General features: G+C 48.1%; 50 protein-coding genes and 2 tRNA genes (1 of these 52 running past the window's edge). 27 read left to right on the forward strand and 25 right to left on the reverse strand.

Translation table 11 applies throughout. The annotated features are described in order from the left end of the window. Positions 1-87 precede the first annotated feature (87 nt). The 3 genes from JFC05_RS02475 to JFC05_RS02485 form a co-directional block, all read right to left on the reverse strand. Complete coding sequence (locus JFC05_RS02475; RefSeq protein WP_198335744.1) at positions 88-1344, reverse strand: CobW family GTP-binding protein; 1257 nt, start codon at positions 1342-1344, stop codon at positions 88-90. 67 nt (positions 1345-1411) lie between these two features. Further along, positions 1412-2170: an osmolarity response regulator transcription factor OmpR gene (gene ompR, locus JFC05_RS02480; protein ID WP_198335632.1), complete on the reverse strand. Its 759-nt coding sequence runs from the start codon at positions 2168-2170 to the stop codon at positions 1412-1414. Positions 2171-2416: 246 nt separating this feature from the next. Beyond that, positions 2417-2629, reverse strand: coding sequence for a hypothetical protein (locus JFC05_RS02485; protein ID WP_198335633.1), 213 nt, complete (start codon positions 2627-2629; stop codon positions 2417-2419). 96 nt (positions 2630-2725) lie between these two features. Between JFC05_RS02485 and JFC05_RS02490 the strand changes: the two genes are divergently transcribed. Next, complete coding sequence (locus JFC05_RS02490) at positions 2726-5248, forward strand: Tex family protein (protein ID WP_198335634.1); 2523 nt, start codon at positions 2726-2728, stop codon at positions 5246-5248. A 171-nt stretch (positions 5249-5419) separates the two neighbouring features. Here the strand turns inward: JFC05_RS02490 and JFC05_RS02495 are convergent, their stop codons facing one another. The 3 genes from JFC05_RS02495 to JFC05_RS02505 form a co-directional block, all read right to left on the reverse strand. Beyond that, entirely contained in the window at positions 5420-5932 is a 513-nt protein-coding gene (locus JFC05_RS02495; RefSeq protein WP_198335635.1) for a hypothetical protein, read from the reverse strand. A 308-nt stretch (positions 5933-6240) separates the two neighbouring features. Beyond that, positions 6241-6486 carry a hypothetical protein gene (locus JFC05_RS02500; protein WP_198335636.1) on the reverse strand — a complete coding sequence of 82 codons (246 nt, stop codon included), beginning with the start codon at positions 6484-6486 and terminating at the stop codon, positions 6241-6243. A gap of 275 nt (positions 6487-6761) precedes the next feature. Further along, a complete protein-coding gene (locus JFC05_RS02505; protein WP_198335637.1) occupies positions 6762-8048 on the reverse strand; it encodes a saccharopine dehydrogenase family protein in 1287 nt (428 codons plus the stop codon). Positions 8049-8717: 669 nt separating this feature from the next. Between JFC05_RS02505 and JFC05_RS02510 the strand changes: the two genes are divergently transcribed. After that, complete coding sequence (locus JFC05_RS02510; protein ID WP_011512513.1) at positions 8718-8873, forward strand: DUF1328 domain-containing protein; 156 nt, start codon at positions 8718-8720, stop codon at positions 8871-8873. 152 nt (positions 8874-9025) lie between these two features. Here the strand turns inward: JFC05_RS02510 and JFC05_RS02515 are convergent, their stop codons facing one another. Then, positions 9026-9319, reverse strand: coding sequence for a 4a-hydroxytetrahydrobiopterin dehydratase (locus JFC05_RS02515; protein ID WP_192995764.1), 294 nt, complete (start codon positions 9317-9319; stop codon positions 9026-9028). Between the two features lie 102 nt (positions 9320-9421). Then, a complete protein-coding gene (locus tag JFC05_RS02520) occupies positions 9422-9721 on the reverse strand; it encodes a GNAT family N-acetyltransferase (RefSeq protein ID WP_198335745.1) in 300 nt (99 codons plus the stop codon). Positions 9722-10203: 482 nt separating this feature from the next. On the opposite strand from JFC05_RS02520, the gene ettA reads away from it, so the two are divergent. Further along, complete coding sequence (gene ettA, locus JFC05_RS02525) at positions 10204-11865, forward strand: energy-dependent translational throttle protein EttA (protein ID WP_198335638.1); 1662 nt, start codon at positions 10204-10206, stop codon at positions 11863-11865. Positions 11866-11983: 118 nt separating this feature from the next. On the opposite strand, the gene plsB is transcribed toward ettA, so the two are convergent. Further along, the gene (gene plsB, locus JFC05_RS02530) at positions 11984-14683 is read right to left on the reverse strand and encodes a glycerol-3-phosphate 1-O-acyltransferase PlsB (protein ID WP_198335639.1); all 2700 of its coding nucleotides are present in this window, start codon (positions 14681-14683) and stop codon (positions 11984-11986) included. 347 nt (positions 14684-15030) lie between these two features. Here plsB and ybaK point away from each other — a divergent pair, with 347 nt between their 5' ends. Then, the gene (gene ybaK / locus JFC05_RS02535) at positions 15031-15519 is read left to right on the forward strand and encodes a Cys-tRNA(Pro) deacylase (protein ID WP_198335640.1); all 489 of its coding nucleotides are present in this window, start codon (positions 15031-15033) and stop codon (positions 15517-15519) included. Positions 15520-15727: 208 nt separating this feature from the next. Here ybaK and JFC05_RS02540 read toward each other — a convergent pair whose 3' ends face one another. Then, a complete protein-coding gene (locus JFC05_RS02540; protein ID WP_198335641.1) occupies positions 15728-17548 on the reverse strand; it encodes an acyl-CoA dehydrogenase C-terminal domain-containing protein in 1821 nt (606 codons plus the stop codon). Positions 17549-18120: 572 nt separating this feature from the next. Here JFC05_RS02540 and JFC05_RS02545 point away from each other — a divergent pair. Then, on the forward strand, positions 18121-19242 hold the full coding sequence (locus JFC05_RS02545) for an FUSC family protein (protein WP_198335642.1): 1122 nt from the start codon (positions 18121-18123) through the stop codon (positions 19240-19242). Positions 19243-19260: 18 nt separating this feature from the next. Here the strand turns inward: JFC05_RS02545 and aroE are convergent, their stop codons facing one another. Continuing rightward, a complete protein-coding gene (gene aroE, locus JFC05_RS02550) occupies positions 19261-20136 on the reverse strand; it encodes a shikimate dehydrogenase (RefSeq protein WP_198335643.1) in 876 nt (291 codons plus the stop codon). Between the two features lie 597 nt (positions 20137-20733). Between aroE and JFC05_RS02555 the strand changes: the two genes are divergently transcribed. Together JFC05_RS02555 and JFC05_RS02560 are read left to right on the forward strand one after the other, a co-directional pair. Next, complete coding sequence (locus JFC05_RS02555; protein WP_198335644.1) at positions 20734-21405, forward strand: hypothetical protein; 672 nt, start codon at positions 20734-20736, stop codon at positions 21403-21405. A gap of 8 nt (positions 21406-21413) precedes the next feature. Continuing rightward, on the forward strand, positions 21414-22454 hold the full coding sequence (locus JFC05_RS02560; protein WP_198335645.1) for an aminotransferase class IV: 1041 nt from the start codon (positions 21414-21416) through the stop codon (positions 22452-22454). A 4-nt stretch (positions 22455-22458) separates the two neighbouring features. On the opposite strand, the gene JFC05_RS02565 is transcribed toward JFC05_RS02560, so the two are convergent. Beyond that, positions 22459-22650 carry a DpnD/PcfM family protein gene (locus JFC05_RS02565; protein WP_192995776.1) on the reverse strand — a complete coding sequence of 64 codons (192 nt, stop codon included), beginning with the start codon at positions 22648-22650 and terminating at the stop codon, positions 22459-22461. Between the two features lie 90 nt (positions 22651-22740). Then, positions 22741-23505, reverse strand: a complete 765-nt coding sequence (locus JFC05_RS02570; protein WP_198335646.1) for a DpnI domain-containing protein — start codon at positions 23503-23505, stop codon at positions 22741-22743. A 126-nt stretch (positions 23506-23631) separates the two neighbouring features. On the opposite strand from JFC05_RS02570, the gene mltG reads away from it, so the two are divergent. Then, entirely contained in the window at positions 23632-24939 is a 1308-nt protein-coding gene (gene mltG / locus JFC05_RS02575; protein ID WP_198335647.1) for an endolytic transglycosylase MltG, read from the forward strand. Between the two features lie 175 nt (positions 24940-25114). Beyond that, a complete protein-coding gene (gene tmk / locus JFC05_RS02580; protein WP_244658168.1) occupies positions 25115-25747 on the forward strand; it encodes a dTMP kinase in 633 nt (210 codons plus the stop codon). Positions 25748-25832: 85 nt separating this feature from the next. On the opposite strand, the gene JFC05_RS02585 is transcribed toward tmk, so the two are convergent. Then, positions 25833-28109, reverse strand: a complete 2277-nt coding sequence (locus JFC05_RS02585) for a cation:proton antiporter (protein ID WP_198335649.1) — start codon at positions 28107-28109, stop codon at positions 25833-25835. Positions 28110-29201: 1092 nt separating this feature from the next. On the opposite strand from JFC05_RS02585, the gene JFC05_RS02590 reads away from it, so the two are divergent. The 7 genes from JFC05_RS02590 to JFC05_RS02620 all read left to right on the forward strand — a co-directional run bounded on the left by JFC05_RS02590 (position 29202) and on the right by JFC05_RS02620 (position 36101). Next, positions 29202-30617, forward strand: a complete 1416-nt coding sequence (locus tag JFC05_RS02590) for a Do family serine endopeptidase (protein ID WP_420850549.1) — start codon at positions 29202-29204, stop codon at positions 30615-30617. A 527-nt stretch (positions 30618-31144) separates the two neighbouring features. Further along, positions 31145-32320 carry a metallophosphoesterase family protein gene (locus JFC05_RS02595; RefSeq protein ID WP_198335651.1) on the forward strand — a complete coding sequence of 392 codons (1176 nt, stop codon included), beginning with the start codon at positions 31145-31147 and terminating at the stop codon, positions 32318-32320. 457 nt (positions 32321-32777) lie between these two features. Then, complete coding sequence (gene dapA / locus JFC05_RS02600; RefSeq protein ID WP_198335652.1) at positions 32778-33683, forward strand: 4-hydroxy-tetrahydrodipicolinate synthase; 906 nt, start codon at positions 32778-32780, stop codon at positions 33681-33683. Positions 33684-33791: 108 nt separating this feature from the next. Continuing rightward, positions 33792-34106 carry a hypothetical protein gene (locus JFC05_RS02605; protein ID WP_227679979.1) on the forward strand — a complete coding sequence of 105 codons (315 nt, stop codon included), beginning with the start codon at positions 33792-33794 and terminating at the stop codon, positions 34104-34106. Between the two features lie 124 nt (positions 34107-34230). Then, positions 34231-34944 carry a phosphoribosylaminoimidazolesuccinocarboxamide synthase gene (gene purC / locus JFC05_RS02610; protein WP_192995856.1) on the forward strand — a complete coding sequence of 238 codons (714 nt, stop codon included), beginning with the start codon at positions 34231-34233 and terminating at the stop codon, positions 34942-34944. Positions 34945-35090: 146 nt separating this feature from the next. Next, positions 35091-35738, forward strand: a complete 648-nt coding sequence (locus JFC05_RS02615; RefSeq protein WP_198335653.1) for a DNA-3-methyladenine glycosylase — start codon at positions 35091-35093, stop codon at positions 35736-35738. Between the two features lie 51 nt (positions 35739-35789). Continuing rightward, positions 35790-36101: a YqfO family protein gene (locus JFC05_RS02620; RefSeq protein ID WP_198335654.1), complete on the forward strand. Its 312-nt coding sequence runs from the start codon at positions 35790-35792 to the stop codon at positions 36099-36101. Positions 36102-36129: 28 nt separating this feature from the next. Here the strand turns inward: JFC05_RS02620 and JFC05_RS02625 are convergent, their stop codons facing one another. The 5 genes from JFC05_RS02625 to ygfZ all read right to left on the reverse strand — a co-directional run bounded on the left by JFC05_RS02625 (position 36130) and on the right by ygfZ (position 40817). Continuing rightward, the gene (locus tag JFC05_RS02625) at positions 36130-36498 is read right to left on the reverse strand and encodes a hypothetical protein (RefSeq protein ID WP_198335655.1); all 369 of its coding nucleotides are present in this window, start codon (positions 36496-36498) and stop codon (positions 36130-36132) included. 185 nt (positions 36499-36683) lie between these two features. Then, positions 36684-37334, reverse strand: coding sequence for a hypothetical protein (locus JFC05_RS02630; RefSeq protein WP_198335656.1), 651 nt, complete (start codon positions 37332-37334; stop codon positions 36684-36686). Positions 37335-38140: 806 nt separating this feature from the next. Then, on the reverse strand, positions 38141-38344 hold the full coding sequence (locus tag JFC05_RS02635) for a CsbD family protein (protein ID WP_100748743.1): 204 nt from the start codon (positions 38342-38344) through the stop codon (positions 38141-38143). A 335-nt stretch (positions 38345-38679) separates the two neighbouring features. Then, positions 38680-40008 (reverse strand): D-amino acid dehydrogenase, encoded by a 1329-nt coding sequence (locus JFC05_RS02640; RefSeq protein WP_198335657.1) that lies wholly within the window; start codon positions 40006-40008, stop codon positions 38680-38682. A 56-nt stretch (positions 40009-40064) separates the two neighbouring features. Then, complete coding sequence (ygfZ, locus tag JFC05_RS02645; RefSeq protein WP_198335658.1) at positions 40065-40817, reverse strand: CAF17-like 4Fe-4S cluster assembly/insertion protein YgfZ; 753 nt, start codon at positions 40815-40817, stop codon at positions 40065-40067. 285 nt (positions 40818-41102) lie between these two features. On the opposite strand from ygfZ, the gene JFC05_RS02650 reads away from it, so the two are divergent. The 3 genes from JFC05_RS02650 (at position 41103) to JFC05_RS02660 (ending at position 44833) form a co-directional block, all read left to right on the forward strand. Continuing rightward, on the forward strand, positions 41103-41456 hold the full coding sequence (locus JFC05_RS02650) for a zinc ribbon domain-containing protein YjdM (RefSeq protein ID WP_192995846.1): 354 nt from the start codon (positions 41103-41105) through the stop codon (positions 41454-41456). 72 nt (positions 41457-41528) lie between these two features. Further along, positions 41529-42830, forward strand: coding sequence for a glutamate-1-semialdehyde 2,1-aminomutase (gene hemL, locus JFC05_RS02655; RefSeq protein ID WP_198335659.1), 1302 nt, complete (start codon positions 41529-41531; stop codon positions 42828-42830). Between the two features lie 281 nt (positions 42831-43111). Further along, entirely contained in the window at positions 43112-44833 is a 1722-nt protein-coding gene (locus JFC05_RS02660; RefSeq protein WP_198335660.1) for an AMP-binding protein, read from the forward strand. Positions 44834-44957: 124 nt separating this feature from the next. Here the strand turns inward: JFC05_RS02660 and JFC05_RS02665 are convergent, their stop codons facing one another. Then, positions 44958-45365, reverse strand: a complete 408-nt coding sequence (locus JFC05_RS02665) for an Mpo1-like protein (protein WP_198335661.1) — start codon at positions 45363-45365, stop codon at positions 44958-44960. Positions 45366-45794: 429 nt separating this feature from the next. Here JFC05_RS02665 and ppx point away from each other — a divergent pair, with 429 nt between their 5' ends. The 5 genes from ppx to JFC05_RS02690 all read left to right on the forward strand — a co-directional run bounded on the left by ppx (position 45795) and on the right by JFC05_RS02690 (position 52096). Then, positions 45795-47321, forward strand: a complete 1527-nt coding sequence (gene ppx, locus JFC05_RS02670; RefSeq protein WP_198335662.1) for an exopolyphosphatase — start codon at positions 45795-45797, stop codon at positions 47319-47321. A 248-nt stretch (positions 47322-47569) separates the two neighbouring features. Beyond that, positions 47570-48373 carry an acetyl-CoA carboxylase carboxyltransferase subunit alpha gene (locus JFC05_RS02675; protein WP_075102213.1) on the forward strand — a complete coding sequence of 268 codons (804 nt, stop codon included), beginning with the start codon at positions 47570-47572 and terminating at the stop codon, positions 48371-48373. A gap of 305 nt (positions 48374-48678) precedes the next feature. Beyond that, positions 48679-50358, forward strand: a complete 1680-nt coding sequence (gene tilS, locus JFC05_RS02680) for a tRNA lysidine(34) synthetase TilS (protein ID WP_198335663.1) — start codon at positions 48679-48681, stop codon at positions 50356-50358. Between the two features lie 202 nt (positions 50359-50560). Beyond that, on the forward strand, positions 50561-51394 hold the full coding sequence (gene proC / locus JFC05_RS02685; RefSeq protein ID WP_198335664.1) for a pyrroline-5-carboxylate reductase: 834 nt from the start codon (positions 50561-50563) through the stop codon (positions 51392-51394). 132 nt (positions 51395-51526) lie between these two features. Beyond that, positions 51527-52096 (forward strand): YggT family protein, encoded by a 570-nt coding sequence (locus JFC05_RS02690; protein ID WP_198335665.1) that lies wholly within the window; start codon positions 51527-51529, stop codon positions 52094-52096. A 73-nt stretch (positions 52097-52169) separates the two neighbouring features. Here JFC05_RS02690 and JFC05_RS02695 read toward each other — a convergent pair whose 3' ends face one another. Next, positions 52170-52976: a hydroxymethylpyrimidine/phosphomethylpyrimidine kinase gene (locus JFC05_RS02695; RefSeq protein ID WP_198335666.1), complete on the reverse strand. Its 807-nt coding sequence runs from the start codon at positions 52974-52976 to the stop codon at positions 52170-52172. A 435-nt stretch (positions 52977-53411) separates the two neighbouring features. Between JFC05_RS02695 and JFC05_RS02700 the strand changes: the two genes are divergently transcribed. The 3 genes from JFC05_RS02700 to JFC05_RS02710 all read left to right on the forward strand — a co-directional run bounded on the left by JFC05_RS02700 (position 53412) and on the right by JFC05_RS02710 (position 54668). Then, positions 53412-53501: transfer RNA gene (locus JFC05_RS02700), tRNA-Ser, on the forward strand. Between the two features lie 188 nt (positions 53502-53689). Continuing rightward, positions 53690-53766, forward strand: a tRNA-Arg gene (locus JFC05_RS02705). Positions 53767-53993: 227 nt separating this feature from the next. Further along, positions 53994-54668, forward strand: a complete 675-nt coding sequence (locus JFC05_RS02710; protein WP_198335667.1) for an RDD family protein — start codon at positions 53994-53996, stop codon at positions 54666-54668. 241 nt (positions 54669-54909) lie between these two features. Here the strand turns inward: JFC05_RS02710 and JFC05_RS02715 are convergent, their stop codons facing one another. From JFC05_RS02715 to JFC05_RS02730, 4 genes are all read right to left on the reverse strand, one after another. After that, positions 54910-55920 (reverse strand): calcium/sodium antiporter, encoded by a 1011-nt coding sequence (locus JFC05_RS02715; RefSeq protein ID WP_105244642.1) that lies wholly within the window; start codon positions 55918-55920, stop codon positions 54910-54912. 304 nt (positions 55921-56224) lie between these two features. After that, positions 56225-56605 (reverse strand): aspartate 1-decarboxylase, encoded by a 381-nt coding sequence (gene panD, locus JFC05_RS02720; RefSeq protein ID WP_075102220.1) that lies wholly within the window; start codon positions 56603-56605, stop codon positions 56225-56227. Between the two features lie 139 nt (positions 56606-56744). Further along, positions 56745-57329: an aminoacyl-tRNA hydrolase gene (gene pth, locus JFC05_RS02725; RefSeq protein WP_198335668.1), complete on the reverse strand. Its 585-nt coding sequence runs from the start codon at positions 57327-57329 to the stop codon at positions 56745-56747. 190 nt (positions 57330-57519) lie between these two features. Continuing rightward, a protein-coding gene (locus JFC05_RS02730) for a 50S ribosomal protein L25/general stress protein Ctc (RefSeq protein WP_198335669.1) crosses the window boundary here: on the reverse strand, positions 57520-57671 show its end. It continues 523 nt past the right edge of the window; only the last 152 of its 675 coding nucleotides appear in the window; its start codon lies beyond the right edge, outside the window — the gene reads right to left on this strand; its stop codon occupies positions 57520-57522.

Genomic DNA, 57671 nt, shown 5'->3' on the forward strand with positions numbered 1-57671 from the left:
TACTAACCAGTTTCCCCATAACTTGCTCTCTATATTATAGATATAATCTATCTATAATAGTAATAAATAGGTAGGTTTGTATATGTTTTATTTAACTGTTTGCAACCCTAGTGCCACGACCATTGCCATAAGCTGACGATCATAGATTTGCCAGTCGATAGCGACAGGCGTATGGTCAGCGCCATCATTGCTGCCATTGTCAGTACCTTGCAAAATGACCTCCAAGCGGCTATCGCTCTGCGCACCGACTGTACGGGTAGTTAGGCTATCAGGCGTGAAGTTCAGCTGCAACCAACCATCCGAGGTGTATACCACGCCTTTGATGCGTTGCCAGTTTGGTAGCCTCAGCAGCCAACTTTGTAAGGTATCTGCGGGCAGCACATAATGCGCTGGCAGTCGCCAACCGGCCAAGAGCAGGTCTTGCTGTGTCTCGTGATAACGATAAGGCAGCTCGTTATCGGTATTATTCTGGGCGCTACTGCCAGCCAAGGTAGTAGCGCCCAACGCAGAGACGGCAGAAGTGTTACCCTGCAATGGCATGCGAAGTGCTGATTTGGCCAATGGCCCAAGCGCAACCTTGTGCTGACGGTTTAAGACCTGACTGGGCTTGGTCAACTGCTCGCGTAGCATGGCGATATAGGCTGACAGCGCGTCATTTTTGTCACTGCTGCCATTGCTGCTGTTATCGGGATTATCGCTATGATCGCTGTCATGACTAACAGCCGCAGCAGGCTCATGTGCCGCCCAAATGATAATAGCGTGCGGATTCAGTGTGGCTATCCATGCTTGTAACGCTTGTATTTCGTCGGCGCTTAGATGGTCGCAACGATTGATAATCAGTGCATCGGCCTCTTGCACATGCACCGCAAAGCCCTCATGCTCACGATATTTGGCTTGCTGCCATTGTTTGGCATTTAAGACGGTGAGTACCGCTTGCATCTGTAGGGCAGTTTGCCAATGTGGCTCGCTCAGCTGCTGGACGAGCTCGCGAGGGTGAGCCAGTCCGGTCGGCTCGATGAGCAAACGCTGCGGCTTGTGCTCACTGAGTAGGCGGCTGATGGCGATTTGTAAGGGTCGCTGACTGGTACAGCAAATACAGCCGCCGCTGACCTCTCGTACCGCGATCGTCTCTTGCGCCGCCTGCCACCAATCAGCACCTTTTAGCAGCGTACCATCAATACCGATACGACCAAACTCATTGATTAAGAGCGCCCAGCGCTGCTCGGTCGGTTTGGTAGTCAGTAAGTGATTGATGAGGGTCGTCTTGCCAGCACCCAAAAACCCTGTCACTAAGGTACAGGGTATGTTTTGAAAAATAATTGGGTTTTTCACAGGTATGCTCATCATATTGGCACGTGTTTGTGAGTAACCAAACACGGCCTATATTAAAAGGAATTAGATCAGTCAAAAGCTATTCACTCTTGGCGGTTTCGGCTTCTGCCTCATCTGGTACAAACACATAACCCACGCCCCATACCGTCTGGATATAGCGCGCTTGTGACGGATTGTCCTCAATCAAGCGGCGCAGGCGTGAGACCTGTACATCAATAGAGCGCTCCATCGCCCCCCATTCACGGCCCCGCGCCAAATTCATAAGCTTGTCACGAGTCAATGGCTCGCGCGGGTGTTGCACCAAAGCTTTTAGGACGGAAAACTCGCCTGTCGTCAAAGTCACGACATTGCCGTCGCGTTTGAGCGTACGCGTTGATAAATCAAGCGTCCATGGTCCAAACTCTACCACTTCTAGCTGATGGCTTGGTGCACCCGGCAGCTCACGGTTTTGACGACGCAGTACCGCTTTGATACGTGCCAGCAGCTCTTTTGGGTTAAAGGGTTTTGGTAAGTAGTCATCAGCGCCTGCTTCGAGGCCAGCGATACGATCAGCGTCGCCGCCTTTGGCGGTGAGCATGATGATAGGGATGTCGGCATTGTCTTCACGCAAGCGCTTACAGATACTAATGCCGTCCTCACCAGGAAGCATCAAATCAAGCACCACCAACGAAAACAACTCGCGCTGCATCAGCTTATCCATCTGACTGGCATCATGGGCGGTGCGCACGACAAAACCATCGTCTTCTAAAAAGCGCTGCAACAAAGAGCGCAGGCGGGCATCGTCATCGACGACCAAAATACGCTGAGTCAAAGTATCTGGGCTATTATTATCTGTCATACAGGCATCCTCTTATAAAAATTATTATGAACATTCATTATCGGTGTTACGCATAAATTGCGCTAAGCAACACCCTTATCATTATTTGCTCTGTGATTAAAAACTGTCTAAAAAATTATCTAAAAAACTATCTAACAACAAAGTTCCCTCTTAATATGCCTTATAGTCAATCCAATATAAAAACACCGTTTCTTTGAGTGACTTGATAGCTATATATCTGATTTATTTGGGTTCGACTATAGCTTTCTAAATATAGAAGCACACAAGGTTATGTAGCGGCGGTAAGCGATACAAAATAGTCAGACTTAAAGATTCACGCTGCAAGACACCACCAAACAGCGCCGCTGATACTTTAGTGTATAAGATTGCACCAGCAATTGCATCACCCATCAGGATAAATGCTGTATGCGTTTGTTTAACAACGCCGAAACAGAAAGGATAAAAGGCGATATCGGCCATAAAATATAGGCAAAAGCGCAAAAAGATAAAAAGGATTTTTATTCATGCAGCTTTTGCTATAATGCAAAACTACATTTCTCAACGATTGATACGTATATGAGTAGCACTGATACCTTAACGCCATCTCAAACCCAGACAAATACACAGGTTTTGGATGCAACCACACACGCGAATATTCACGACAAGCTTGCTCGCGCGCTTGGCATTAAGACTGCTCAAGTCAATGCGTTTGTTAAACTTTATGATGAAGGCGCGACAGTTCCGTTTATCGCCCGTTACCGTAAAGAAAAGACGCAAAATCTTGACGATGCACAGCTGCGAGCGCTAGAAAAATCGCTCAACTATGAGCGTGACATGGCCAGCCGCCGCCTCAAGATCACTGAACTGCTCAGCACGCAAGGCAACTTGACAGATGAGCTGCAGGCGCGCATTGACAATGCGACATCGAAACTTGAGCTAGAAGACATCTATCTGCCATACCGTCCGCGCCGCCGCTCTCCTGCGGCCAAAGCCCGCGCCGCCGGTTTGGATGTACCGGCACAAGCGCTGTTGACCCAAGAGATTACCCCAACTGATGCATTGGCAGATTATGAGGCGCCAGCCAGTATCTCTGATGACAAGGGTAATGAGATAGAGGTCGACTTTGGTGATCTAGACAAACAACTGGCGGGCGTACAAGCCATCATCGTTGATGAATGGACGCAAGCGCTGGATTTGCTTGATAACTTGCGTAATGGCTTTGCAAAGACAGCGAGCATCGTATCGACTGTCGCCAGTGACGAAAAACGCGAAGTGGGCGAAAAATTCAAAGACTACTTTGAGCACAGTGAGAGCCTAGCGCGCCTGCCCAATCATCGCCTGCTTGCGATGCTGCGTGGCCGCCAAGAAAACGTCTTGGGCCTAAAGATTGATGGCGAAGACGCTCCCTTTATCGAAAAAATCATCAGTCATTTTGATATCGATGCCAAAGCGCCTGCTGCCCGTCGTGAGTTTTTGCAGGCGGCGGCGACCAGTCTCTGGAAGGATAAATGGCGCCCGCATATCGAGCATCGTTTATTGACCGAAAAACGTCTGACCGCTGAGGCCGATGCAATTGAAGTGTTTGCCAGTAACTTACAGCATCTACTCATGGCTGCACCTGCTGGCCGCAAGGTGATTTTGGGTGTCGATCCAGGTATTCGTCACGGCGTGAAGATGGCAGTTGTCGATGCCCAAGGTCATGTCATGTTAGATAATAAAGACAAGCCTGTGGTGGCGACTGTCTATCCGTTTGCTCCTGATAATAAGATGGATGAAGCCAAAAAAATCATCGATGAGTTATTAAGCACTTATAGGGTTGATTTGGTGGCTATCGGTAATGGTACGGCCAGCCGCGAAACCGATGCGATGATCAAAGAGATTTTGGCCGCCAACGCTGAATTAAAAGCCAAAGCCGTGATCGTCAATGAATCAGGCGCGTCTGTTTATTCTGCCAGTGAGCTTGCCAGTGATGAGCTTGCTAATTTAGATGTCTCGGTACGCGGTGCGGTTTCTATCGCCCGTCGCTTGCAAGATCCGCTATCTGAACTGGTCAAAGTCGATCCAAAAGCCATTGGCGTGGGTCAATATCAGCACGATGTCAACCAAAACCAATTGGCCGACAGCCTTGATAAAGTCACGCAAGATAGTGTGAACGCGGTTGGTGTTGATGTGAATACCGCCAGTCCTGCTATTTTGGCGCATATCGCTGGTCTAAACAAAAACGTCGCTCAGCAAATCGTGACTTACCGCAAAGAGCACGGCGCTTTTGATAGCCGTGAAGCCCTCAAAAACGTGCCACGCCTCGGGGTCAAGACCTTTGAGCAAGCGGCAGGGTTTTTGCGTATCCACGGTGGCAGCAACCCGCTGGATGCGACAGGCGTTCATCCAGAGAGCTACGCGCTGGTTGATAGCTTGCTGGCGCAAACCGGTAAAGCATTGCCAGAGGTGCTGGGTAATGATGGTGTATTAAATAGCATTGATACCACAGCACTGGCGGCCAATGACGACAATGTCAGTGTAAAAGCCATCATTGAAGAGCTAGCAAAACCTGCGCGCGATCCACGCCCTGAGTTTAAGACCGCTAACTTCCGTGAAGACGTCAATAGCATTAAAGACTTAAGCGAAGGCATGCAGCTAGAAGGCGTGGTGACCAACGTCACCGCCTTTGGGTGTTTTGTGGATGTCGGTGTGCATCAAGACGGGCTGGTACATATCTCGCAGATGGCCAATGATTTTGTCGCTGATCCGATGAACCGTGTCAAACCAGGCGATATCGTCTCGGTACGTGTCATCTCCATTGATGAAAAACGTGGCCGTATTGGCTTTAGCATGAAGCCTGAAGCAGAAAAATCAGCGCGGCCAGCCGCCAAGCCTGCGACCCGCAATACTGGTGGTGATGAAAAAGCGAGCCGCCCGCGCAGCAATCGTCCAAACAACAAGCGCCCAGCGGATAAGCGTGCAACAAAACCGCGTGACCATCGTCAAGCTAATGACAGTGCCTCTAACCGCAGCAAGGCTCAAAAAGCCGACGCACCAGCTAAAATGGGGACTTTGGGCGCACTGCTACAAGAAGCCGGCGTGACCAAAAGCAAAAAATAATCAGTATTATAAAAAATAGAAAAAGGCAGCCATTGGGCTGCCTTTTTTGTATCATACGCTTGTATCAATTGTGCCTTACTAGGCAAAATACTATCTGTGTTTATGCTGTTTGTTAGCGACGCTATAATTGAGGCGCTGCTATTATCGAGACGCTATTATTGCGCCCAAATCTTAGCGTGCGATAGCGATACGGCGATTTTCTTTAAACTCGACATCCGCAGGCTGCGTTGCGAGTAGCTCACCACGCTTGTCTTTTTTCTTTTCTTGTAATGTGATTTCTGTGTTGGCAGCTTCTTCGTCGGTTGCGCCTTCACCTGCCAATAGTGGCTGATAGTTTGCATCACTGTGCTGCATGTTGAGTGCTGGTGCAGGCTGCTCGGTTTGCGCAGGTTGCATGCCAGCCGCTGCCATTGCATCATTTTCTTCCTCAGTAGCTTCGTTAGTCGCCACCTTCATGGCTGCTGCATCTGTGATAGCAACTGCCTCTTCACTTTCTACAGCGCCAGGTTGAGTGGCCAGTAACTCACCATCTGGGCCTTCGACTTCAGCTTGTAAGGTATTGTCTGCGGGTTCGGCCAGTTTATCCGCTGGGGTCACCTCTGCTGTGTTGACTGGGGCTGCCATCGCCATGGTTGGTAAGATAAGCGTCGCACCCATAAGTAGTGATAAAGCCGTGTTTTTCATAATAAAACTCCAAAATATAATAAGATGATTATGTACAAAACCACAAATCCGCGCATAAGATGGTGAACTTTTAGTCACTACCTTATGTGCTGATACGATCTTGTTATTATTCCCAAACGCAAAATACCAGCTCTAGGGCCGGTATTTCAGTAGTAAAGTCATTAAGGTTCTAACAGCTTGGTGTTTTCTTGTGACATTATGAAACGTTGGTAATACATTTGCGACAATATCTATCCCAGCTTGTCTTTGGTTGTCTTCGTTTTTTGGCGCTTTGAGCGCGTATTTAAAACAGGTTATATGCCAATCCTTTATTCATTTACCTCTTTTGTTATCTGAGGTATCTCGTCAGCATCAGGAACGCGAACCACAGGGAAGGTTTGGTTGATTTCTGTGTTATCAAGGACGTCAGCATCGGCCTCTGCGCCCACAATCACAGCGCGATTGGCACTATCTTCGATGGCGATTGCCGTGCCTTGAGTGGTATTGACGCGTTTGATTTGATCGTCTGGAGCGATAATGACTTCTTTGACGCTGTACTTGGCTGGACGTATCACACGCGTTGTTTCGACGACGACAGGCTCTACGCTGCGCGCTTCAGTGACCGCAATTTGTGCCTCTGGGGCAGGGGGTTCACTGACGAGTTGTATTTATTAACAGCCGCCCAGATTTGTCATCTAATGTTTCACTACATTTTCTAAAATTTTTGCCATAAAAAACCGCACCTTATAAATAAGACACGGTCAGAGACTATAGTCGATCTGCTATAAAATAAGTACAGTACGACTGGGATGAATGTGATGCAGTCCCTCATCTACCCATGATAATAATGTTAGGCATCGACTACTTCAAAACGAAGGCCGGCATGCTCCTCAAGGCGAGCGATAAGCTTATCGCCCATCGCGGCGGCTGGCGTCCAAAATCCACCGGCCACATCGTCTTTGCTGATATCTTGTGCCAAGCAAAGAGCGGCCTGTGCCAACATACGCGAAGTGCTGCCGTAACCTGGGTCTTTATCGCCGGTGACTTTGGTATTGATGGTCTGGTTGCCAGTGGTTTGACCAAACAGACGAATATCGAAGTAGCCGTTTTCTTGCTCTTCTTTAGAAGGGCCAGAGCCTGACTTGGGCAGCACATGCTTAGATAGTAGCTCACGGCTGGGTTTGATCATCATCGCTGTGGCAAATCCAAATAAGCCTGCGCTCATCGCATGGCTCGATAGTTGACCTTTGACGCCATCCTTCATCCACATCGCTTCATCATATTTAAACTGACGCCCGTACTCATAGCCGAGCAGTTGGTTGGTGCGATGGACGATACGGGTGTTGATACTGGCCATGACAAAGGGCGCAAGCCAGCGTTTGTGCTCGCTGTCGTATTTTGGTTTACTGATGTTGTCTTGGCGTACGTTTGGCGCGTCTTTATCATCGTTTAGCAAATAAGGGTTGGCCACTTGCTTGCGGCGCGATTTGTCTTCTCCGACTTCTTCAAATATCGTTGCCATTGAGGCAATAGTGCCGCCAGAAAGCCCACCTTTTGCCGCCTTGACACGCATATGAATGACATCGCATGTCTCACCAAATCTCTCTTCGGCTTGCTTTTGAGTAAAATAAACCCCCAAATCTGAAGGAATAGAATCAAACCCACAGGAGTTGACAATACGAGCGCCACTTTGCTTTGCCATCTCCTGATATTTATCCATCATGTCTTTGATAAAGATGGCTTCACCGGTCAGATCGACGTAATCGGTGCCATTTTCTGCACAAGACTTGATCAATGGTTCGCCGTACTTGAGGTAGGGGCCGACGGTTGAGATGATGACTTGGGTTTGTTTGGTCATCGCATCGAGGCTGGCGGCGTCGTTACTATTGGCAATGATGGTGTCGACTTTGCTGGCAAGTTTGGACTGCAAGTCGTTTAGCTTTGCTTCATCACGGCCGGCGATGGCCCATGTGACATTAGAGCCGTCTTTGTTTTTGGCATTTGACAAAAAATGGGTCAAATAATGAGCGGTGATTTGCCCGACAAAACTGGTCGCCCCATAGAGCACGACCGCATAAGGTCGTTTTTCAGTGTTGTTTGCAGCGGTGTGATTGGTCGTATCCGTATTGGTATCCATAACTCTCTTCCTTATATGAATGGTTGTTTTTAGCGGCTCGTTCATTATCGTAGCTACCATCATCATAGCAACTTTTGCTCAATGATTATCTGGTCAAGTGCAGTACTGGCAGTCATTTTATGGTTGGGTTGCGACAGTCAGTTCCCTATAGCCGATGCCCTCTAAAAAGAATATAGCGCTACTGGGATGCTATTTTTAAACGTAGGTTGCGCAGCCTCTGGGAGGGCAGCACACAAGTAAAATTTATACCAGTAGCGCGTTTAAGCTTATATAACAGTTTTATTTTCAATTGATTATATAAAAATGTGAGAGCAAGGCTGATGACTAGGGCGTGTCCTTCATACTGCGCCTAGCTGCTTTTTAGTGGGTCACTATGAGGGGTTATAACAGATTTAATGGACAAAAAAAGCGTGACTTATAAAACACCAACTGTCGCTACACACAATCTTCATAAATAAAAACAAGATTTGGCGAGTATTAAGATTTGCTACAAAGGTTACATAATCCACCGATATTATTACCAAAATGAACGTTGTCTGGCGACAAATGTTGCTAATCTATGGTCGTAAGTCGTTGTAATAGGTATAAAAAAACAACAATTAATGAGTATGAGAAGGGATAGCAGACAGATCTGCGATCTGGTTTTGATGAGCATTCAAGGAGAAGATTATGTTTCGCTGGGCTATTATTTTTGCCGTTATCGCATTGTTAGCAAGTTTCTTGGGCTTCGGCGGTGTCGCAGGCTTATCAGCAAACTTTGCGTATATTTTATTGGCATTGGCGGTGATTTTATTTATCGTCGCATTTGTAAGCCGCCGTATGTAGTCGGCAGTTAAGCAGCTAAGATGTTTAACTATTTTAAATATGCAGGTAAGTTTAAATATACAGGCAAGATACTTGAGTATATTTGGTAAAAAAAGTCCTCGATTTGAATCGAGGACTTTTTTTGGCTGCTGTGTTTGTCTACCAGATAGCGCTTATAAGCGTTTGGGCTGAATGATGTGCTCCATGCGTTTGGCCAAACGGATATCCAAGCTTGAGATGCCACCGGTATCGTGGTTGGTCAAGCGCACTTCTACCACATTGTAGATATTACGCCATTCAGGGTGATGCTCGAGCGCCTCCGCATGAAAAGCGGCTTGATTCATAAAGCTCATGGCTTCGATAAAGTCGCTAAAGTGATAGGTCTTGACGATACTATTGCCGTCACGTTGCCATCCTGCCAGATCTTCTAACTGTAGGTTGATTTGTTTGTCAGATAAACTACTCATATTAATAACCTTTATTGTTATGTGGTTTGGTTTATTAAAAAGAACGATGACGCAGCTGACTGGCGAACAGTCTGTTATATCAAGTATTTTATACCAAATTTTTTATACTAAGTCTTGATACTCAGGTCGTCTATTGATGTAGGAGGCGACAAATGAGCATTGCGGCACCACCTTTTTATCATGAGCGCGGGCATAGTCGAGAGCATGCTTGACCAGTGCTGTACCAAGACCACGGCCGCCTAGCTCTTTTGGCACGATGGTATGGTCATACACCAGCTTGTCGTCGCGCTCCTGATAGCTGATATAGCCTGTATGACCGTCGATGGTGGTCTCAAAGCGGTTTGCGGACTCGTTGTGGGTGATGGTTGGGGCGTGGTCTGCAGTAAATTCCTGTGTACTCATCATATACTCCGTTGTTGGTTTTATCAGATAGCTTTAGGTTGAGGGTATTTAGACAGTGGCTCTTATACGAAAGCCCTAGATCAATGTTTCTTATAAAAAGGCTCTAGATCTATGATAGATGGCGGCATTGTTTATTTATTATCTGCCCAAATACGTTATGCCTTATTATGCGCTGCCTGCGAGTAGATTTATAGCACTTTCGAGTAATCGTGGATAGGGTAAATGTTACGATAGCCTACCCTTATCAAAATCGTCAAGGCTCGTTGAGGTCGGCAAAAAACTCGATAAGGTTGGCATATTTCACCAATTAATCCAATACTTTAGCAGAAAAGGCACGAAAGCCGTCTACTCGCTTGCAGGGTATGCGCCACAATGCGATAATGGCAGACAATTTACAACCCTGATTTTTGAGGCGCAGCCCACTGAGCATCCGTGCAAAGTGCGACTGTCACGCCTTGTCTATGCAGTCTATCGGAGTGTTAATGGCTCAATATATTTACACGATGAACAACGTGTCAAAACTTGTTCCGCCTAAGCGTGAGATTCTAAAAAACATCAACCTATCGTTTTTCCCTGGTGCCAAAATTGGTGTGCTAGGTATCAATGGTGCGGGTAAGTCTACCTTGCTACGTATCATGGCAGGTGTCGATACTGAGTTTAGTGGTGAGGCGCGCGCGCAAACAGGTACCAAAGTCGGTTACCTACCGCAGGAGCCACAGCTTGATGACAGCAAAGACGTCCGTGGTAACGTCGAAGACGGTATGCGTGAGGCGTTAGATGCGCTCGCGCGTTTGGATGCGATTTATGCCGAATACGCAGAGCCCGATGCCGACTTTGATAAGCTGGCCGAAGAGCAAGGCAAGATGGAAGACATCATCCAAGCGTGGGACGCTCATAACCTAAATACCCAGCTCGAAAAAGCCGCTGATGCGCTACGTCTGCCGCCATGGGATGCAGATGTCAGCAAATTATCTGGTGGTGAAAAACGCCGCGTGGCGCTATGCCGTCTGCTATTGTCACGCCCTGATATGCTACTACTTGACGAACCGACCAACCACTTGGACGCCGAATCTGTCGCGTGGCTTGAGCAGTTCTTGCAAAACTACAGTGGTACCATCGTCGCCATTACTCACGACCGTTATTTCTTAGACAACGTTGCGCAGTGGATTTTGGAGCTGGACCGTGGCCATGGCTATCCTTATGAGGGTAACTATACTGAGTGGCTCGAGCAAAAGAACAACCGTCTTGAGCAGCAGCAAAAGCAAGAAGAGTCTTTTGCCAAAGCACTGAAAAAAGAGCTTGAGTGGATTCGTAAAAATCAAAAAGGCCAACAAGCCAAGTCCAAATCTCGTGTGCAGCGTTTTGAGGAGCTAAACTCAACTGAGTTCCAAAAACGTAACGAAACCGCTGAGATTTATATTCCACCTGGTCCACGTCTGGGTAACAAGGTCATCGAAGTCAACAATATCTCCAAGTCTTTTGGTGATCGTTTGCTTTATGAAAACCTCAGCTTTAACGTGCCAGCAGGCGCCATCGTCGGTATCATCGGGCCAAACGGTGCGGGTAAAACCACGCTATTTAACATGATTACCGAGCGTGATACCCCAGATACTGGCTCAGTCGAGCTGGGCGAGAGTGTCAAGGTTGCCTATGTTGGTCAGGTACGTGACAACTTGGACGATAACAAAACCGTCTGGGAAGAAGTATCAGATGGCCTTGATATCATCAAGGTAGGCGACTATGAGACCCCAAGCCGTGCTTATATTGGCCGCTTTAACTTCAAAGGCTCAGACCAGCAAAAGCATGTCGGACAGCTATCAGGTGGTGAGCGTAACCGCTTGCAATTGGCTAAGACACTAAAGCAGGGCGCTAACGTCTTGCTGCTTGATGAACCGTCAAACGACTTGGATATCGAAACTTTGCGTGCGCTAGAGGATGCGATTCAAGTATTCCCTGGTACCGTCATGGTGGTCTCGCATGATCGCTGGTTCCTTGACCGTATCGCCACCCACATCTTGGCGTTCGAAGAAGAAGGCCCTGTATGGTTCGATGGTAACTACTCTGAGTTTGAAGCCTATCGCAAAAAGACCATGGGTGATGATGCTACTCCTAAGCGTATGAAGTATAAAAAGATTTCTACCTAAGAGCGGTGCTTATGGTACTCAATAAAATATAGTGCTCAATAAAAAAAGACCTCTAATCAGTTAGAGGTCTTTTTTTAAGCTGCTCAATATCTTGAGCAGCTTAATATAACGGTATCAATTAACGCTTACGACCAAATTTACGCTGCTTTTTATTGCTAATCTCAGTAATCGCGTGGGTAATCTCTTCTTCGTCTAAGCTTGCGACTTGCTGCAAGATTTGCATCATATCAGGCGTCAGAACGTACTTGGCATGGTGAGCGATGTCATTGATACGATGATCAAAGGTCAGCACCCCAGTTTCTTCATCTTTTTGTAAGTAGTCAAGGCGCGTCAAGGCACTGATAAAGCTGGTAAACAACGCCCGATCAAAGAAATCCGGAATGTCGTCGGCATATAGCACCGACAAGCGCTGACCGAGCAAGTGACACAAATCCACGACCTCCTTTTCAGTCAGATTGCCCGAGCCTTGCTGCGCGAGTAGGGCAAGGGTCATAAAGTAACGCTCGAGACTCTGCCCGACAGGCGTGGCCAGTACTTGTAGCTGCTGATAGCCTTTACTATTGGACTCAGGGACGCTCAAGATACCATCGCCAAGCTCGACGATAAGACCATGAGCGAGCAGGCTATCGACTTTTTTGTTGAGGGTATCGTTTAGGCTGTGCGCCGGATAGTACAAAAACAGCTCGCTTTGTAAAAATGGATACATCTGTGTGGCAATATTGTCCAAACGGCTGCGCTCGATGCGGCCATTACGAGCGACCAAGGCCGATAAGAACGACAGCAAAATAAAGACGTGCAATATATTGTTACGGAAGTAGCTGAGCAACGCTGCCTGCTTGCCAGCAATCTGAATGATGTCGCCTAAGATATGCGGCGTGCGCTCGATGAGCTTGAGCTTGATACCATAATCAATGATTTGCTGCGGGCTCATATCGGTGATAAAAGTATCATCGGCATAAGGCAGCTGCTGGGCGAGCCCCTGATACAAGGCGATTTGCTCGCGGCAAATGTTTTCATCAAGCGCCGCTTTTGGGGCTGATAGCAATACCAGTGACAATAACGATACTGGCGTGATGACAGCGGCTTTGTTGATATGCTGCATGATTTTGACGCCGATATTGTCCACCATGGCGCTGGTTTTTTCGTCAAGTGGGGTATCGGTGCGATCGGCAGGCAGGCTGTCTGCTGGTACATCAAACTTGGTCATAAAATCGCTTAGGTGCAACGGCGTACCAAAGCTCAAATGGACATTACCAAAGATACGCTCGATCTTGCGCCCGACTTTGAGTAAGCCGATAAGGGATTCGGACTCTTTTGGCTTGCCCTTTAGCTCGCCGACGTAGGTGCCGCCCTCCATAATGCGCTCATAACCGATATAGGTCGGAATAAACACCACAGGCTTGTTGGTATGGCGCAGCTGGCTATGAACCGTCATCGCCAGCATGCCCATCTTCGGCGGTAGCAGTCGCCCTGAGCGAGAGCGGCCCCCTTCGATAAAGTATTCAATCGGCGTGTTGCGGGTGATGAGAGTATGCATATACTCACGCAACACCGCGGTATAAAGCGCGTTACCACGGAAACTACGGCGAATATAAAACGCTACCGCGCCGCGTAGTAGCGGCCCTAATACTGGTACGTCTAAATTGTCACCAGCGGCGACATAAGGAATGCTCAGACCGCGCTTGTAGATGACATAAGACAATAGCAAATAATCGACATGGCTACGATGACACGGCACATAGACCAGCTCGTAGTCTGCCGCCAGCTCGCGTACGCGCTCGAAATGATGGACTTCGACGCCATCATATAGCTGTGTCCATAGCCACGTCAAAAACTTGTAAAAACCACGAATGATCGAGTGCGAGTAGTCGTTGACCATCTCATTGGCATAGCCTTTGGCGACACTGCGCGCTTCGCGTACGCTGGTACCCGTAGCCTTGGCCTCGGCTTCTATCGCGTGCTTGATGGCAGGCGAGTACACGAGCTTGTCTACAAGGTTGCGGCGGTCTGATAAATCAGGGCCCAGCATACTGGCGCGCTGCTTGTCCAGATAGGTGGTGAGCTGCTGCTGCAACATCCGCACCAGCTCGCGATTGCCATCCACGCCAGTGGTCAGGGTATAAGCGGGCATCTCATCGCTGACAGGTTGAGCATGGTCGTCTTCTACGGGCGTGGTATGTAATTGCTCGTGGATCAGCGCACGCAAGTCCTGCGGCGGATGAAACTGCACAAAGGTATCGCGCCCCATCACTCCGATATTAAATAATTGCTTGGTGATGCTTGGGTCTTCCCAGTTATCGGCGGTCAACAGCTTAAATAACGAGTCCTCTTTTTCTGGCGCGCGTCCCCACAAAATAGACACCGGTACCAACCGAACCTTCAGCTCCGGGTACTGCAACACCGCAGAGACCAAACGCGATAGACGCGGCGAGAGTTGGCTGTCTTTGGCACTTGGGTGCTTTAAAAAGATAATAGCGGCGTTTTCTTTGATGTTATGAGCGCTATCTTGGACGCCGACCAACGCAGGCGGCAGGTTGTGCTCTTGGGTCTGTAGGTCAATCAAAATACTATTGGAGCGCGAATAATCTTGCAGCACATAAAACCTGAGCGTCTGATCATCGCTGTCAAATTCAGGCAGCTCTCCTAGTAGTTTGGGTTTGACCGCGACGTCCAGCATTTGTCCCGATAGCTTGCGATAGAGCTGATTGATCGGGGCGTTTGCATAAGGCTTAGGCGTGACTGGTTGGCCGTCAGTTGCGGCGTTGTCCGTGGTGACGGGCGCTTTAAAAATCCGTTTTTTTAGGAACTTCGGTATCATAATCAGTATCAAAAATCATCAAATATAGTGCGCTTATGATGCCATAAAAGCCAGCAAAGCGATATATGCTGTCTGTATATACTACTAATATTCATATGCCAGTGGTCATCGCTTATCTGTCAGTCATCAGGCAGTAAGCGAGAACAGCGCTTAAAGACAGCACTTAAGGGCAGCAATGAAGCAATGAAAGACAGTATTTAAAAACAAGGCTAGGCGCGCGCAGCTGGCGGTACAATCGTTTGAAAGTTGACCCGTTTAGCGCAATAATGGACGCACTGACTGATGAAAACCGCTCTGTTCTGATATCTATTAGAATATATCTATTAAAAAAGGTAAGTGAACCCCCTATGACGCCTGCTATCAATCTTGCCAAAAAACACCGTCTGGATTATCAATTACACGAATACACCCATGATGCACAAGCGGCCTCTTTTGGTCTTGAGGCGGCAGAAAAACTGGGCGTAGATGCCGCTCAAGTCTTTAAGACCTTAGTGGTATCGAGCGATGCAGGCGCGCTTGCCGTGGCCATATTGCCCGTTGATAAGACCTTAAACTTCAAAAAAATGGCCAAAGCCTTGTCTGCTACCAAAGCCTTGGCTTGCAAAAAAGTACAAATGGCGGATAGCAAACTGGTTGAGCGCACGACCGGCTACGTACTAGGCGGCGTCAGCCCGCTTGGACAAAAAAAGCGCTTGCCGACGATGATAGATTGCTCGGCTCAAACGCAGTCTACCATCTACGTCAGCGGTGGCCGTCGCGGCTTAGAGATAGAGTTGCCGCCGCATCAATTGGCGACGACGCTAAATGCGCATTTTGCTGCGATCACCGATGACTAGCAGCATGGTATCGACATGGTATCGATAGGCTGATGGCTGTCGGTGTTTGCGACTATCGTTTTTATACTGCACTCACTCTATATAACTCGACCACATTTTTATCTTCTCACAGATGTTTTTTTCGCTTTTTGATATTCTATGACACATAAAAAAAGCGCCTAAATCATAGGCGCTTTTTTATCGTTATAAATGAGTGCGAGAGGCAGTCTTAGTCTAAGAAAGCAAAGCTGTCGATATCCATCGCTGTCATGCTCTCGCTTGGGGCAACCATACTTTCAGCATGACCTGAGGTGCGTGGCAGTAGCTTATCGAAATAGAACTCAGCGGTTTGGATCTTCGCTTGGTAGAACTCTGGCGCTTCTGTGCCGCCGTTTTTGAGCTTGTCATACGCGACCGCTGCCATACGCGCCCAGTGATAGCCCATCATCACATAGCCTGAGTACATCAAAAAGTCATCAGAGGCCGCAGAGATGATTTCGCGGTCTTTACGTGCCATCAGCATCAGACGAACGGTCAAGGTGTTCCATTCAGCACATAGCTTGGTCAATGCCCAAACGAACTTACGCATGTCTTTATCAAGGGCATACTCGCCGCACCATTTCATGATGCTTGAGGTATAGTCACGGATGATCTTGCCTTTAGATTGCAAGATGACCTTACGACCGAGCAAATCTAACGCCTGTACACCCGTGGTACCTTCGTACATGGTTGCGATACGGGCATCACGAGCAATCAGCTCCATACCCCATTCTTTGATATAGCCATGGCCGCCATAGACTTGCTGACCGTGTTTGGCCGCCTCGATACCCAGCTCAGTTAAGAAGCCTTTTAGGATGGGGGTATAAAAACCTAGCTTGTCATCCCATTTCTCAAACTCTGCTTCATCGCCATTGGCCACGCCTTGTGCCATTTTGTCCGCATAGCGCGCTGAGTGATAGATCATCGAACGACCACCTTCAGCAAAGGCTTTTTGCGTCAGTAGCATACGACGAACATCGGCATGATGAATGATGGCATCTGCCACTTTTTTAGGATCCTTGGTGCCTGATAAGGTGCGCATCGAGCGACGCTCTTTGGCATAAGGCAAGGCGTTTTGGAAAGACAGCTCGGTGTGTGCCAGACCTTGGATACCTGTACCGATACGAGCAGTATTCATAAAGGTAAACATCGCCTTTAGGCCTTTATTTGGCTCACCAATAAGATAACCAGTCGCACCATCAAAGTTCAATACACAGGTCGAAGACGAGCTGATACCCATTTTGTGCTCAATTGAACCACAGACGACTGCATTGCGTTCACCGGCCTCACCTTCAGCATTGGGCGTGAATTTTGGTACAATAAAGAGCGAGATACCGCGCGTGCCTTCTGGGGCATCGGGTAGGCGTGCTAAAGTAATGTGAATGATGTTATCTGTTAGGTCGTGCTCACCGCTTGAGATAAAGATTTTGGTGCCGCTGATTTTATACGTACCGTCTTCTTGCGGGATGGCTTTTGATTTTACTTGTCCCAAGTCGGTACCACACTGCGGCTCAGTCAGACACATGGTACCTGACCATGAGCCTTCGACCAGCTTTGGTAGATAGATGGCTTTTTGCTCATCAGAGCCGTACTGTAATAAGGTGTTGATACAGCCAGTAGATAGACCAGGATACATCGCCCATGGCCAGTTGGCCGTGCCGATCATCTCAGATTTAATGAGGTTAATGGACATCGGCAAGTTCATACCGCCGTACTGTTCAGGGTATGAGATGCCTTGCCAGCCGCCTTCTACAAATTGGTCATAAGCTTCTTTAAAGCCCTTTGGTGTGGTGACTTCGCCATTTTCAAAATGACAGCCTTCTTCGTCAGCAGGCTGGTAAAGTGGTGATAGGACGTTTTCGGCAAAATCCGCCATGCCTTGCAAGATCATATCAACGGTTTCGGGATCAGCGTTTTCGCCGTTGTCTAAGCTTTTGTAGTGCGTCTGATAATCAAACACATCGTTGATCAAAAATTTGATATCACGTAAGGGTGCTTTGTAAGTTAACATAATCGCTCTCTTTGGTTGGTTCGCTCTCATAGGATTGTGGCGCAGTCGTTGAGCCAGTGTTTATGTAAGCGATCTTTACTTATTTGGGATAGAGGTAGACACTGTATCTATTTGATAGCCAATGGTCTGTTGGTCGTCTGTCAGTGGTCATGGAGGGTGATAAGAGCAGCCAGTCGATGTCTTCCATGAAAGCCCTACAAACGTCCTTAGTAAAAGTCAGCTGCTATGGCGTTTGTACGAGTATAAATCTTCTATGCGTACAAATATACAATATATAACTAATATTCATGTTTTTAATAAAAGTTTATTACTTTTAGTTTTGTCGAAATGCGAATGATGGGGCTTTTTTTAGTCTGTTACTTTTATCACTTTCTTTTAGCAGTTTTATCTTAGCACTTTTATATCAACACCTTTATATCAGTGTTTTTATATCAGTGCTCTACTTTTGTGACCGTCGTTATCACAGCGGTCTAGGAGTAAGAGCAGCGTGACAATAATCAGCAGGCATTACCTAAAGAGCAAGGTAGGCCACCGAACAAATACACCTATATCTAGGAGACAGTAGGCCAATTATGTGCAAAAGACTACGCAACCAGTATGTCGTTTGGCGCACCGCTTTGTGGACTCGTATCAAGTCGCTCATCGATGGCGAGCTGGATCATCTGCTTAAGGTCAATCGCAGCAAAAGACCGTGGCACACGCCCATTATCGCCGCGCTTGCTATTAGTTTTCCGGTGTTTGTCGGGGCATATTTTGATGCGCTGCCTTCAGGTATTAAGGCGTCGCTGGGGGCGATGATTATCTTAAACCTACCGCTGGTGGGTAGTTTGCCGTATCGGTTGGTGACGGTCATGGCATGGGGGTTTGCGATGGCGATGAGCTTTGCTTTGGGGCTGATAGCTCAGCAGTTGCCATGGCTTAGGTTGCCGGTGTTTGTGCTGATGGCCTTTGGGGTCGTGCTGCTGGGGCGTTACTATCGTCAGCCGCCACCTGCAGGGTTGTTTGTGATGATGGCAGGCGCGATAGCACTGTTTATGCCGACACCACTGGCGCAGGTGCCAGCGGCGATGGGGCTAGTGGTTTTGGGCAGCGGGGCGTCGATGTTATTGGCGGCGCTGTATACGCTGTTTTTGTTGATGACGCGTACGGTCGCGCCTGCGCCTGTCTATCATTATGAAGCAGATACGATCGGTGATAGTGCGATTGTGGCGGGCTTTGTCAGCTTAACCTTAGCGCTCGCCATGTTTTTTGAGATGCCCTATCCTTACTGGGCGGCGATGAGCTGTTTTATCATCATTCAGGGCATGCAGCTACGCACGATGTGGATCAAGCAGCTACACCGACTACTCGGCACTATCGCTGGCATGGCGGTCGCCGGCTGGATGCTGTCGTGGGGGCTGTCGCAGTGGGGCGTGGCCGCCTCGATACTCGCGATGATGCTGTTGATCGAGTCATTGGTCGATCGGCATTATGGTCTGGCCGTGATCTTTATCACGCCGCTGACTATCTTTATCGCTGAGTACGGCAGTGCCTCGATGGTGGCACCGATAGCAGAGGAAGTCATGCGTGCGCGGATGCTTGATACGGCGCTCGGCTGTGTGGTCGGCCTAGGTGGCGGGCTGGCCATGCATTCGATGCGCCTACGTCGCCCATTAAGGCGTATAGAAAACTGGCTGCTGGCGCGTGTTGGTTAAGCGCTATTTATCACAGTATTATTTATCATTTAACGCCTTATCATGTAACGCCGCAGTCGCTATGGCGACATCTACCTTTTGCGTCGTCCAGCGCTCAAAGCTCAGGGCTGCTTGGCCGATGAGCATGCCGTAACCGTCCGATGTCTGTGCGCCGTGAGTGGCAAAGTGCTGCAAAAACGGCAGCGTGCGTCCGTACATCATGTCATAGGCATAATGAGCCGTTAGCGTATCTGCCAGTGGCAACGTCTCACCAGATAGCCCAATAGAGGTGGCATTGATAATAATGTCAAAGGCTTCTGTCAGCTCGCTTGTCGCGCAGGTCGAGATAGCATGTGCGTCAATCACGTCGCTTGCAGCGCTTAACTCACAAGCCAACTCCTCCGCCTTGCTCACTGTGCGATTGGCAATGCTCAAATCACCGATACCTGCCTGAATCAGTGGCAAAATCACCCCGCGAGCTGCGCCGCCAGCGCCGATCAGTGCCACGCGCGCGCCTGCAAGTGGCCAGCCCAAGCTCAGTATATGATTGACCAAACCTTGACCGTCTGTGTTATCGCCATAAATGGCCTCAGAGACGGAAGCACCGTTTTTTAACAATGCTGTATTTAACCATAAAGTATTGACCGCGCCTGCTACCTTGGCATGTTCAGACAAGCCGCCACGCGCCGCGCAGCATGCATAGGCGACTTGTTTAAACGGCACGGTGACATTGGCACCCACGCCGCCGCCATGAAAAAACGCTTCGAGTAGCGCAGTAAAGCTGGTGGCATCATCAGGACAGTATTGACGCTGATAGCTGATATCTATCCCCGTCTGAGCGGCAAACTGGGCATGAATCTCAGGAGATTTACTGTGGGCAATGGGATTGCCGATGACGATAAAGTGTTGGGTCATAGAGAGTCCGCGAATAAACAATGAGCAAAAGGTAATCGATAAATCTCTGCTAGAGACCAATCATCATAAGGGATAACGCGGGTGTTGACAAACCCTACGCTTGAGCAGATGGATATAAGTCATGGCTATGCGGAAGCGGGAGTACGCTATGCGTTTTTTTGACAACTTTTTGACAACGGTTTTGCTGAAAAAGGCTTTGCTGGGTTAGGTCTTTAACAAATCTGTACTTTCTGGGAGGGGGATGCGTAACGTAAAGGGTAGTCAAGTGTTATGCAGTTGGGTAAACTAACAAGCTTATGAGGCGCGTATGAGCTATATAGCCGATGCACTCTAAAAAGCGCATAGCGCTACTGGTATAAATTTTACTTGCGTGCTCCGTTCCTAGAGGCTGCGCAAAATTCATCCCAGTAGCGCGTTTAAATTTATACAACAGTTTTATGTTCAACACGCCCTATATAGAGTAGAGCATCACTATTTTATAAAGTACAAATGAATAAAGTATAAGCTGTTACCCAATCATTCATCGTTATCAGCGGCATCGCTGCCAGCTCGTTAATACTACGTTGAGACCCATCTAAAAGTGTGAGTAAATTGCCCATGTGGAATAATAACCTACAGACCCTTCTAGTCGGTACAATAATGGCGACGGCTCTGTCATTGAGCGGCTGTGATAGCAACAAAAACGATCCTGAAACCTCAGATGCGGCCAGCGATAGCAGTGCGCAGGCCGTCACTGAACCGCAAGTCCAAGACAATGCGGCCTCAGACTCAGACCTCGACGGCGCGGTGGCTGAGCAGGGCACGCCTGTCAAATACGATGTCTCGGCATGGAGTAATGAAAAGGTAGAGCCCCTAAAGGTCACCGAGCTGGACGGCATCAAAACCACATTTGGCAAGGTGCTCAGTACAGACGAAAACAGTCTCGACTATGCCAGCAATCCAGCATCCAAATATCGTTTTATGAAGACCGACGCGCCGTATCTAGATATTATCGACTCCGAAAAATATCTTGAGCTTGGCTGGTACTATGCCAACCCCACCGACTCAGATACAGAAAAAGAGCACAGTCAAAACCATGCCAAAAAAGCCTACAAGCTGGCACGGCAACTGATGGGCGACGATGGTGGTAAAGTCATCGCCGATATGCTGGCGGGTCAAGTCGTCAAAAACAAAGTCATCGGTGGTCAAAAAGTCGAGCTGGCCAAGTGTGAGTTTTATAGCTGTATGCTGATCATCAATAAATCAGCCGCCCAAACAAATGACGGCTAAGCGATTCAATGCTGCCATCTAATATAGCACTACCGCCTGCTAACGCCGCTTCCCTACCGAGCAATGCTTGGCACTGCCTACAATTGGCCGGCCAGCACCTAGAGGCGCTAGACTCAGATGCTGCAAAACAACCATCAGCGGCATCTGCAGTCGCCTTAGACAATCGCGGACTGGCATACGCTGATGGTTTTTTTACCACCATGGGCGTCGTCGATGGGCAGATACTGTGGCAGCAGCAGCATCGACAGCGACTGCTTAGCCATGCAAAAGCGCTGCAGCTGGATATAGACTGCCCGGCACTCATGAGCCGCCTGTCCGTCTATGGCAAGCAGCTGCAACAAGGCATGCTAAAGCTAATCGTCACGCGTAGTACGCAGGCGGTACGCGGCTATGGCTATGCGCCTGATGCAGCTGGTCGCACCTGTGATGTCTGGCTAAAAATGGCCGCTATGCCTGTCAAGACAGCAGAGCAAATCACGCTACCTGATGGACGCAGAATGCCTAGGCAGCCTAATTGCGCCGCCGTTTGTCTATCGGCGAAGATTGCTAGCCTACCGCCGCCATTGGCTGGACTCAAAAGCCTCAATCGCTTGGATAATGTCCTCGCAAGCGGTGAGCTGCAACGGTATAAGACGCAGTGGCTAAATGCTCAGCCGGTGCCAAACCCTCCACAGCCAGAGATCGCCGAGGGTCTGTTACGCGATATGAGCGGACACTGGGTGGAGGGCACGATGAGCAATGTGTTTTATCAACTAGCAGAGTCGCCGCTACCTGTGTCAACCAGCAGCGATAACGACCAGACTCAGGCCAATTATCTGACCACTGGCCAATGGTATACGCCGTCGATGGCGCAGTCGGGTGTCGCTGGGGTCATGCGACAAGTAATCATCGATGCGCTTGCGAATACAGAACGACCAGTAGTCATGCGTTCATTACATGATAAGGATTTGCCACGGTTAACGCGGTTATTCTTTTGTAATGCGCTGCGCGGGGTGATGCCGATGAGTTCACTTACTTTGCTATCGGGTGAAGTGGTTGAGTTGAATTAGTCGCTTACTTCACATCAAAAATATTAAATTTGGTATCAACTAAATCATCATAATTTAACTCAATATCTTCATGCCTATATTTCTCTTGCGCTTGTATAATCGCTGAAGAATCGTCTTCAGCTTTTATTTCTATAATAGCGCTCATCGTTTCAACTATTTCTATCTGATAAGTTTTTAAGCCTGTGTCACTTTTCATAATCATTATCTCTGTTGCTAGGGTTGCTGCTGCTGATCCTAGCAAAAAGACTTTAGAGAAGTGATCGTCTTTTAAACAACTATAGTAAGCTTAGCTTAATTTTCGATACTGACCACGGCCCACAAACTCAATAATGGCTTTATCTCGTAGCACTTGTAGCTGCTGGCGAATTTTATCTTTCACATGGTTGTTATCAGGGTATTTACGTTGTAATTTATCAGCAAATGCATAAACCTGTTGCAGGCTAAATTTATCACCCAATCTATCAATACACTGCCAAACATCTAGCGTCCAACCTCGTGACGTGATGGATTGCTTACGTAAAAATAACGTCTTTTGAAACTGCTGCATGACACTGTCGCGCGGTATCACTTGCTGGTCTTTGACCAAAAACACCTTTCCAGTTTCTGGTACTCGGCGCAGGTCAATATTGCAGCCGACCCAACCTGCACGTCTGGCAGAGGCTGCCAATGGTTTGCGTTTGATAATAATATCGGGCTTAAAAAACTGCTTGGGAATAATCAGAAAATTATTAACGCGATACTCTTGGGAGTAGGTCAAAAAGAAGAAGCTTGGATTGTCGTCGCTATTAATACGCGCAAGCATAGTCTCATAAGCGCCATCATTGATAATATTGCTTAATTTTGATTGTTTGCTTTTTAGCTCATATTGCTCGGCACAAGCTGCACAATAAAAATCAGCCACAGGTTTATTATTGCCAAACTCAGCTAATGGTTGAATGCCGCAGTTGGGACAGTAACCGTTGTCTTTTACCCATGCTTCACTAAGCACACGAATAATCTGTGGTTTGGAGTTGTAATTTTTGGCCAGACTTTGATTAAAATATAAGTTCATGATGCGTTTTTGTGCCCAGTAAGTAGATGTAAGCGCTGCAACAAAAGTAACAAGCTAAACAAATCCCATTGAAAATCACACGGTTCAGTGCTAAATTCTAGCAAACTTCTGCCCCCGCGAGTTGTCATGAGCACACCAACCCCTGAGTCGCCGCCCGAACGTCCCAATGATACACCAGAAAACCAGCAAGACAATGCCGCATTGTCCAATGCTAAAAAGCCGCGTACGGATGACACGCCTGTAGAGCCGTCAGCCACCAACGTAGCAGACGCGCCTGCGACAGATGTATCGCTCATCAGCGGCGAGGGCAAACCGCGCACTTACAAAGTGGACAATCCGTCGTTTTTTATGCAGCGGGGCTATCAGGTGTTACTGGTGCTGGGGCTGATCGCCGCGTTTTTTTTGGTGATGGTTTATCAGACGCTGTTTGGCCGTATCGAGCAGCCAGCGCAGATGGTGACGATTGAGCAGGGTCAGACTTACTATGGGCTATTGCCACAGTGGCAACAGCAGATTCCGCTGTTTTCTGCCAGTGTGGCCAAGCTCTATATCAAGTCGCAAGTCGATGCGCCGCTGCACGCTGGTATCTATCAGCTGCCTGAAAATCCAACCATCGCCGAGGCACTACAGATACTAGAGCAAGGCGCAAAAGCTGCCATGGTCAAGATACAGATCATCGAAGGCAAGACTGCAAGCGACCTTTATCAGACTTTACGTGACAACCCAGGCATCAAAAAAGAAGTGTTGCAAGACAATGACGACAACACCCGTCCCGCGAGTAATGCCAGCATCGCTCAGGGGCTCGACTTGGTCGGTATCTTGCCAGAGGCGGTAATCAGTAGTAACGATCCCATCGTCAATCACAACCTTGAGGGCTGGTTTGCGCCAGACACTTACTATTATGGTGAAGGCTCAACCGATAAGCAGGTACTAACGGATCTGTATAAGCGTCAGCAGCAAGCATTGTTTGATGCTTGGGAAAGCCGTGCGCCCAACCTGCCGTATCAGACGCCTTATCAGGCACTGGTCATGGCTTCTATTATCGAAAAAGAAACCAGCATCGCTGATGAGCGTCCGTTGGTATCGGCAGTGTTTAAAAACCGTTTGGATAAGGGCATGCGCCTGCAAACAGACCCAACCATCATCTATGGTATGGGCAGCCGTTATGATGGTAATATTCGCCGTAAAGACATCGATGAAAAAACGTCATATAACACCTATCAAATCGATGGGTTGCCGCCAACGCCCATCGCCCTGCCGTCAGCCGCTTCTATCGAGGCGACCTTGCATCCAGCAGATAGCGAGGCGCTATATTTTGTGGCAACCGGTGATGGCGGGCACAAATTTACCAATAGCTTGGCTGAGCACAATCAAGCGGTAAGAGATTACCTAAGCGTCATGCGCGAAAAGAAAGCACAAACACCGCCGCAGTAATACCCGTTAGCGATAATTTCCGTTACGTGATGGTCTTTTTGAAACCATACACCTATTTATCGAGCGCTATGTCACCTCATAGCGCTTAATCATGACACAAGGTCATCTCATGTCTGTATCTATACCTGCCAATGCCGACACCAATCTGGTGCAAGTCGCTACTGATAATCAGATAATACAAGGTCGCTTTATCAGTTTTGAAGGCACTGAGGGCGTGGGTAAAACCACAGCGATCGAGCAGCTATGCACACGTTTAGATAGCCGTGGTATCGACTATCTGCGTACCCGCGAGCCTGGTGGCAGCCCATTTGCTGAGCATCTGCGCCAGATACTCCTAGACCCTGCGACCGACATAAATGACGATACTGAGCTACTGTTGATGTTTGCTGCGCGCTGCGATCATATGCAGCAAGTGATTTTGCCCGCGCTACAAGCTGGCAGGTGGGTGATATGTGATCGTTTTACTGACTCAACCGTGGCTTATCAAGGATTTGGCCGCGCCCATGGTGATGAGGCAGTGCGCGCAAAGATTGATATGTTGATTGCTCAGTTTGTACCGCAGTTGCCTGAGCTGACGTTGTGGTTAGATTTACCAGTCGCTGAGGGGATGCGGCGTGCTGGCAAGCGCAGCGCCGCCGATCGCTTTGAGCAGCAAGCGGATGCGTTTTTTGCGCGGGTGTATGAGGGGTTTGACACGCTTGCGCGCCAGTATCCTGAGCGCATACAGCGGATTGAGGCGTCGGGCAGCGCCGAGGAGGTTGGTGCACGCATCTGGCAGGCGGTACAAAAAAGGCTGGAGCTAATATAAAAACGGCGTCGTAGAAAAAACCCCCAACGTTGGTTGGGGGTTTTTCTATGGTTGCTTGTCTGGTGATGCGTCAGTTATGGCTCAGTTAAGCGTTAGGGTCTTTGCGGCTGTCCGTGTCGGTTGCAGTATCTTGACCGGCATCAGGGAAGCGATTGGGATCCAGCGAGCCTTTTTTGGTCTTAGGCGCATGGCCATTGCCATTGGTATTGCTGTTATTAGTTGCCTTGGTCTTGGCGGCTGTGGCTGATCTGGCAGTATCAGCATTGTCGTTTTTTACTTGAGCCGCTGAGCGGTCTGGTGTCGCGGTATCCGATGTCGCGGCGGCGTTTGCGACTGTATCCAAGCTGCTGCTTGCGTCTTTTGGCATGTGCGTCGGCGCATTTTGCTCAGGATTTTGCTCGGCAGTTGTATCGCCAGCGACTTTGTCTGCGCCCGTTACGCTCACAGGCTCGGTAGCGTCAGTACTTTCTTCCTTCAGCTCTTTTTCTTTACGTTTTTCAGGCGCTTTGGAGCTGGATTCAAAGTTGGCATCCGCCGCCATACGCGCTTGCTCTTGCTTTGGCGTTACATCGACTGGCTTTGGCTGTACCTCATCGTCCACCACCAAGGAGATAAGCTTGCGATCGCGCGGCACCGTCCCATCAAACTTGTCGGTGATGACGTGGAGCTTGCCTTCTTTGTCGACGGTATAGAGCGGCACAAATTGTTTATTATCGGCCTTATATTGCTCAAAGCTATAGCTGTCAGTGATGTTGGTGATTTTGATACGTGCCTTTTTGGACAGCATACTGGCGAGCTTGGTATAGGTGACGTCTTTGCCAAACAGCCATTGTGAATGGAAGTTTGACTGCTTATCGTCGCGCTCGCTTTTGACTTTTTCGTCACTAAACTTAAGACGATATAGCTTACGCTCACCAAACTCGTGACGATAATGAATCTCAGATAAGGTGTTCATCTCCTTATCCATACTCATGGCAAACAGACGGCCGATACCAATCAAATCCAGATGATGGTCGGCGTGGTCTGAGATGGGGTTGCCAAAGTAAGTACGTAGGCCACTCATGCGGGCGCGAGCAATATTGGTGTAGTTGTTGTGAGCGACGATGACATCGAAACCTTGGTCCTTGAGCGAGGTGGCGATAAGAAGCGCGACAGGGTTTGAGCCGACCACCAATATACCATTGGTTTCAGGCTCACGCACGCCCAGCAAGTTGCCGACCATTTTGGCACCCAAACCTTGGATCAAGACCGTGCCGATGATGACCATAAACACTAGTGGCACTAGCAGCTCGACGCCTTGGATATCATACTCTTGTAAGCGGATAGCAAACAAAGATGAGATAGCAGCAGCGACGATACCACGCGGCCCAATCCAGCTGATCATCAGCTTCTCATTGGTCTTAAGGTTTGAGCCGATGGCTGATGCCCAGACAGACAAAGGCCGCGCCACAAACATGACGATAGCCAGCAGCACCAATCCTGCAAACCCAACACTTAGCAAGCTTGCCAGCTCAACACGGGCGGCCAAAATAATAAATAGCACAGAGATGAGCAAGATGGTTAAGGATTCATTAAACTCCAAAATCGTCTCGCGCGGGAATTTGGGCCAGTTGGCCAGCGCCACACCCAATACCGTCACCGTCAATAGACCAGACTCGTGCTCTAAATGGTTCGATACTGAAAACAGCACCAGCACGAAGGCTAGGGTAAAGACATTGCGCAAAAACTCAGGAATCATATGACGACGCATGAGGAACGCAAGCAGCCAAGCGCCTGCCATTCCAAGTGCTGTCGCTAGCACCACAATCTTGGCAAACAATAAGATACTGCTGGCTTCGCCGCCTGAGATGATGTACTCATAGACCAATACCACCGCGATGGCGCCGATCGGGTCGATGATGATGCCTTCCCATTTGAGGATATTGGAGATGGTCTTATTGGGGCGTACACTACGCAGTAGCGGCATGATGACTGTCGGGCCTGTCACACAGACCAAGGCCCCGAATAGCAGGGCAATCAGTGGATCGACATCAAATAATAAATACGTCGATAACGCCACGATAGCAATGGTGATCAGTACGCCGACCGAGACCAGCATTTGTACGACGGTGCCGTGTTGCTTGATTTCATCAAACTCTAGCGTCAGCGAGCCTTCAAATAGAATAATCGCCACCCCCAAAGAGATGAAGGGGAACATCAGCTCACCGAGCACCAAATCAGGGTCAAAAATACCCAAGACTGGCCCGACGATGATACCTATCAATAATAAAAATAAAATGGACGGTTGCTTTAAATACCAAGCCAGCCATTGGGCGGCGATGCCAATCCCAACCACGCCAGATAGTAATAGGGCGGTATCCATACATTAATCCTTTTGTAATCTTGTCATATGTTATATCTATCCATTGCTTGGGCGACCGCGCTGCCTGCCATCGGCAGTGTGTATCGATGTCGCAAACGGTCGCAAGCTTTTTAGTAGCAAGGCCATCAGCAGATAGCCATCATGCATCCAAACATGAGCCAGATGTGATATATACTATAAAGTAATAAAGACAAAAGCATTCCCAGATAAACATACCAAATCCAACAGTCAATCCGTGTCATCAAACCTACGCCAATCATGGTACTCGGTTGGCAGGTTTATATGACTCATATGGCCTACTTAGTAGCTGATAGGCGGCTTTGAGTTATTGACAAGGTTGAAATAAGGTATAAACGCCTCTAGTCATGCAAAAGATGGAAAATAAGGGCGATACGAGCCAAGTTGATAAACGTAAGGTCAATCCAATCGATTTTTTTAATTGACTTTTGTTTGTTTGTAAAGTTGTTTGGCTTGCTATCATAACATGATTTTATTTCATCGCTGCTAGTTGCCGTGTGACTGATTATTGCGTGATAACCGGCCATATTTGGCAGCGTTAGCGCCGCAGCAGATCATGATGTAGCGCTAAAAGATACTGGTCTTATGCAGATAATATAGGCCAGCGCTTTGATTTATCATACAGTAGCTGCCTTTTTGTCGCCATCTTTGTCGTACCGATGGCCTGTCGCTACTATAAAGATATTGATATAAAGATACTGACGGCCAATGGTATTGCAGCAAAAAAACCAGTAACCTATTGCATAACAAAAAGGGATTGAAATCAGGGACAACAGTACGGATAAAACGATAAGACATGGCCCACTTTTGCACCAAGCGGCTATTTTGCATCACATGGCTGTGCTGTTACATTGTTTGTCTCGTCCTGCTCGAATAAGTTTTATTGCGTGCTATCAGGTGTCATACAGACTGTGCAAAACGTATTCCAGCAGCACTGTACCTAACTGTACATAGCATCGTCTTTGAGATGCAGCGATAGTATTCGCCACAGCACGGCCATTGACAATAATAATGATCACTCATATGGAGGACACGATGCCTATCAATATGTCTACAGCGCCAGCCAAACCTCGTATGCGTCATTGGCTACAGCGCAGCACTTTAGCGCTTGCCATGAGCACAGCGATGCTGGCAGGGGTATATACCACGGCGATGCCAAGCGCGCATGCTGCCGTCAGCACGGCGGATTTTTCGGATTTGGTACAGCAGGTCACCCCAGCGGTGGCGCGTGTCAATGTGACCAAAACCGTCAGTGAGGCGGAGCTTGCTAAGGCCCAAACGGCAGAGCTGCTCAGGCAGTTTTTTGGTGATCGTCTGCGTATTCCGGATCAAGCCGCGACCCCAGCGATTGAGCATGCCTACGGCACCGCGTTTTTTGTCACTACAAATGGCTATATGTTGACCAATCATCATGTGGTCGAAGGCGCGGACAAAATCACCGTCACGCTCAACGATAGGACAGAGCTGGATGCCACCTTGGTCGGTAGCGATGAGCGCTCGGATGTGGCAGTACTAAAGGTCAGTGGTAAGCAGTTTCCCGCGTTACCGATCGGCGACTCAAATGGTTTAAAAGTTGGGGAGCCTGTACTGGCGATTGGCTCGCCCTTTGGTTTTGATTATTCGGCCTCGGCTGGTATCGTCAGCGCCAAATCGCGCAATTTTTCACGCGATACCAGTGTGCCGTTTATCCAAACCGACGTGGCACTAAACCCAGGAAACTCAGGTGGCCCACTGTTTAACCAGCGCGGCGAGGTCATCGGTATCAACTCGCGTATCTTTAGTGGTACAGGTGGCTATATGGGGCTGTCGTTTTCTATCCCGATTGATGCGGCGATGGATATCTATGAGCAGCTAAAAACTAATGGTGAAGTCGCCCGTGCTTATCTGGGTATCTATCCACAAGACATCGATCGCAACTTGGCAGAAGCGTATAACTTGTCGCGTCCGCAAGGGGCGTTGCTGACTCGCGTATCGCCAGATTCGCCCGCTCAAAAAGCAGGGCTAAAACCTGGCGATATTATTTTACAGTATAATGATGCGCAAATCATGCGCGCCTCGGATTTGTTGAATTTACTCAACCGTGCCAAGCCCAACGACGCGTTTCATGTGCAGATTCAGCGCGATGGTAAACGGATGCTCGCGCGTGGCACGCTGGCCTATGCGCCCAATGATGTCCGAGCACAAAGCGGCGATCAGCAAGACAATGATATACAGCTTGGGCTGCGCTTACGTGACTTGACCGCCGATGAGCAAGCAGAGCTGGCAGTTGACAATAAAACCGGCATCTTAGTCACCACAGTCGACCCCACAGGGCTGGCGGCGCGCTCAGGCATCATGGCAGGCGATGTGATTACCAATTTTCACCAAAAGCCGATTAAAAAAGTCACTGATTTTTCCAGTGCCATCTCAACGTTACCCAAAAAAGGCGTGGTGACCATTGAGGTCATTCGTCAAGGTGTTCCGGGTATCATCGGTCTGCGTATCGAGTAGCCTTGTGTCATACAGGAGTCGTCACGCAATGCGAGCATCTGACTGGACAAAACTGAATAAATAGGACAATGATTGACATAGGCTGTCAGTATAATGAGGCAGCCAGCAGAATGATGAACGGGTCGCTCAATCCTATGCTTCAATCCTATGGTTTATTAGAGATGTCTCGGCAAGTACCATCAGTACGGCACGCAAGATAGGTCAAGTGAATACATGGGTTTACAATTGTGCTTGTCTATCATAGAGCTCGGCCTCTATAATGGCTGATTTTTTATCCAACTCGCCACATATCGTTTGGGCGATGCTGGCTGGTCGCACGTTTGGCTGTGGCAGGCGCTGTCTAATCGCTAGGGTTTGCCAGCTATTATTTTATGATCTGCTTCTTGTCAGCCCTATTTTGTCAGCCCAGTTTATAAGGCGTTGTAGCCCCTGCTAAATAAGCATTGACTGATAAGCAATGATGGCTAAGTACTGCTCAAAAGCCACTGCTCGATTGTTCCACCTTTATCCATAACCGCTAGGTAATTATGACTGACCACGCACTTTATACGCTAAGTATCTCTATAGCAGCCGCATTGCTTGCGTATATTCTATTATGGTCAGGATTACAGACGTTCAATGCCAATCCGACCAAACGGTTTTTGCGTATCTGGGGCAAGCTCATACTGTATTATGCCGCGTACACCATGCCTGTTTGGGCGCTGCTTCTACTGACAGGCTGGATGGAAGGTCTATTTGCCCTAGCGTGGCCGGTGCTGCTCAGCGCGGTGGCGGCCATGCTGCTCTATTTTTATACCGTTATCATTCAGCCCAATTGTTTGCGCCTTGAGCACCATGCTGTCGATTTGGGTTTGTCGGCACCACTGACGGTGGCTGTATTGGCAGACCTGCGCATTGGGTTATATAGTGGCAAGCCGCGCCATATTCGTAAGCTGGTCGCGACCATCAATGAATTGGCAGTGGATGCGGTTTTGATTACCGGTGATTGGCTGTATTATCCTAGCGCCGATTTGGTCGGGCAGTTGATGCTGTTTAAAGGGGTCAACAAACCGATCTATACAGTGATGAGTAGCTCAGACTTGCGTTATCAGTCGCTCAACACTACCAAGCAAGGCCAGCCATTATTAGAAGACACTTTGGCCTGCGCATTTGATGTGCTTGATATCAGCTACATTGGTCAGCAGTGTACCTCGTTGCCGCTCAGATGCGCCGCCATGCCGCCATCTGCCAGTTGTTTTGACAGTACAAAAGAGCCCCAACGCTTAGCGGCGCACGCATCAGATGCGCCTGTAGCCGTGCTGTGTGGTTGGCAAGATGTCCCTGTACAATGTGGCGCAATCGATGAGCAAAACAGCGCGGACAAGGCCAAGCTTGGGACAAAAATCACCCACGCGCGTCAGCCGGTGATTATTTTGGCCTCACGGTTTGATAGTATCCGCGACTTGCCAAAATCGCCACAACCACGGCCGTTATTGATCACAGGGGCAGCAAAAGCCACACAAAAAAATATATGGCAGGCGCAAAAGCAACAAGACATCCAGCGCAGTGGTCACAAGGGTATGCTTGGCAATAGTCGTATGGGTAAGCAGCGCGGTTTATACCAGCATGCCAGTGCCCAGATATTTGTCAGTAGCGGTATTGGCACGCGTGGTCTGCCGTTTCGCTTGTATCGGCCCACTATCGATGTGTTGACGATTCGTTAATATTTTGTAAAACACTTATCAGCGCTGCTGCATTGCGCTACACTAATCAGTCATTAATAAGCCACCAAATGGTGATTCATTAATGACGGGTAGCACTTTTGATGCAGGTCATGGGTGAGCGGTGGTGAGCAGTTTATTGATTAGCGACGTAGATGTAATCTCAATTGATTGATAGCGGTCAAATCAAAATATGCTACACTAGCAGGCGTTTTTTATGATCATGTTTTAATGATTATGTTTTAAAATCAGACAGACGCATTTATATCGCAAGTGCTTGGCGTACACCAGCATTTCCACAGTACGACAGTACGTAAGATAAAACATCGCACGTAATACCATGAGTGTCTATTTTTGCCTATATAACGATAGGTAGAGTAGAGGTGCACACTGGCATTTGCAAACGACCTATCATGTGATAGCTTTGATAAAAGCTAGGATAATACAGTAAGGCACGGTTATGAGCACAGCATACGACGAGATTAAAACCCGACTACAAGGCTCAATGGTAGCCTTGGTAACGCCCATGCATCCTGACGGCACGGTCGATTATAAACGTCTGGCAGACCTCATAGATTGGCAGATTGAGCAAGGCACGCATTGTCTGGTGGCCGTTGGTACCACCGGCGAGTCAGCAACGCTATCGATGCAAGAGCATAGCGATGTGATTCGTTATTTTGTGCAGCATGTCAAAGGTCGCGTACCAGTGATTGCGGGCACAGGCGCCAACAACACCATGGAAGCCATCAAGCTGACTCAAGATGCTGCCGACGCTGGTGCAGATTGCGCCTTGCTCGTTGCGCCTTATTATAATAAGCCGCCGCAAGAAGGGTTGTTTCAGCATTACAAGACCATCGCCGATGCGGTCAACATTCCGCAGATGCTCTATAACGTGCCAGGACGCACCGTCGTCGATATCGCCCAAGAGACTGTCGAGCGCTTATGTGATATCGACAATATCGTCGCCATCAAAGACGCCACAGGCTCAGTGGGCCGCGGTGAGCAGCTAATCAAAGCTGTGGGGGATAAAATGGTGGTGCTATCTGGTGATGATGGCACCGCGCTTGATTTGATGAAAGTCGGCGGTAAGGGCAATATCTCCGTGACGGCCAACGTCGCACCAAAAGCCATGAGTGAGACCTTTGCCGCTGGTCTGCGTGGCGACTTTGTCGCTGCTGACAAAGCTCATGATGTGGTCAAGCATCTGCATCGTGATCTGTTTATCGAGTCAAGCCCGATTCCTGCCAAATATGCCCTGCACAAAATGGGTATGATCGACAAAGGGATTCGCTTGCCGTTGGTATGGCTGGCACAAAAGCATCATGCCACTATCGATGAAGCTTTGGTGCGTGCAAACTTACTATAGTAATATCGAGCTATCGTATGATCGAGCACCATTGTCATCAAGCAATAGCATTATAGAGCCTAGAGCCATAGTATCATCGAGCAATAATTGCTAACTCAGAGAGATAACATGATGAAAACATCATCGACGATCACAAAGATAATCCCTGCGCTGCTAACCGTCGTTTTGGGCAGCACCTTCGTATTGAGCGGTTGCCAAAGTATCAAAAACGTACTTGGCAAACGCGACAATGGTAGTTTGGAATACCAACAAAGCAAAAAACTGGCACCGATTGAGTTGCCAGCGAATAAAGAGCCTGCACCTTTTGTCCCTTTATATCCTACGCCTAACGCTGGTACAAACACCCTAACACTAAAAAATGACTCAGGCAGTCAGTATCAACTGCCAAAGCCTCAGCGTACGGTTAGCACGCCTTCAAACTAATTTTATTTCTTTACTTATACCGCTGAGTTTTTGTCTTGCCGATTGTATGTGATCGATTGGGCCAAATCAAAGCGGTAACTGCGCGTTTTTACCACATAAGCTTGAACGAACAGGAACTCCCATAATGCAAAAGCAACAACTGCTGTACAAAGGTAAGGCCAAATCTGTATATGAAACAGAAGACAACGATCTTCTGATTTTGCACTTCCGTGATGATACCTCAGCGCTGGATGGTAAGCGTATCGAGCAATTAGCACGCAAGGGCGTCGTTAACAACCGCTTTAATGCGTTTATCATGCAAAAACTGGCAGACGCGGGTATCGAAACCCACTTTGAAAAGCAGCTGTCAGAAGACGAAGTGTTGGTCAAGCGTCTGGATATGATTCCGGTAGAGTGCGTGGTGCGTAACTTTGCCGCCGGCAGTTTGGTGCGCCGTTTGGGCTTAGAAGAAGGGCAAGCACTGACGCCGCCTACTTATGAGCTGTTTTATAAAGACGATGCGCTGGGTGATCCTATGGTAAATGAGTCACTGGCCGTGTCTCTTGGTTGGGCGACCCAAGAGCAGTTGGCAAAAATGCAAGAGCTGACCTATCAGGTCAATGACGTACTAAAAGCGCTGTTTGCCGCTGGTGATTTGATCTTGGTCGATTTTAAACTTGAGTTTGGCGTATTCCACGACCGTATCGTCTTGGGTGATGAGTTTTCACCCGATGGCTGCCGTATTTGGGATAAAACCACCAAGAAAAAACTGGATAAAGACCGTTTCCGTCAGTCATTGGGTGATGTGATCGAAGCATACGAAGAAGTGGCCAACCGCATTGGCGTCCCATTAAGCTAAGCGATTTTTTTAGACCGTTATAAAAGACTGAGCCGTGTGCTCAGTTTTTTTATGCAAAAAATTACGGAACTGGTAAAAAGGACGCACGGTACAAGCACGGTATTCTACTTATAATACCTTTGAATGTGTCACATAGGTCGATAGTCATGTCTCACACACGGTCTCCCAAAACAAACAGCAAGGCACTAGAGCCGCTTTGGTTTACGCGTCCCACCTGTGTGGTCGCCGCTGATTTGATAGGTAAGGTGCTGTGCAGGCGGCTGATAGATAGTGACGGCACAGAAAAAATCCTACGTATGCGCATCTCGGAGACCGAAGGTTATATTGGAGCAGCAGACCCAGCATGCCACGCTCATGCTGGCACGCGCACTTCACGTACCAAGATTATGTATGAGCCAGGTGGCGTGTTTTATGTTTATCTGACTTATGGCATCCATCACATGCTCAACTTAGTCAGCGGCGCTGCCCAGTCGCCCGAGTCTGTGCTGATACGAGCAGGGTTTGTGACCGACGACAGTGACTGCCTCACAGACGAGCAGCAATGGCGTCCCCGTAAGCAGCGGACAGATCCCAAACAGTTTGCAGGCCCAGGTAAGCTCACCAAACGCTTGCACATTGATCGTAATTTATATGGCAAGCCTATTGCCTCAGCATCTGACGTTTGGGTCGAAGACGATGGCTGTCAGCCGCCAGTGTCATTGCGCCCGCGTATCGGCATCGACTATGCAGGCGACGCCAAGGACTGGCTGCTACGCTATATATGGACTGACCATCCGTCGTTATCTAAAAAATAGTAAGTTTATAGCTATGGTAGTTTTTTTAAATAAGCTCGAAGGAGGTAGTCTATGTATAAATTAACCGTTTTTATCCCTGATGAGGCGCTCGAGTCAGTAAAATCAGCGCTGTTTGCCGCGGGCGGCGGTAAGATTGGCAATTATGAAGCGTGCTGCTGGCAAGTGCAAGGTACAGGGCAGTTTAAACCTTTGACAGGTAGTCATCCGCATATCGGTGCGCAAGATAGGCTAGAAAAAGTAACCGAGTGGCGCGTCGAGATGGTGGTAGCAAAAGAAAACATCGAGCAGGTCATTGGTGCGTTAAAGCAGGCGCACCCTTATGAGACGCCTGCTTATGATGTTATCGAAGTACTTGACTGGTAAGAGATGAAGCAGGAGGGCTAATAGTAGTTCAATCTTCTTTTATTTTAATCACCTGATAGCTTGGGTAATCAAGCTCGATCTTATAGTCTTCGCCGCCGCGTCTGGCTTTTACCTTTATTTTGTGGTCGCCTTTCTTGTATTTTACATATTTGACACCGTACTCCATGCTGCTGACTTTATTGGCAGCGCGCTGCTCGATTGCAGGCTGATACAGCTCTTTATCGATATTTTTCAGCGTTTTTTTGTGCTTCTTATACAGCTTGGTGTCTTTATAAACGTCTTCATATAGATCGCCATAGGCATTGTAGCCAGGCGCGGTGACGCAGCCAGTCGTCAGTGCCAAGGCAGCAACCATAGCAGTCACTGCAGCGGGCTTTACAAAAGTAGTGATGTGCATAAAAACCTCTTATGGGGTCAAAACGTGATGAGTCGGTTTATAAAAAATGGCCAAACAAACCAAGGGCTGGCTTATTTGACCAGAGGCATCAAGACCACAACGATGCCAAAACTTAATAAAAAGTCGCGCGAATAACGCACGTACAAACAAGAATAATCGATAAGACGCGCACTATCTCATCAAAATTAGTCTTTTTCTATTTTGATGACGTTTAGGTTGGGATAGCCAAGCAATATTTCGTACTCTTGGGAGCCGCGTTTTGCCTCAATCTCAAACACTCCACGATTATTTTTTTCTTCCAGCTCAATGTCTTTGACGCGGTAACCCATGGCGCCAACCTTTCTGATCGCCCGTTGTTTGATGGCAGGGTAGCGTGACTCTTGTTTGATACGATCCTCGACATCATCACCTTTATAGTGCTTATTGTATTTACCATGATTCTTATGTTTATCGTTCTTATGATAATCTTCGTCGTCCCAAATATTGGACCAAGATTTTTTGTTTGAGCTGATCAAGCGCAGATCAGGATAGCTATATTTTAGCTCATATGCTTGGTTGTTCTTTTTGGCATAAGCAATGAGCGCACGGCGGCCTCGATGACTGTCCGCTCTAATATCCATTACTTGATAGCCTTTACGGCGCAAGTTATTGCGTAGCTGCTGACTGACGCGCCTATAACTAACACGGTCATAATCGCCATCTCCGCCGTAGATGGGGTAGTCATAACCGTATCCAGGCGCGGCGACCGTGCAACCGACGGTAGAGACACTCAGTAATGCGATAGCAAGACCAGAGGTGACCACCGCTAATAAAGACGAAGATCTTAATATTTTCACAATGTCTTCTCCTATAGGGGATATTTCTTCTTTTTGAAATATTTGCTTACATAACCATAGTAGGATGATAATCTCATTACTGCGTGTCTTGGCTGTTAATAAGTTGTAAACTTTGCAAATATTTGCGTAAGCATCGGCAACTTTAGGTGACTAATGTGCAGGATGCAGAGAAGTTTATCGCCAATCCGTTTGTATCATCATGTGATTTTTTCAAGCAGGCAATTACTTTTAAAAAATAAAAGGGATAATTATCAATAGCTTAGTCGGGTAAAAATGAGTGCAAAAGTGCTTATGTAAGTATATGCTTACACGCAATGACGCTTACGCCACTTAACATCACATTATAGATTGGGCATTATAGTTACACGGCATTAGGGAATGTGACTCAAGGATTGAGTTGACCGCATTAAGGATAATGATTCAGTGATCAGCATCAGGATGATAATGAGAACTGAAGTAAGGCACATTTTCTGTGCTGACAACAGCAGTGATTGCTGGTAGTCGTAGAAAAAGGGCAGGATGCCCAGTATCACATTATGTTGAATAGCGTGCAAGGATGCACATGACGCAACCGTGGTAGGTAACATGGATGGTTAACAATAAAACCGCATAACAATTCATTGCTATGCGGTTTTATTGTATCTGCTCGTTCGATGCAAAAAAAGACCGCATACTTTCATGCGGTCTTTTTTATTCTCTACTATTTATCATTTACTTAATAGCAAGTGCTCAACAGTAAGTAATTGAACTGATCACTGTGAGTGAGTAAAGAAGACTAACTCAGTAAGTACAATTAGTAGTTACTGTTAGTAATTATTGTGGCGACGCCATTCGTCTACTTCGCGCTCGGCATTTTCTTTACTATGGCCATAGCGCTCTTGTACACGGCCTACTAGCTTGTCGCGGCTGCCTTCGATATGAGTGAGGTCATCATCGGTAAGCTCTGCCCATTTTTGTTTAACCGCACCTTTCATTTGGTTCCATTCACCTTTTAGCGTATGTTCATTCATTATTATATTCCTTCTGTTATGATCGAGTTTAGTATTGAAGCTAAGTCTAAAAGCTAAGTTTTGTCTCAAGACTAAGCTTTAATATCTTAAGCTTTAGAATATTAAGTTATAAGACATGCGTTCCATCTGTCTTTTTATACCGTATCACTCAGTGGCTGCTGATTGTTACCAACACTCAACTTGCATTGGCAATCAAGCGTGAGCCAACTGGTGATATCTAATATAGGCGCTCACAATAGCCTTGTCTGTATAGGCAGTGTTTAGAGTGTTGCGCCATTATAGAAATCTACGTACCTGTGTTAGGAGTGGCATCTTTGTGTAATAAAAGGCAGCTTTTATGCAGTAGTCATACCGACAAAGTCAAAATCGACGGATGGAGTTTTGCCCTGTATTAACAGACTAATAGCTTTTGCCGAACCACAAGCGTGGGTCCAGCCAAGTGTGCCATGACCTGTGTTTAGCCATAAATTATCAAAACTCGCCGCTGTATTGTGACTACCGTGACGGACATGGCCTTTGTGCGCGCGGCCTATCAGCGGTACGTTTGATGGGGTCATCGGCCGCAGCCCTGCCCAATATTGTACAGAGTTTGCAATGATGCCTTTTGGAAATAGCTGCTGCACACGGCGAGTGATGGCCGCGCAGCGAGTGGGATTTAGATCCAGATTGTAGCCGTTGAATTCGGCGGTGCCCGCAACCCGTAGCTTGTCACCGAGGCGCGATGCCACCAGTTTAAACTCATCATCGATTAGGCTGACAAATGGCGCTAGATGCGGAGCGCGAGGATTAACTTGATAAGTGGCCGAGTAGCCTTTGGCAGGGAAGATAGGCAGCTGTACATCAAGCGGCTTCATTAGGGCGACGCTATGGCTACCAAGCGCCAGCACATAGCTATCGGCGCTAAAGGTCTGGGCATTTTCGTCTTTGGGCCGAAGGGTGACGCTATGCACGTGCGGCTGCGACGTTTGGGTATCGAGGTTGATGGCGAGGATATCAGTATCATATAAAAACTGTACGCCTGCTTTGAGGCAGCGCGCAGCCAAGCGCTGAGTAAATATATGGGCGTTGCCCGACTCATCACGGCTAGTATAGGTTGCGCCTGTGAGCTTATGAGCGATGGGGTAGAGCGCAGGCTCTAAGCTGACCGCAGTACGAATATCGATGATATGGCGCTCACAGCCTAGCGCTTGCATACGCTCGGTCGGAGCAATGGCTGCCTCAAACTCTGCTTGGTCGGTATAAAAATGCATGATGCCGCGCGTTTGCTGCTCATACTCGATACCGATATCCGCGCGTAGCTGCTGCAAAGCTTCTCGTGAAAACAGCCCCAATCGGACCATCTGTACCAGATTGGCATCCGCTCTGTCCGCGCGGCACTCTTGCAAAAACTGCAGCGCCCATCTGAGCTGCGCCTTGTCCGCTCGCAGGCGATACAGCAGCGGTGCGTCTTCTCTACCTAGCCACTTTAGTGCTTTTTTCGGGGTTGCAGGATTGGCCCAAGGAGTGGCGTGCGAGACTGATATCTGCCCGCCATTGGCAAACGAGGTTTGCATCCCTGCTGCTGATTCACGCTCGATGACGGTCACATCATAGCCTGCTTGGCGAAGATACCATGCGGTGGTCACACCCACCACGCCTGCCCCGAGTACCGCGATATGTGTCATAGATTGCTCTGCTGCGTTTTTAAAAAAAGTGCTGTTATGGCTTGAGATTTTTTGTGCTATGGTTGGCGGGCTACATCTGCTTGCAGTGCTGGTGGCAATGCCAACACTGTCAGCTCGCTGTCGGCTAAATGTTCTGGACGGGCAACGACTAACGCCTCAAAGCCATTATTGCTAGCAATGGCGTTGACCACCTGAATTTTATCGAGTTTGTCGCCAGCTGCTGGCATCTCGCCTGTGCCACTGACATAGTGCAAAAACGCCTTTGGCGCTGATTTAAAATAAATACGGGCGATGACCTCTTGACCCAAGTAGCAGCCTTTATCATAGTCCATTCCGCCGCGCTGATGCAGGCGTAGCTCTTGCGGCTGAAACTGCCCTTGTGTCGCCGCGACGATCCAGTAGTTGCCAGTGGCGATACTTTGCAGCGCCCATGCATTGGCCTCTTCTATCGTATGATGCTCGTCTTTGTGACTAAAAGTCGGCTCATCAGCGAGCACACAAGGATAGATGGCAGCTGGAGCGCTGGTCTCAAACTTCGAAAATGCGCCGTACTTTTTAAGATGGGCTTGTAAGCTGTCGGTACAATCAGCGCTGATGACAATATCAAAGTGATTTTCGGCTTGTTTTTTGATCCAAATGCCAAACTCGATGCGGCCCTTTAGGTTGCTAATGGCAGCAGCTTGATAGCTGAGCCCGAGTTTGGTGACATCAATGGTCAGCTGGCTTTGCAAGAATTTTTCGGCATCCTCGCCTTGGAGCGTCACTTGAGAAAACTGCGGCAGAGTCGATATATCGGTAGATCGAGTCATTGTTATTATCCTTTTTTGAGCGCTGATTAGCAGGGTTTGCGCATAATAAGTAAGGGCTGGTATCAGACTCCTTTGACCAAATACGCGCCTATAAAAACCAGATGAGATTAAGAAGAGTACCACAAAAAGTACCGCCGTAAAAAACAACAGTGCCTCGCCAATGGTTACGGTATAAGTTGGGTATAGCGACCATTTTTCAACCGTACAAATTGGTTAAAGATGGCGAGTTACGGTACAATGTTAGCTCTACAATACACTTAAATATTGCTGGCTGCCGAGGAAACGATGAGCTTACCAAATTGTCCAAAATGTGATGCTGAATACACGTACGAAGATGGTGCGTTGCTGGTATGTCCCATGTGTGCCCATGAATGGACATCTGCGGAAACTGACGCCGCAGCAGCCGAAGCTCAAGGCGCTGTCATCCGCGATGCCGTCGGCAACGAGCTACAAGATGGCGACGCGGTGACCGTCATCAAAGACTTAAAAGTTAAAGGCTCCTCACTCATCATCAAGGTAGGCACCAAGGCCAAAAGCATTCGCTTGCTACCAGACGCGAGCGATGGTCATGATATCGACTGTAAGCTCGATGGCTATGGGCCGATGAAGCTAAAATCCTCGGTGGTAAAAAAGGCATAAAACGCCTGCAAGCCAACAGACTAAAGATGACTTATGTCACTATTACCTTTACTACAATAATAGAGAATATTTATGAGTACTAAAAACGAACAACTATTTGCGCAAGCTCGCAAACATATCCCAGGCGGTGTCAACTCACCTGTCCGTGCCTTTGCTGGAGTGGGTGGTACGCCGATTTTTATGCACCGTGCTAGCGGTAGCAAAATCTATGATACCGAAGACAATGGCTATATCGATTATGTTGGCTCGTGGGGGCCGATGATTTTGGGTCATGCTCATCCAAAGGTGATCGATGCGGTCAAAAAAGCAGCGGATGATGGTCTGAGCTTTGGTACACCAACCCCATTTGAAACCACCGTTGCCGATAAGATCTGCGAGATCGTGCCAAGCGTTGAGATGATTCGCATGACCAACTCAGGCACGGAGGCGACCATGAGCGCCATCCGCTTGGCGCGTGGCTATACGGGACGTGACAAAATCGTTAAGTTCGAAGGCTGCTACCATGGCCATTCAGACAGCTTATTGGTCAAAGCAGGCTCAGGAATGCTCGATATCGGCGAGCCAACATCAAAAGGCGTGCCAGCGGATTTTGCCAAGCATACCATCACCATTCCTTATAACGATCCGCAAGCGATTAAAGATTGTTTTGAAAAGTGGGGTGATGAGATTGCTTGTGTCATTTTGGAGCCGATCGCTGGCAACATGAATATGGTCGTGCCCACCCAAGCGTTTCACGATACCTTGCGTGCTGAGTGTACTGCCAACGACACCGTGCTGATCTTTGATGAAGTGATGACGGGTTTTCGTGTCGGTCTTGGCGGCGCGCAGGCACATTTCGGTATCGACCCTGATTTGACCTGTTTTGGCAAAATCATCGGCGCTGGCCTGCCCGTAGGCGCATTTGGCGGAAAAGAGAAAATCATGTCTTGTATCGCCCCCCTAGGCGGCGTTTATCAAGCGGGTACGCTATCGGGCAACCCACTTGCCATGCGTGCAGGTATTGCGATGTTTGAGGACTTAACAGTCGCAGGTTTTTATGACGAGCTATCGGCCAAAGTAGATAAGCTAATCGGCGGCTTTCAGGCAGCTGCGGACAAACATGGTATCAATCTACGCACCAATAACGTCGGCGGTATGTTTGGCATGTTTTTTGTCAAAGACCGCGACACTACTGTACCGCAAAACTTCAATGACGTGACGCAGTGTGACATGGAAGCCTTTAACACCTTTTTCCATGGCATGTTAGATCGCGGTATTTATTTGGCACCGTCAGCATATGAAGCGGGCTTTATGTCAATCAAGCACAGCGATGCAGACATCGATGCCTCAATCAAAGCCGCTGACGAGATATTTGCTGAGATGGCGACAGCGTAGTTTAGCCATTTAAGCGATTGACTCGTTAAGAATAAGCGACTGACTCGTTAAAAAGTGGCAGTCTAAAAAACCAGCAAGATCATTCTGTGATTTTTGCTGGTTTTTTTATGGATATATTATTTATGATACTTTGCGAATAATATGACGTATTCCTGAAAATCGTTTTTATAGTGGTTAGCGTGACTGATGCTTATACATTTCTTACCTGTGCGCCCAAAAAATAGACAATGAGTTATGATATTCTGAGGCAAACCTGAATAATCAAGCAAGGATGCAAATGAATGAGTACCAGCCCTTCTAGCCACACCGCACCACTATGGCAAGCCACTTATGACCAATACGGATTAAAGAATCATTTGGATGTATTGGAAGATAAGCAAAATCTGATGGACTTACTACAACCAAAGATTGAAAAACATAGTGAGTTGCCAGCTTTTAGTATGGGGGCGGCCACCCTCACTTTTGGGCAGCTAGATATAGCCAGTCGACGTTTCGCGGCTTTTTTACAAGCGCAAGGCGTCGAGAAAGGCGACCGTATTGCAGTACAACTACCAAATATATTGCAGTATGCCGTGGTATTGCTGGGTTGCCTACGTGCCGGTGTGGTACTGGTCAATGTCAATCCTATGTATACCCAATATGAATTGGCGCATCAGCTCACAGATGCTAAAGCCTATGGCCTAATCGTACTAGATGGCATGAGCACGGCTTATGAGCAATTAGAGCACACCGTCAAAGCGCAGCTAGCGTGGGTGGTCAGATGTTCTATAGATCCTAGCATTGCTGATAATGATATTGCCTTGCTCAGTCAAATTGGCTCAGAACAATCTGCGAACACAGATGAGCAGATACATGCCTCGACCGAATCATCACTTGAGTCATCTCAGCACAACATAACGTTTGCCCATATTATGCAAACCTATGATGCAAAAGAGTTCAAAGCCGTTACGATTGAACATGAAGATTTGGCGCTACTGCAATATACAGGCGGTACGACGGGCAAGCCAAAAGGTGCCATGCTGACTCATTACAATGTCATGGCCAATGTCTGCCAGTGCTATGCAATGTTTGGCAAGACGATTGAATCCAATTGTAGCGAGCAGATTAAAATGCTCAATCCTTTACCGCTTTATCATATTTTTTCGTTTACAGTCTGCGGCTTGCTTTGTCTTTATGGCGGCTGGGAAGATATATTGGTCACCAATCCACGTGATATCGATGGTTTAGTAAATACCATTGAACAGCATCGACCTCACGTTATCCCTTCTGTGAATACCTTATTCATTGGTATGCTGCATCATCCAAAATTTGCCAATCTTGATTTTAGTCGTCTAGCGCTATCTATCGGTGGCGGTACAGCGATTATTAAAGCCGTCTCGGATCAGTGGCAGCAAGTCACGGGTATGATTATTAGTGAAGGCTATGGTATGTCTGAGACGTCGCCCGTTATTTCTTTCAATCCGTCTGGCGTTACAGCGTTCAATGGTAGCGTTGGATTGCCGCTGGCTTTGACAGATATCCAGATTATTGATGAAAATGGGAACATATGCCCAGTAGGTACAAGAGGAGAGGTCTGTATCAAAGGGCCTCAGGTCATGCGCGGTTATTGGCAGCGAGACAATGCCGATACTTTTACCTCAAATGGCTACTTTAGGTCAGGTGATATTGGCGTTATGAATGATGAGGGGTTTTTGACGCTCGTCGACCGTAAAAAGGACATGATACTGGTATCAGGATTTAACGTATATCCTAACGAAGTAGAGGCTGCATTGACTGAACACCCTAAAGTGCTCGAAGTCGCGGTAGTCGGGGTGGCAGATGATCATAGCGGAGAAGTACCAAAAGCATTTGTGGTCAAAAAAGATACAAATCTCACCGTAGAGGAACTACAAGACTTTGCGAGCAAGCGTCTAACTGGTTATAAGCGTCCACAGTCCTATGAGTTCATCGATGAGTTGCCTAAGACGGCGGTCGGCAAAATATTACGTAAATCCTTACGATAAAAAATGTGGCATGTCGCTTATAGAAATGAGCTGACATCAACGACGCTATCTATATCAGTAAAAACTGGGCGGCTCAAAATAGCGTCCAGTTTTTTTATTATTCAACTTATATGACGACTAAACTTTATCGTGCTTTATCAAACTTACGATCTTTTAAGCTCAAATTGCCACGCAGGACATCGCCATACATACGAAAATCACTAGCAAAACTTTTTAGTGGAAACTTAAACGACGCGGGTTTATTTTTTTCAAAGAAAAAATGACCGACCCAGGCACAGGCATAACCTGCGGCGATACCTTTGAGTAGCGGGGCGGGCGAGCGCGACTTGACCGACTTTGCGAGGCCCAGTAAGCCAAAGCTACTACCCGCAAAGTGCAACCGGCGGCAGGCCATGTTTTGATGCTCATCTAAATAAAAATCATAAAAGCTCTGTTTGGTTGGGCTGACGGTTTTGATGGCGTCGTTTTTTGCCTGAGTATGAGAGTGATGGTCAGCGGCTTTGATCACATCGAGGGTGGCTGTTTGATTCATGGCGTTAGCTTCCTTGCTAATGAATGATAAAATGATGGCTGGCGGCCAGTAAGTTAAGCCGACATGGGCAAGCGGATAGTGAGGCCTTTGATTCATTTTAATGTAACAAAGCCCCATGAGTAACACAAGTTTTAGATAATCTGCCGGCCAGTGCTGCTGGTTTGAGCGAATTGGTAGCCATGTATCTGATTTATCTGGATTCGACTATACTTGCCAGTGTTTGGCATAAATGCTTTAATGGCGAAAATTGTGTCACTGCTGTCTGTTGGCCTCTCACATTGATGTTGATGGCTCGTTTTTGTCATGTGGTTTTTATAGTTTGGTTATTATAAGATGTTTGACAGCTTGGCTTTACTTGAGCCAGCCGTTTGACCCAGCGCCGCCCATGTATGTACCTTTTATCCCACTAATATGGTAACGATTTCGCTTATGCCCATTGATTATTTTACAAACCCGCCAATCGCCGACGATGAAATGATGGCCGCCATTGATATCGGCTCCAATAGTTTTCACTTAGCCATCGCTCGTTTAGATCATGGGGAGGTGCGTAAAGTCGTCTCTATGTCAGAAAAAGTGCAGCTGGCCGCGGGGCTGGATGAGCACAACATCCTAAGCGCGGCGGCTGAAAAGCGCGGCCTTGAGTGTCTTAGCCGCTTTGTGGCGCGTTTGGATTCGGTGCCGCCTGAGCGTATTCGGGTGGTCGCCACCAACGCCTTGCGCCAAGCCAAAAACGCCAATGACTTTATCAGCCGTGCCAATAAGATTTTGCCCAAGCCTATCGAGATTATCGCAGGACGAGAAGAGGCGCGTTTGATTTATTTGGGCGTTTCACATACCAATGCCAGTAGTGATAAGCGTTTGGTCATCGATATTGGTGGTGGCTCGACGGAGTTTATCATCGGCCAAGAGTTTGACCCGTTACTAACGGAGAGCTTGCAGATGGGCTGCGTGGCCTTTACCCAAAAGTACTTTGCTGATGGGCAGATTACCAAAGACGCGTTTACCAATGCCATCGCAGGCGCGCGTAAAGAAGTACTGGCGATCAATGGCCGTTACCAAAAAGTCGGCTGGAGTAGTGTGGTCGGCTCAAGCGGTACCATCAAAGCGGTGCGAAATGTCTTGGTGTCAAAGGGCTGGGCCGATGAGCAAGAGCGCATCACCTATAAAGGGGTGAGAAAACTTGAAAAACTGCTGCTAAAGATCGGCAACGTTGGCGATATCGATTTAGAAGGTGTTAAAGAGCATCGAAAGGCGGTGTTTCCAGCGGGGGTAGCGGTCCTGCGCGCGGTGATGGAAGTGCTGGGTATCGAAACCATCGTCTATTCTGACGGCGCGCTGCGCGAAGGCGTTATGTATGATATGTTAGGGCGTTTTGCGAGTGAAGACGTGCGTGACCGCAGTGTGCTGGCGTTGATCAAACGCTATTCAGGCGACAAAAAACAAGCCAAACAAGTGGTCAAAACCAGTCGGCATTTATTTGAACAAGTCAAAGACACGCTGGGTCTGAGTAGTGATGATGGCGATTTGCTCAGACGGGCGGCGTTTTTGCACGAGATAGGGCTGGCGATCAGCCACAGTAGCTACCATAAGCATAGCGCTTATTTGCTTGAGCACTCAGATATTCCAGGGTTTTCACAGGTCGATCAAAAGCGCATGGCACAGCTGATGCTCAATCACCGCCGTAAGCTAAAAGCTGATATGTTGGAGCAGACCTGTACCATCGGCGGCAACCAGTTGGTCTATCTGTGCTTGCTCCTGCGTTTGGCAGTATTGGCACATCACAGCCGCAGCGACCATGAGCTACCAGCATTACAGCTCGCTGTCGTCGATGATCACTGCTGGCAGATCACGGTTGCTGATAGTAGCGAGCACTATGCGTTTTTGTTGCCAGATTTGCATACCGAGATTGAGCAGTTTGCCAAATGGGGTATCGAGCTTAGCGTGATAGAGGCCTGATGGTTTTGATAGCTAGCGTCGTTATTATGCCAGATGACGGACACCATCGACGTATCAATGTGCCTTACCGGTGGCATGTGCCCTATCGTTAGCAAGATGGTTTACAGATCTAGGTAACAAAAGCCGCTTTGACAATAATGTCATGCCATTTAAGATGTGCTACTATAGCTTCTATTGAGTTTACAACTGTACTTTTATTATCAAAAACCGATAACATTATTGAGTATAATTATTAAAGGGAAGCATTTATGAGCACTGTCTGGGATAGTGTGCAGCTTGCACGGCACGCCAAGCGTCCATTGTTTATGGACTATGTCAATCAGCTGTTTACCGAGTTTGATGAATTACATGGCGACCGCGCGTTTGCCGATGACAAGGCCATCGTAGGTGGTCTGGCGCGTTTTGAGGGTCAGCCTGTGATGGTCATCGGTCAGCACCGTGGCCGTAGTACGCGTGAGCGTATCGCCCATAATTTTGGTATGGCCAACCCCGAAGGCTACCGTAAGGTCATTCGTTTGGTAAAAATGGCCGAGCGGTTTAATATTCCGGTGATGACCTTTGTCGATACCCAAGGTGCGTATCCAGGAGTGGGCGCAGAAGAGCGCGGCCAAGCACAAGCCATCGCGGAGAGTATCGCGGTCTTCTCTAGTCTACAAGTTCCTATCATCGTGACCATCATCGGTGAAGGCGGCTCAGGCGGTGCGCTGGCCATCGGCGTGGGTGATAGGGTCAATATGCTACAAAACAGTATCTACTCGGTCATCTCACCTGAAGGCTGCGCTTCTATCTTATGGAAGACTGCCGAAAAAGCTCAAGACGCCAGTGAAGCGTTAAAGCTAAATGCGGTAAACCTGCATCAAATGGGTCTGATTGATGCGGTCATTGAGGAAGGTGAGGGCGCGCACGTCCAGCCGCAGCCTGTCATGGATGCGCTAAAGTCCTTGCTCACTGAGCAATTAAAAGCGCTCAATGAGATGGATGTTGAAACCCGCTGCGCGCTGCGTTATGAAAAGCTCAAATCCTTTGACTCTGAAGTGATGCTGCCTTGCTGATTTGTTGATGAGTCATATCGCAAAATAAAAGTGTTAAAATAAAAACGTGTCATTGTATGGCGCGTTTTTTTATGTATAGGTGATTTATAAGATTTAGCCATTTTTAGTACATTTAGGTGGCTATCGATTGAATTAAGAACATGCCCTACTACGATTTAAACACTTTAAAAAATAACTTTGCATTGAGCGACTTGATCGCCATGTATCTGACGTATTTGGATTTACTATAATTAGCAGCACAATTTCTATACGACGTACATATGTCAAGGCTCATGATATTTTGCTTGCTATCAACAAGGCTGATTATGACCAGTAGCGCAATTATTCCCTCTTCTATTAAGCCAATAGCGACGCTACCAATTGATGAAGGTTTGGCGCAGGTATTACTGAGCAGTCTGACAGAATACAGCGCGCAGCTGCATGGCCAGCGCGTCTGGCTGGCCTGTAGTGGTGGGCGAGACTCTTTAGCGCTGGCGGCGCTGTGTGTCCAGCTATATCATCACGGCCGCTTGCCGTTTTTGCCGCAGTTACTGCACGTCGATCATGGTCTGCAAGCAGATAGCGGCGTCTGGGCGCAGCACGTCGCACGTTGGGCCACCGCGCAAAATCTGCCTTGTCAAATCTTGCGCACACAGGTCAAAGGCCAAGACGAGCAGGCAGCACGGCACGCCCGCTATGAGGTGATGCGCGCCGTACTCAACACCGACGATGTACTGCTGCTTGCGCATCACGCTGATGACCAAGCTGAAACGATACTGATGCGGCTGATACAAGGCGCTGGGGTCAATGGGCTATCAGGGATGCAGCCGTGGCGCATGCAGACACAAGGTGGCCGGCGCAACGCACTGTGGCGGCCATGGTTGACCGCCAAACGTAGTACGATCAGCCGTTATGCGCAGCGTCTACAACTCCCCTATATTGATGACCCAACCAATGAGGCAGGGGATAACGTCCGTAGTGGTCTGCGCCGCGATATCATGCCAGTTTTGGCCACGTACAATCCAAACGTCATTGATAATATTGCTCGTAGCGCCCAGCTATTAAGTGACGCGCAATCCATCCTCAATGATCAGGCAGTAGCGGATCTGCAGCGGGTAGCAGTCAATGATTTGCAGCTCGCATCCGCCCAGCGGGTACTAGATATAGCAGTGCTAAACACGCTGCCGCCATACCGTCAGCGCCAATTGCTGCATCATTGGCTTACTCAAGATGAGCCGTTGCCACCCACAAAGCAGCTGGTAGATGCGGTATTTGGCCTTAGCCGGCGTCAGGACTCTAACCACCAAACTGCGCTTTTTTGGCAAGCGGGTCTACAGTCTTACGTCATTCGCCGTTATCGTCAGCGGCTGTATCGTATAAGTAGCGACTGGCTGGATTGGCTGACGTTACCGCTGGGTAAGGTGGAGCATGTAATCTCTGATCTGACAGCTGAAGTAGCTAGTACACCTGCTATCAGACCGCAGCCTATCTTGATGACATTACGCAGTGACACACATTTCGTTTGGCAAGCCAAGATTTGGCCTCATGCTTTGGCTGCTTTATTGGGTGGTGACAGAAGCGGCAGTGCTACGTTCAGTAAGGACATGTTAAGTAAAGACACCTTAAGCAAGGGTACGTTAAGAGGTAAGCTTGCCAACCATCAGGGTGCAATTCGTCTCTCGTTTGCACCGTTGGCGCGGCAGCAGCGCGCGCGCACGGTGTCCATGCCGCGGCCACAAGCGGGCAAAAAACTATACCAAACGCTGGGCATACCAGTATGGCTGCGTGAAAGCTTGGTGATAGTAAGCATTGACTGTAGCCATTCAAAAGACGGGCAAGACGATCTGATCGAAAATGCAGCTGCCGTGCCTATCTTATTGCTGTCGCCTTTTGATTGTTGGATATTGCACACAGATATCATGCGCATAGAGAGTAATCACTCAGCGGCGCTTGATGAGATAACTGAGGGTATCATCAGTCAGATTATGATACAAAAATCGCGCTAGACAACAAAGCCAGCAATACCAAAGCTGCGCCAAAATCCGCTCAGATAGAGGCGATAACTCTATCAGTCAATGAGGCAACAAGCGGACGAGTAAGCCGCTGAATTTATCAAACGATGCCAGTAGCAGTATGGTAAACTGAGTGTCATTTTCCCTAGCAGTATGTTAGTTTGAATACTTTTGGATTTTTGCGTAGGAGACAAGTATGTCAGTATTAGATAATAAAAAAATCAGCTTTATCGGTGGCGGCAACATGGCGCAGGCTCTGATTAGTGGGCTTGTCAGCTGCGGTGTGGAGCCAAGCTTGATTACAGTCGCTGACCCTAGTAGCGAGGCGCGCGAGCAGCTATCTGCTAAAGGATTAAACACTGTCGACCCAACCGTCGATGCCACAGCTGCTGTTATCGGTGCTGACATCGTGGTATTGGCCGTCAAGCCGCAAGTGATGAAAGCGGTAGTGAGCGGCTTTGCCGATGCGCTAGAACAGCAGCTGGTGATTTCGGTCGCCGCAGGTCTGTCGACGGCTTTATTGACAGACATGCTCGGCGGCTATAGCAATATCGTGCGCGCGATGCCAAACACACCGGCGATGATTCAGATGGGCGCGACTGGTCTATATGGTACAGACACTATCTCTGCAGAACAAAAGCAATTGGCAACGGCGGTGATGGAAGCATCAGGGCTAGTCATGTGGGTCGATGATGAAGCACACATGCATGCGGTCACGGCTGTTTCAGGCTCAGCGCCTGCTTATATGTTTTACTTTATCGAGTCGATGGTTGATGGTGCAGTCGCGCTGGGGTTGGATAAAGAGCAAGCGTCAGCACTGGCCATGCAGACCATGCTAGGCGCGGCAAAAATGGCGATGAATAGTGATGACGCACCAGCCGAGCTGCGCCGTAAGGTCACCTCGCCAAATGGTACGACACAAGCGGCTGTCGAGTCTATGCAAGCCAACGAGATTGGTCGTCAAATCATTGAAGCCATGCAAGCCTGCTACGATCGCAGCCAAGCGCTGAGCGAAGAGATGAGTAAATAATCGCTGACTACTGTTTCTCTATCTTGGGATATGTCAGGCATGATGGCATATCTCATTTATAATCAAAAAACGCCTGATAAAGACATTCGTCTTCTTAAAATCCGTTAATAACGTCACATTGAGTAGCGCTTCATGAACAACATGTTATTTCAAATCTTTGATTTGGTCACCACTTTCGCCATGATGTTGGTGTTTATTCGTTTTATGCTGCAGTTTGCTGGTATGGATGCTCGTAACCCTATGATTGCCCCTGCCTATAAAGCGACCCATATCGTCGATGTGTTTGGGCGTATTTTTCCGACCGTCGCGCAAGGCCGTATCAGCATCGCCGCCATTGTACTGATGTTTTTGATTCGTCTGATCGACATCTCTGGCAAAGCTGCCTTAATGCATAAAGGCATTGCGCCGGTGCCGTTGTTTTTTACGGGTACCACCAGCTTATTATTAGACTTTTTGCGTATGTGTCGCTACTTGGTCATCGGCTCTATTATCGTCAGCTGGATTGTGGTGTTTACCCAGTCTCAGCATCCGATTATCGGTATTATCATCGGTCTGGCCGAACCTATTTTGGCACCGTTTCGCCGCATCACGCCAAACTTAGGCATGCTTGATTTGTCACCGATGGTGGCTTTTTTGGCGTTTTATTTACTCGAGATATTCATCGGTGGTTTGGCCGCCAGCTTTATGCAAATGTTGGGCTAACACTAGGACGCTGCGCTGTTAATTAGCCTGAGTAAAGGGCGCTCTATCGATATAGAGCGCCCTTTTTATATATTTATTGGATATGTGAATAATTGACAAAACGATTGGGTATCAATTGGGCGGCGTCATCGTCAGGGTGCGGGACGTCAGCGGCGCGTAGCGTCTGAGTGATCCAGTTATCTGCCGCTTTAACGGCGTCAATCAGCGCATCGCCCATGGCTAAGCGGCCCGCGATAAAGCTGGCAAGTGAGCAGCCAGAGCCATGAAACTCGCCTTTTAGGCGTGGCAAGATACTCTGATGTACCATCTCACCATTGATATACAGATACTGCTCGATATCGCCGCTGTCGAAGTCATGGGAGGTTTTTACTAAGACGGCATGGGTACCTTGCGCACACAGTTTTTTTGCAGCGACATGTAGGTCTTGCTCGCCGCTTAGCGCACGCAGCTCATGTGTATTGGGTGTGATTAAGGTCGCGTAGGGGAGCAGCTTGCGAAAGGCGGTGACCAAGGTCTGCTCATCACCCAAGCTGCCGCCGCTATTGGCGACCAGCACAGGGTCTAAGACAAACGGCGTGTCAGCGTCGATGGTTTGCTTGGCAAACAGATCTGTGAGCATGGCGATATTGTCAGTGGTGCCAAGCATGCCAGATTTGATGGCACGGACCGGCAGATCTTCGAGCACGGCGACGGCTTGATCCTTGACCAAACTGGCCGCGCATGCCTCAAACCCAAACACCTGCTGCGAGCTTTGGATGGTGATGGCGGTACAGGCGATGGCGGCATGGGCGCCGGCCTGGCCGATGGCCTCGATATCCGCTTGTAGTCCAGCGCCGCCTGAGGGGTCCAATCCTGAAAAACACAGTACCACGGGTCGCATAACATATCCTTTTATTTATAAGAGTGATCAGAAAACTGATAAATACTATAGCCAGCCAATAAGCAAAAAGCCAGTATCAGCATAGCGTTAACCTGTTTTAAATAAGCAGCGTTCTACAGACATAAAAAGTGCCAGTTTTGTGTTGCATTGATTGTACTTATGGCAGGTGGTTCGTTCAAACAAACCAGCCTATTGCAGCCTTAGGGATAGGGAATATCTGATGTGTAGATTTGGGCAGTATTGTTGGTCACAATGAGCGATAAAAGCATTTAAATCAATAATTATCATAAAAGCGAGATTAAATATGCCGACAAGGCTTGCAATTCGTTTTGGCTTTGTTATAATACTCGCCCACGACATAAGACGTATCGTTAGCATCGATACTGTATTTGTAAGACTGTTTTTGAACAGTATTATAGGTATCTTACTTCGTTCGGTGAAGTGGGTGAGTGGCTGAAACCAGTTCCCTGCTAAGGAACCATACGTGTAAGCGTATCGAGGGTTCGAATCCCTCCTTCACCGCCATTTATTTTGTTGTTATAATAGTGCTAACGCAGCATATCGACGATAAATGATTTTTTAGCGATGACTTCAAAAAATAATTTGAAATTATCTTAATAAATCAGTTGACACAAGCGATATTATCTATATAATGACCAACCTAATTTACTGCAATTGTTATTAAACACTGTAGTGAATGATATGCAAAATACGCGCCTGTAGCTCAGTTGGATAGAGCACTTGGCTACGAACTAAGGGGTCGGGAGTTCGAATCTCTCCAGGCGCACCATTTGCATACTAGCTTACCTTTTTAAAGTTTAAGCAAAACCTAAAATAATCGCCTGTCTTATGACACTTTGGCGATTTTTTTGTGTCTGTCATTTTTATACCTATCATTTACGCACAATACATACCAGTAGCAGGTGGCGCATACGTCTTTAATCATCAAAGGTACGATAAGCGTTTGAATTACGGTACAATAGCGCTACTATTCACTGCTTGCTATGAGCTTGTACCATGTCAAAGAGTTTATCCAAACGCCCGCCAAAAACTGCGCCTAAATCCTCTGCGCCCAAATCATCTTCGTCCGGTGCGCCTGTGCAGCAAGACCCAAATGAAGCCCCTAGCATTGCCAAACCCTTAACTCGGGTGGTGGCGATTTTGTATGATGGCATGCTGATTTTGGCGCTGTTGTTTTTGGTCGGTACGATGTTGACGGTGATTGGTACTTTGCTGACCATGGAGACTGGCACCGAATCGTCGCAAGCGCAGTCGCTACCGACTTGGTATCAAAACCTTGTCATGACGCCGGCTTTTGTTTTGACCTTGGTGGCGTTCTATGGGATATTTTGGCGACGCGGCGGCCAGACCCTTGGCATGCAGACATGGCGTCTAAAGACCGTCAATAATGCAGGGCATTTATTGACTTGGGGACAGTCGTTTAAACGTATATTGGCGGCTTGTTTGATGCCGTTGCTGTTTGGTGTCATCGGCAGCCTGATCGGTGGTTCGCGCACGATTATGCTAACCAGTGCGTTCTTGGGTTTAATTTTTAATTACGTGTTTTGTTTGTTTAATCGCCGCGGTCTTGCCGTACAAGATATGCTCTCAAACTCCATTACTCTTAAGATGCCAAAGGTGGAGCATGAGGGACTATGGCGCGGTTTTAAAAACCGTAAGAAAAATCAATAACTGTGAGCTTGTATAGTCGATTTTAAATAAAACAGATACATTATATGTCAATGTGGAACGGGTATACATTTTCCTTGCGTGTTGTGCCTGTGCCGCTCGATGCTGCGTAAAATTTATCCCAGTCTCACTGTATCGTTTTTATACTGAACTCACTATATGATAAGCGTCATTTGTACCGCTTATCATACAGGGGTGATAAAGCGCTGGCAGTTAGCACACCTACCTCAATATTATCTTCTCTCTACATATTGACGGTTTGCATCAGCCACAGTGTGTAGCCGACAAAAAACAGCATCAACGCTGCACCTGAGCCTCGGCCAAAGGGGCGATGTCTGATAAAAGCAGCGCCGCACAGCACGACAAGTAGCAGCGTAATTGCACTCATCGCCAGCACATCACGCGACAAAATAATCGGACTGGCGCTAATCGGAGCGATGACTGCTGCCAGACCCACCACACCCAAAGTGTTGAAAATATTAGAGCCGATGATGTTGCCCAGTGCCATATCATGCTCGCCTTTGCGCGCCGCTGATAGACTGGCCACCAGCTCAGGCAAAGACGTGCCGACGGCGACGATGGTCAGACCGATAATCAGCTCGCTCAATCCCCATAGCGTCGCCAACTCTACTGCACCCCAGACGATGGCGCGCGAGCTGGCCACCAGCATGGTCAGTCCAAGGAACAACGCCCACAAACCACGCAGCAAGCTTGGCTCACTATCTGCTGCGCTCAGCGCGTCATCCACTGCGCGGTGCTCTACAATCTTATTATCATCGATATCATCGACCTTATGTGAGCTGCCTTCTCGCACGCTCAGCACGATTTGGATGCCCAAGACCACGACCAATAGTGCTAAGAGTACCAGTCCGTCAACGATACTCAGCTGCCCGTCACGCAGCTGCCACGCGGCCAAAGCAGTAATGATGAGTAATATTGGCAGATCGCGTTTTATGATGCCTTTATGGATGATTATGGGGCTTATTAGGGCAGTTGCGCCCAGTACCAAGGCGATATTGATGATGTTTGAGCCATAGGCATTACCCAGCGCCAGCTCCGGACTGCCTTCCAAGGCGGCTAGTACCGACACCACCATTTCGGGTGCAGAAGTGCCAAGACCCAAAATAATAACTCCAATCAAAAAACTGGGTACATTGAGTTTTTTTGCCAGTGCCGTGGCACCATCAATAAAAACGTCTGCACTCCATACCAAAATTGCCAAGCCGATCAATACAGCGATAACTGCCAACCACATCAGTATATTTCCTTATCAATGAAATCATGACACCGAGCTCAAAAAACACGCTAAGCCCTGTCAAACCGTTAAAACTTGTCAAACCGTTAAAACTAGGTTTATCTACAAAGTAGCTGGCAGGTATTGTCCAGCGCTGCCCGTCTTTAAGTTTGGATAAAAATATAAATGTGCCAGATAAAAATGGCACAAAAAAAGCTGAATCCTCTGTAGAGTCAGCTTTTATGTACGATAATCATATATATGCCCTGACGGCTGACAGTGGTGATGCCTGATATGGGTCAGCAGTGCTTGAAGCGTCAGACGCTTAAGCCACTTGCACAGGGATGATATTGGCGGTGTCTTTTACCGTGTTGTCTTCGTTGCAGTAGACCAGTTTTGGCTGGTAGGTCGCAGCTTCTGCTTCATCAAAGTGCGCATAAGCACAGATAATAACGATATCGCCTAAGTCTGCCATATGAGCAGCCGCACCATTTAATGAGATGATACCAGAGCCTGCTTCGGCGCGAATCGCATAAGTACGAAAACGCTTGCCATTGGTGACATTATAGATGTCGATTGATTCGTTTTCGCGCAGACCGGCGAGGTCCAATAAATCACCATCGATACCGCATGAGCCTTCGTAGTGCAGCTCGGCATGAGTGACGCGGGCACGATGTAATTTGCATTTAAGCATATTAAGTAGCATAAGTTGCTTCCTTAGTGTAACAAAGATTAATGAACGAAATCATCATGTTAGTGGGGGCTATTTTGCCAAAATAAAAGACTACTATAAAGTATCACGTAACAAGCCCAGCGGTAAAAACCCAGCGGTAAAGGTCTGGCCATTATGATTCGGGCAGTTTAAAACCATTGATTTGTGAACGGGCTTTTTCGATATCGTCGCCCAACAGTAATGGCAACGCATTAAACGCGGCGCTCAGAGCACTGTCGATGGCAATCTGTTCATCAGGTGAGGCCTTTGAGAGGACATGTCCACTGACCTTCGATTTGTGACCTGGATGCCCGATACCGATACGCAGTCGATGAAAGTCGTTGCCGATATGCGGGGTGATATCGCGCAGACCGTTATGGCCGCCATGGCCGCCATTGGTTTTGAGCTTGATACTACCCGCTGGAATATCCAGCTCGTCGTGCGCGATCAACAGCTCATCGTTGTCGATGCCATAAAAGTTGACCATCGGAACCACTGATTGACCCGACTTGTTCATAAAGGTCGATGGCATCAGCAAGCGTACATCGGCGCCATGAATCTGTCCGCGTCCCGTTATCCCATGAAACTTTTTGTCAGGAGAAAGGGTGATATTGAACTGCTGCGCCAAATGATAGACAAACCAAAATCCTGCATTATGACGCGTAAACATATACTGCTGACCGGGATTACCAAGACCGACAATAAGCTTTATGGCCATAAAAACATCCTGCTTAAATGTGATAAATGAGCGTAAGGTTGGTCGTGCTGTCGTTTATGTCTGACAGCACTGTGATGCTTAAACCCTACTTACAAAAACAGCAGGAGATATACATCACCTGCTGTTTTTTTTGACGAACCGAACCTATCAGCAGGTCGACGGCATAGTGCCACGACCTAGCGGTCGTTTATTATTCGCCGTCTTCGTTTTCATCGCCTTGTTCGGTCGCAGGTACATCAGCTGCATCAACTTCGTCAGCATCTTCGTCAACTTCTTCAACCGTTGGTGGCTGCATGTTAACGATAGTACGGTCGTGTGCATCTTCCATATCAAGTTCGAAGA

The organism is Psychrobacter celer (assembly GCF_016107555.1).
In the GTDB taxonomy this organism is placed as follows: Bacteria; Pseudomonadota; Gammaproteobacteria; order Pseudomonadales; family Moraxellaceae; genus Psychrobacter; species Psychrobacter celer.

Coding starts and splice junctions, on each gene's coding strand:
- JFC05_RS02475 (WP_198335744.1), bottom strand. CDS start 1,344: ATGAGCATACCTGTGAAAAACCCAATTATTTTTCAAAACATACCCTGT.
- ompR (WP_198335632.1), bottom strand. CDS start 2,170: ATGACAGATAATAATAGCCCAGATACTTTGACTCAGCGTATTTTGGTC.
- JFC05_RS02485 (WP_198335633.1), bottom strand. CDS start 2,629: ATGGCCGATATCGCCTTTTATCCTTTCTGTTTCGGCGTTGTTAAACAA.
- JFC05_RS02490 (WP_198335634.1), top strand. CDS start 2,726: ATGAGTAGCACTGATACCTTAACGCCATCTCAAACCCAGACAAATACA.
- JFC05_RS02495 (WP_198335635.1), bottom strand. CDS start 5,932: ATGAAAAACACGGCTTTATCACTACTTATGGGTGCGACGCTTATCTTA.
- JFC05_RS02505 (WP_198335637.1), bottom strand. CDS start 8,048: ATGGATACCAATACGGATACGACCAATCACACCGCTGCAAACAACACT.
- JFC05_RS02510 (WP_011512513.1), top strand. CDS start 8,718: ATGTTTCGCTGGGCTATTATTTTTGCCGTTATCGCATTGTTAGCAAGT.
- JFC05_RS02515 (WP_192995764.1), bottom strand. CDS start 9,319: ATGAGTAGTTTATCTGACAAACAAATCAACCTACAGTTAGAAGATCTG.
- JFC05_RS02520 (WP_198335745.1), bottom strand. CDS start 9,721: ATGAGTACACAGGAATTTACTGCAGACCACGCCCCAACCATCACCCAC.
- ettA (WP_198335638.1), top strand. CDS start 10,204: ATGGCTCAATATATTTACACGATGAACAACGTGTCAAAACTTGTTCCG.
- plsB (WP_198335639.1), bottom strand. CDS start 14,683: ATGATACCGAAGTTCCTAAAAAAACGGATTTTTAAAGCGCCCGTCACC.
- ybaK (WP_198335640.1), top strand. CDS start 15,031: ATGACGCCTGCTATCAATCTTGCCAAAAAACACCGTCTGGATTATCAA.
- JFC05_RS02540 (WP_198335641.1), bottom strand. CDS start 17,548: ATGTTAACTTACAAAGCACCCTTACGTGATATCAAATTTTTGATCAAC.
- JFC05_RS02545 (WP_198335642.1), top strand. CDS start 18,121: ATGTGCAAAAGACTACGCAACCAGTATGTCGTTTGGCGCACCGCTTTG.
- aroE (WP_198335643.1), bottom strand. CDS start 20,136: ATGACCCAACACTTTATCGTCATCGGCAATCCCATTGCCCACAGTAAA.
- JFC05_RS02555 (WP_198335644.1), top strand. CDS start 20,734: ATGTGGAATAATAACCTACAGACCCTTCTAGTCGGTACAATAATGGCG.
- JFC05_RS02560 (WP_198335645.1), top strand. CDS start 21,414: ATGCTGCCATCTAATATAGCACTACCGCCTGCTAACGCCGCTTCCCTA.
- JFC05_RS02565 (WP_192995776.1), bottom strand. CDS start 22,650: ATGAAAAGTGACACAGGCTTAAAAACTTATCAGATAGAAATAGTTGAA.
- JFC05_RS02570 (WP_198335646.1), bottom strand. CDS start 23,505: ATGAACTTATATTTTAATCAAAGTCTGGCCAAAAATTACAACTCCAAA.
- mltG (WP_198335647.1), top strand. CDS start 23,632: ATGAGCACACCAACCCCTGAGTCGCCGCCCGAACGTCCCAATGATACA.
- JFC05_RS02585 (WP_198335649.1), bottom strand. CDS start 28,109: ATGGATACCGCCCTATTACTATCTGGCGTGGTTGGGATTGGCATCGCC.
- JFC05_RS02590 (WP_420850549.1), top strand. CDS start 29,202: ATGCGTCATTGGCTACAGCGCAGCACTTTAGCGCTTGCCATGAGCACA.
- JFC05_RS02595 (WP_198335651.1), top strand. CDS start 31,145: ATGACTGACCACGCACTTTATACGCTAAGTATCTCTATAGCAGCCGCA.
- dapA (WP_198335652.1), top strand. CDS start 32,778: ATGAGCACAGCATACGACGAGATTAAAACCCGACTACAAGGCTCAATG.
- JFC05_RS02605 (WP_227679979.1), top strand. CDS start 33,792: ATGATGAAAACATCATCGACGATCACAAAGATAATCCCTGCGCTGCTA.
- purC (WP_192995856.1), top strand. CDS start 34,231: ATGCAAAAGCAACAACTGCTGTACAAAGGTAAGGCCAAATCTGTATAT.
- JFC05_RS02615 (WP_198335653.1), top strand. CDS start 35,091: ATGTCTCACACACGGTCTCCCAAAACAAACAGCAAGGCACTAGAGCCG.
- JFC05_RS02620 (WP_198335654.1), top strand. CDS start 35,790: ATGTATAAATTAACCGTTTTTATCCCTGATGAGGCGCTCGAGTCAGTA.
- JFC05_RS02625 (WP_198335655.1), bottom strand. CDS start 36,498: ATGCACATCACTACTTTTGTAAAGCCCGCTGCAGTGACTGCTATGGTT.
- JFC05_RS02635 (WP_100748743.1), bottom strand. CDS start 38,344: ATGAATGAACATACGCTAAAAGGTGAATGGAACCAAATGAAAGGTGCG.
- JFC05_RS02640 (WP_198335657.1), bottom strand. CDS start 40,008: ATGACACATATCGCGGTACTCGGGGCAGGCGTGGTGGGTGTGACCACC.
- ygfZ (WP_198335658.1), bottom strand. CDS start 40,817: ATGACTCGATCTACCGATATATCGACTCTGCCGCAGTTTTCTCAAGTG.
- JFC05_RS02650 (WP_192995846.1), top strand. CDS start 41,103: ATGAGCTTACCAAATTGTCCAAAATGTGATGCTGAATACACGTACGAA.
- hemL (WP_198335659.1), top strand. CDS start 41,529: ATGAGTACTAAAAACGAACAACTATTTGCGCAAGCTCGCAAACATATC.
- JFC05_RS02660 (WP_198335660.1), top strand. CDS start 43,112: ATGAGTACCAGCCCTTCTAGCCACACCGCACCACTATGGCAAGCCACT.
- JFC05_RS02665 (WP_198335661.1), bottom strand. CDS start 45,365: ATGAATCAAACAGCCACCCTCGATGTGATCAAAGCCGCTGACCATCAC.
- ppx (WP_198335662.1), top strand. CDS start 45,795: ATGCCCATTGATTATTTTACAAACCCGCCAATCGCCGACGATGAAATG.
- JFC05_RS02675 (WP_075102213.1), top strand. CDS start 47,570: ATGAGCACTGTCTGGGATAGTGTGCAGCTTGCACGGCACGCCAAGCGT.
- tilS (WP_198335663.1), top strand. CDS start 48,679: ATGACCAGTAGCGCAATTATTCCCTCTTCTATTAAGCCAATAGCGACG.
- proC (WP_198335664.1), top strand. CDS start 50,561: ATGTCAGTATTAGATAATAAAAAAATCAGCTTTATCGGTGGCGGCAAC.
- JFC05_RS02690 (WP_198335665.1), top strand. CDS start 51,527: ATGAACAACATGTTATTTCAAATCTTTGATTTGGTCACCACTTTCGCC.
- JFC05_RS02695 (WP_198335666.1), bottom strand. CDS start 52,976: ATGCGACCCGTGGTACTGTGTTTTTCAGGATTGGACCCCTCAGGCGGC.
- JFC05_RS02710 (WP_198335667.1), top strand. CDS start 53,994: ATGTCAAAGAGTTTATCCAAACGCCCGCCAAAAACTGCGCCTAAATCC.
- JFC05_RS02715 (WP_105244642.1), bottom strand. CDS start 55,920: ATGTGGTTGGCAGTTATCGCTGTATTGATCGGCTTGGCAATTTTGGTA.
- panD (WP_075102220.1), bottom strand. CDS start 56,605: ATGCTACTTAATATGCTTAAATGCAAATTACATCGTGCCCGCGTCACT.
- pth (WP_198335668.1), bottom strand. CDS start 57,329: ATGGCCATAAAGCTTATTGTCGGTCTTGGTAATCCCGGTCAGCAGTAT.